The 55951-nt window shown below is 70.0% G+C and carries 53 protein-coding genes and 1 pseudogene (2 of these 54 running past the window's edge); 28 read left to right on the plus strand and 26 right to left on the minus strand.

Translation table 11 applies throughout. The features are described from left to right. Positions 1-831 carry the 3' portion of a LacI family DNA-binding transcriptional regulator gene (locus KHC27_RS03400; protein WP_213335043.1) on the plus strand. Its footprint begins 159 nt before the window's first position, so the window shows 831 of its 990 coding nt (coding positions 160-990); its start codon lies beyond the left edge, outside the window; its stop codon occupies positions 829-831. A 33-nt stretch (positions 832-864) separates the two neighbouring features. On the opposite strand, the gene KHC27_RS03405 is transcribed toward KHC27_RS03400, so the two are convergent. After that, positions 865-1500 (minus strand): NrsF family protein, encoded by a 636-nt coding sequence (locus KHC27_RS03405; RefSeq protein ID WP_213335045.1) that lies wholly within the window; start codon positions 1498-1500, stop codon positions 865-867. Positions 1501-1525: 25 nt separating this feature from the next. Then, positions 1526-2074, minus strand: coding sequence for a sigma-70 family RNA polymerase sigma factor (locus KHC27_RS03410; RefSeq protein ID WP_213335225.1), 549 nt, complete (start codon positions 2072-2074; stop codon positions 1526-1528). 336 nt (positions 2075-2410) lie between these two features. On the opposite strand from KHC27_RS03410, the gene KHC27_RS03415 reads away from it, so the two are divergent. Next, positions 2411-3637 carry an efflux RND transporter periplasmic adaptor subunit gene (locus KHC27_RS03415; RefSeq protein ID WP_213335227.1) on the plus strand — a complete coding sequence of 409 codons (1227 nt, stop codon included), beginning with the start codon at positions 2411-2413 and terminating at the stop codon, positions 3635-3637. A gap of 3 nt (positions 3638-3640) precedes the next feature. After that, a complete protein-coding gene (locus tag KHC27_RS03420; RefSeq protein ID WP_213335047.1) occupies positions 3641-5683 on the plus strand; it encodes a MacB family efflux pump subunit in 2043 nt (680 codons plus the stop codon). Positions 5684-5688: 5 nt separating this feature from the next. Here the strand turns inward: KHC27_RS03420 and KHC27_RS03425 are convergent, their stop codons facing one another. From KHC27_RS03425 to KHC27_RS03490, 14 genes are all read right to left on the minus strand, one after another. After that, entirely contained in the window at positions 5689-7410 is a 1722-nt protein-coding gene (locus KHC27_RS03425; RefSeq protein WP_213335050.1) for a nitrilase-related carbon-nitrogen hydrolase, read from the minus strand. Positions 7411-7530: 120 nt separating this feature from the next. After that, complete coding sequence (locus KHC27_RS03430; RefSeq protein WP_213335052.1) at positions 7531-8523, minus strand: acetamidase/formamidase family protein; 993 nt, start codon at positions 8521-8523, stop codon at positions 7531-7533. A 25-nt stretch (positions 8524-8548) separates the two neighbouring features. Further along, positions 8549-9262, minus strand: coding sequence for an ABC transporter ATP-binding protein (locus KHC27_RS03435; protein ID WP_213335054.1), 714 nt, complete (start codon positions 9260-9262; stop codon positions 8549-8551). Continuing rightward, the gene (locus KHC27_RS03440) at positions 9255-9998 is read right to left on the minus strand and encodes an ABC transporter ATP-binding protein (protein ID WP_213335056.1); all 744 of its coding nucleotides are present in this window, start codon (positions 9996-9998) and stop codon (positions 9255-9257) included. Before KHC27_RS03440 ends, KHC27_RS03435 begins: the two co-directional genes overlap by 8 nt. Continuing rightward, a complete protein-coding gene (locus tag KHC27_RS03445; RefSeq protein ID WP_213335058.1) occupies positions 9998-11074 on the minus strand; it encodes a branched-chain amino acid ABC transporter permease in 1077 nt (358 codons plus the stop codon). Before KHC27_RS03445 ends, KHC27_RS03440 begins: the two co-directional genes overlap by 1 nt. 17 nt (positions 11075-11091) lie before the next feature. Further along, positions 11092-11964 (minus strand): ABC transporter permease subunit, encoded by an 873-nt coding sequence (locus KHC27_RS03450; RefSeq protein ID WP_213335060.1) that lies wholly within the window; start codon positions 11962-11964, stop codon positions 11092-11094. Between the two features lie 145 nt (positions 11965-12109). Continuing rightward, positions 12110-13348, minus strand: coding sequence for an urea ABC transporter substrate-binding protein (locus tag KHC27_RS03455; RefSeq protein ID WP_213335062.1), 1239 nt, complete (start codon positions 13346-13348; stop codon positions 12110-12112). Positions 13349-13370: 22 nt separating this feature from the next. Then, positions 13371-14030 (minus strand): ANTAR domain-containing response regulator, encoded by a 660-nt coding sequence (locus KHC27_RS03460; RefSeq protein WP_213335064.1) that lies wholly within the window; start codon positions 14028-14030, stop codon positions 13371-13373. Next, positions 14027-15178 carry a transporter substrate-binding domain-containing protein gene (locus KHC27_RS03465; protein ID WP_213335066.1) on the minus strand — a complete coding sequence of 384 codons (1152 nt, stop codon included), beginning with the start codon at positions 15176-15178 and terminating at the stop codon, positions 14027-14029. The genes KHC27_RS03460 and KHC27_RS03465 overlap by 4 nt, the downstream gene beginning before the upstream one ends. 254 nt (positions 15179-15432) lie before the next feature. Continuing rightward, on the minus strand, positions 15433-15747 hold the full coding sequence (locus tag KHC27_RS03470) for an NIPSNAP family protein (protein ID WP_213335068.1): 315 nt from the start codon (positions 15745-15747) through the stop codon (positions 15433-15435). Between the two features lie 13 nt (positions 15748-15760). Beyond that, entirely contained in the window at positions 15761-17239 is a 1479-nt protein-coding gene (locus KHC27_RS03475) for an aldehyde dehydrogenase (protein WP_213335070.1), read from the minus strand. Between the two features lie 11 nt (positions 17240-17250). Further along, the gene (locus KHC27_RS03480; protein WP_213335072.1) at positions 17251-18288 is read right to left on the minus strand and encodes an LLM class flavin-dependent oxidoreductase; all 1038 of its coding nucleotides are present in this window, start codon (positions 18286-18288) and stop codon (positions 17251-17253) included. 52 nt (positions 18289-18340) lie between these two features. Next, a complete protein-coding gene (locus tag KHC27_RS03485; protein WP_213335075.1) occupies positions 18341-19189 on the minus strand; it encodes an alpha/beta fold hydrolase in 849 nt (282 codons plus the stop codon). Continuing rightward, on the minus strand, positions 19182-19769 hold the full coding sequence (locus KHC27_RS03490) for an amino acid synthesis family protein (RefSeq protein ID WP_213335078.1): 588 nt from the start codon (positions 19767-19769) through the stop codon (positions 19182-19184). Before KHC27_RS03490 ends, KHC27_RS03485 begins: the two co-directional genes overlap by 8 nt. 117 nt (positions 19770-19886) lie before the next feature. Here KHC27_RS03490 and KHC27_RS03495 point away from each other — a divergent pair, with 117 nt between their 5' ends. Next, the gene (locus tag KHC27_RS03495; RefSeq protein WP_213335081.1) at positions 19887-20591 is read left to right on the plus strand and encodes a GntR family transcriptional regulator; all 705 of its coding nucleotides are present in this window, start codon (positions 19887-19889) and stop codon (positions 20589-20591) included. Between the two features lie 82 nt (positions 20592-20673). Here KHC27_RS03495 and KHC27_RS03500 read toward each other — a convergent pair whose 3' ends face one another. The 4 genes from KHC27_RS03500 to KHC27_RS03515 are packed head-to-tail and all read right to left on the minus strand — an operon-like array spanning position 20674 to position 25715. Next, the gene (locus KHC27_RS03500) at positions 20674-21942 is read right to left on the minus strand and encodes a serine hydroxymethyltransferase (protein ID WP_213335084.1); all 1269 of its coding nucleotides are present in this window, start codon (positions 21940-21942) and stop codon (positions 20674-20676) included. A 38-nt stretch (positions 21943-21980) separates the two neighbouring features. Further along, complete coding sequence (locus KHC27_RS03505; protein WP_213335086.1) at positions 21981-23456, minus strand: aldehyde dehydrogenase family protein; 1476 nt, start codon at positions 23454-23456, stop codon at positions 21981-21983. Positions 23457-23472: 16 nt separating this feature from the next. Further along, positions 23473-24786, minus strand: coding sequence for a glycosyltransferase (locus KHC27_RS03510; RefSeq protein ID WP_213335088.1), 1314 nt, complete (start codon positions 24784-24786; stop codon positions 23473-23475). Next, positions 24783-25715 (minus strand): GntR family transcriptional regulator, encoded by a 933-nt coding sequence (locus KHC27_RS03515; protein WP_343210822.1) that lies wholly within the window; start codon positions 25713-25715, stop codon positions 24783-24785. Before KHC27_RS03515 ends, KHC27_RS03510 begins: the two co-directional genes overlap by 4 nt. Before the next feature lie 190 nt (positions 25716-25905). On the opposite strand from KHC27_RS03515, the gene KHC27_RS03520 reads away from it, so the two are divergent. The 11 genes from KHC27_RS03520 to KHC27_RS03570 all read left to right on the plus strand — a co-directional run bounded on the left by KHC27_RS03520 (position 25906) and on the right by KHC27_RS03570 (position 36220). Further along, the gene (locus tag KHC27_RS03520; protein ID WP_213335092.1) at positions 25906-26964 is read left to right on the plus strand and encodes a polyamine ABC transporter substrate-binding protein; all 1059 of its coding nucleotides are present in this window, start codon (positions 25906-25908) and stop codon (positions 26962-26964) included. A 57-nt stretch (positions 26965-27021) separates the two neighbouring features. Further along, positions 27022-27882 carry an ABC transporter permease gene (locus tag KHC27_RS03525; protein WP_213335094.1) on the plus strand — a complete coding sequence of 287 codons (861 nt, stop codon included), beginning with the start codon at positions 27022-27024 and terminating at the stop codon, positions 27880-27882. Next, positions 27879-28667 (plus strand): ABC transporter permease, encoded by a 789-nt coding sequence (locus KHC27_RS03530; protein ID WP_213335096.1) that lies wholly within the window; start codon positions 27879-27881, stop codon positions 28665-28667. Before KHC27_RS03525 ends, KHC27_RS03530 begins: the two co-directional genes overlap by 4 nt. After that, entirely contained in the window at positions 28664-29749 is a 1086-nt protein-coding gene (locus KHC27_RS03535) for an ABC transporter ATP-binding protein (RefSeq protein ID WP_213335098.1), read from the plus strand. The genes KHC27_RS03530 and KHC27_RS03535 overlap by 4 nt, the downstream gene beginning before the upstream one ends. Positions 29750-29793: 44 nt before the next feature. Further along, positions 29794-31080 (plus strand): nucleotide disphospho-sugar-binding domain-containing protein, encoded by a 1287-nt coding sequence (locus KHC27_RS03540; protein ID WP_213335100.1) that lies wholly within the window; start codon positions 29794-29796, stop codon positions 31078-31080. Beyond that, complete coding sequence (locus tag KHC27_RS03545; protein ID WP_425514855.1) at positions 31077-31439, plus strand: cupin domain-containing protein; 363 nt, start codon at positions 31077-31079, stop codon at positions 31437-31439. Before KHC27_RS03540 ends, KHC27_RS03545 begins: the two co-directional genes overlap by 4 nt. Before the next feature lie 48 nt (positions 31440-31487). Then, a complete protein-coding gene (locus KHC27_RS03550; protein WP_213335103.1) occupies positions 31488-31835 on the plus strand; it encodes a cupin domain-containing protein in 348 nt (115 codons plus the stop codon). A gap of 57 nt (positions 31836-31892) precedes the next feature. Next, a complete protein-coding gene (locus tag KHC27_RS03555) occupies positions 31893-33404 on the plus strand; it encodes an aldehyde dehydrogenase family protein (RefSeq protein WP_213335106.1) in 1512 nt (503 codons plus the stop codon). Positions 33405-33472: 68 nt separating this feature from the next. Continuing rightward, positions 33473-34669 (plus strand): saccharopine dehydrogenase family protein, encoded by a 1197-nt coding sequence (locus KHC27_RS03560; protein ID WP_213335109.1) that lies wholly within the window; start codon positions 33473-33475, stop codon positions 34667-34669. Positions 34670-34778: 109 nt separating this feature from the next. Further along, positions 34779-35801: an NAD(P)/FAD-dependent oxidoreductase gene (locus KHC27_RS03565; protein WP_213335112.1), complete on the plus strand. Its 1023-nt coding sequence runs from the start codon at positions 34779-34781 to the stop codon at positions 35799-35801. Beyond that, positions 35798-36220: a thiol-disulfide oxidoreductase DCC family protein gene (locus KHC27_RS03570; protein ID WP_213335115.1), complete on the plus strand. Its 423-nt coding sequence runs from the start codon at positions 35798-35800 to the stop codon at positions 36218-36220. Before KHC27_RS03565 ends, KHC27_RS03570 begins: the two co-directional genes overlap by 4 nt. 34 nt (positions 36221-36254) lie before the next feature. On the opposite strand, the gene KHC27_RS03575 is transcribed toward KHC27_RS03570, so the two are convergent. Further along, on the minus strand, positions 36255-37274 hold the full coding sequence (locus KHC27_RS03575) for an aldo/keto reductase (RefSeq protein ID WP_213335118.1): 1020 nt from the start codon (positions 37272-37274) through the stop codon (positions 36255-36257). A 259-nt stretch (positions 37275-37533) separates the two neighbouring features. On the opposite strand from KHC27_RS03575, the gene KHC27_RS03580 reads away from it, so the two are divergent. From KHC27_RS03580 to KHC27_RS03595, 4 genes are all read left to right on the plus strand, one after another. Beyond that, positions 37534-38355 carry a shikimate 5-dehydrogenase gene (locus KHC27_RS03580; protein WP_213335121.1) on the plus strand — a complete coding sequence of 274 codons (822 nt, stop codon included), beginning with the start codon at positions 37534-37536 and terminating at the stop codon, positions 38353-38355. Between the two features lie 9 nt (positions 38356-38364). Beyond that, the gene (locus tag KHC27_RS03585) at positions 38365-39294 is read left to right on the plus strand and encodes an AraC family transcriptional regulator (protein WP_213335124.1); all 930 of its coding nucleotides are present in this window, start codon (positions 38365-38367) and stop codon (positions 39292-39294) included. A gap of 132 nt (positions 39295-39426) precedes the next feature. Next, the gene (locus KHC27_RS03590; protein ID WP_213335127.1) at positions 39427-39954 is read left to right on the plus strand and encodes a peptide deformylase; all 528 of its coding nucleotides are present in this window, start codon (positions 39427-39429) and stop codon (positions 39952-39954) included. 84 nt (positions 39955-40038) lie between these two features. Then, positions 40039-42996 carry a S8 family serine peptidase gene (locus KHC27_RS03595; protein ID WP_213335129.1) on the plus strand — a complete coding sequence of 986 codons (2958 nt, stop codon included), beginning with the start codon at positions 40039-40041 and terminating at the stop codon, positions 42994-42996. Between the two features lie 226 nt (positions 42997-43222). Here the strand turns inward: KHC27_RS03595 and KHC27_RS03600 are convergent, their stop codons facing one another. Further along, entirely contained in the window at positions 43223-43555 is a 333-nt protein-coding gene (locus tag KHC27_RS03600; protein WP_213335131.1) for a hypothetical protein, read from the minus strand. A 29-nt stretch (positions 43556-43584) separates the two neighbouring features. Here KHC27_RS03600 and KHC27_RS21985 point away from each other — a divergent pair. From KHC27_RS21985 to KHC27_RS03640, 9 genes and pseudogenes are all read left to right on the plus strand, one after another. Then, positions 43585-43788, plus strand: a pseudogene (locus tag KHC27_RS21985) (hypothetical protein); the annotation flags it as partial. Positions 43789-43911: 123 nt separating this feature from the next. Next, positions 43912-44643 (plus strand): hypothetical protein, encoded by a 732-nt coding sequence (locus KHC27_RS03605; RefSeq protein WP_213335133.1) that lies wholly within the window; start codon positions 43912-43914, stop codon positions 44641-44643. Further along, positions 44541-45854 (plus strand): LLM class flavin-dependent oxidoreductase, encoded by a 1314-nt coding sequence (locus KHC27_RS03610; protein ID WP_213335135.1) that lies wholly within the window; start codon positions 44541-44543, stop codon positions 45852-45854. The genes KHC27_RS03605 and KHC27_RS03610 overlap by 103 nt, the downstream gene beginning before the upstream one ends. A 216-nt stretch (positions 45855-46070) precedes the next feature. Beyond that, positions 46071-46949, plus strand: a complete 879-nt coding sequence (locus tag KHC27_RS03615; RefSeq protein ID WP_213335137.1) for an ABC transporter permease — start codon at positions 46071-46073, stop codon at positions 46947-46949. Beyond that, positions 46946-47761, plus strand: coding sequence for an ABC transporter permease (locus KHC27_RS03620; protein ID WP_213335139.1), 816 nt, complete (start codon positions 46946-46948; stop codon positions 47759-47761). The genes KHC27_RS03615 and KHC27_RS03620 overlap by 4 nt, the downstream gene beginning before the upstream one ends. Before the next feature lie 45 nt (positions 47762-47806). Further along, positions 47807-48877, plus strand: coding sequence for an ABC transporter substrate-binding protein (locus KHC27_RS03625; RefSeq protein ID WP_213335141.1), 1071 nt, complete (start codon positions 47807-47809; stop codon positions 48875-48877). A gap of 67 nt (positions 48878-48944) precedes the next feature. Next, positions 48945-49559, plus strand: a complete 615-nt coding sequence (locus KHC27_RS03630) for a cupin domain-containing protein (protein WP_246518800.1) — start codon at positions 48945-48947, stop codon at positions 49557-49559. After that, the gene (locus tag KHC27_RS03635) at positions 49549-50640 is read left to right on the plus strand and encodes an ABC transporter ATP-binding protein (RefSeq protein WP_213335143.1); all 1092 of its coding nucleotides are present in this window, start codon (positions 49549-49551) and stop codon (positions 50638-50640) included. Before KHC27_RS03630 ends, KHC27_RS03635 begins: the two co-directional genes overlap by 11 nt. A 35-nt stretch (positions 50641-50675) precedes the next feature. Beyond that, positions 50676-52100 (plus strand): aldehyde dehydrogenase family protein, encoded by a 1425-nt coding sequence (locus KHC27_RS03640; protein WP_213335146.1) that lies wholly within the window; start codon positions 50676-50678, stop codon positions 52098-52100. Positions 52101-52149: 49 nt separating this feature from the next. Here KHC27_RS03640 and KHC27_RS03645 read toward each other — a convergent pair whose 3' ends face one another. From KHC27_RS03645 to KHC27_RS03660, 4 genes are all read right to left on the minus strand, one after another. Continuing rightward, positions 52150-53295, minus strand: a complete 1146-nt coding sequence (locus KHC27_RS03645) for a glycosyltransferase (protein ID WP_213335149.1) — start codon at positions 53293-53295, stop codon at positions 52150-52152. A gap of 37 nt (positions 53296-53332) precedes the next feature. Continuing rightward, positions 53333-54511, minus strand: a complete 1179-nt coding sequence (locus KHC27_RS21835; RefSeq protein ID WP_213335152.1) for a glycosyltransferase — start codon at positions 54509-54511, stop codon at positions 53333-53335. Positions 54512-54989: 478 nt separating this feature from the next. After that, positions 54990-55499: a DoxX family protein gene (locus tag KHC27_RS03655; RefSeq protein ID WP_213335154.1), complete on the minus strand. Its 510-nt coding sequence runs from the start codon at positions 55497-55499 to the stop codon at positions 54990-54992. Further along, a protein-coding gene (locus KHC27_RS03660) for an HvfC/BufC N-terminal domain-containing protein (protein ID WP_213335157.1) crosses the window boundary here: on the minus strand, positions 55496-55951 show its 3' portion. The gene runs 357 nt beyond the window's last position; only the last 456 of its 813 coding nucleotides appear in the window; its start codon lies beyond the right edge, outside the window — the gene reads right to left on this strand; its stop codon occupies positions 55496-55498. Before KHC27_RS03660 ends, KHC27_RS03655 begins: the two co-directional genes overlap by 4 nt.

Raw genomic sequence — 55951 nt, forward strand, 5'->3', positions numbered from 1 at the left:
CTGCGCTCCCAGCATACCTTGACCGTCGGGCTCATCGTCGCCGACATCCGCAACCCGTTCTTCACCGCGGTGAGCCGCGCGGTGGAAGATGCCGCCTATCAGGCCGGCATGCGCGTCATCCTCTGCAACACCGACGAGGACCCCGCGCGCGAGGCGCTCTATGTGCGGCTCATGCAGGAAGAGCGCGTCACCGGCCTCATCTTCGCCCCGACCCGCGCCACCATCGGCCAGCTCCGCGCCGCACCGTTCGATTTCCCGGTGGTCCTGATCGACCGCGCCGGGCCCGATGGCCAGTTCGACACCGTGGTGCTGGACAACCGCGCCGCCAGCGCCGCCCTCGTCGAGCATCTTGCGGTACAGGGCTATCGCCGCATCGGCGGCCTGTTCGGCGGCACCAGCACCACCGGCCTCGAGCGCGAGGCCGGCTTCTCCGCGGCGATGGCGGCCCACGGGCTCGCGGGGGAAAGCCGCTTCGTGGCCCCGAACGCCGCCGCCGCCGAAGCCGAGGCGATGGCCTGGCTCGCGAGCCCGGCACGGCCCGAGGCGCTCGTGCTCTCCAACGGCCTTCTGCTGACCGGCGCGGTGAAGGCGGCGCGGGCGCATGGCCTGCGGATTCCCGAGGACATCGGCCTCGCCGGCTTCGACAACGAAACCTGGACCGGGCTGGTGCAGCCCGGCCTCACCGTCATCGAGCAGCCGGTGGAGACGATCGGGCGGGAGGCCATGGCGCTGCTGTTCCAGCGCCTCAAGACGCCGCAGGCGCCGACCCGGAAGGTGGTTCTGTCCGGCACCTGCCTGGTGCGCGGCTCGACTGCCGCCCGCGCCGGCTGAATCCGCCCGACCGGCGTCAGGCGAGCGGCCCGCTCACCACGCCAGCACCCGGCGCCCCAGCACCGCACCCAGCCCCGTCACGATCAGCGTCGCACCGCTGTACCAGGTCAGGACGAACAACGGCGAATCGTCGGGGCAGTGGAGGGCGTAGAGGCTGGCCCCGAAGCCTGCCGCCATCAGACCGGCCACGGCACCCGCGCGCGCCGGGTTCGCCGGGGCGCCCTGGCGCAGCGCCAGCAGCGCCGCCACCAGCAGGGGCGCGGCCAGCAGGGGAATGAAGGTGAGACAGGCCCGCGGGTTGCGCCCGACCAGCGCCGTCATCCACCCCGAAGCCGGCGTCACCAGCATCTCGCCCGCCACCCCCGCCGCCAGCAGCACGGGCGGCACCAGCATGAGCGCGACCGCCGGGCGCGGATCGGCACCCGGGCGGCACAGCCGGAGCGCCAGCACGCAGGCGGCGGCGCCGAGCGCGAAACTGACGCCGATCTTCAGCAGCACACGCGGCTCCGCGAGCATCCGCGACAGCTCCGGCCGCAGATGAAGCGCGCCGGCGAAGAGCAGCACCGAGACGAGCAGTCCAGCCGGCAGCAGCAGCGCCAGCAGGGTTTCCGGCGCGCGCCCGGCCCGCTCGTCGCGGGCAAGGCCGCGTATGAGTTCGTCCGTCTTCACCGCTCGAGGCTCCTCATTTCCGTCCTCAGGTCTCGGAGCGCAGCCGCGCCGACAGGGTGGCGAACGCCCGGTGCAGCGTCACCCGCACGGCGCCCGGCGTCATCCCCATGCGCGCGGCGGTGTCGCCGATCGAGTTGCCGTCCACCGCGATCGCCGACAGCACGGCGCGCTGCTTCTCCGGCAGCCGCGAGAGGTGGCGCTCGACCTCGGCGGCGTCGGTGCCGGGGCGTTCCGGCTCCGCCGGGATGAGCTCGGCGAAGTCCTCGATCGGCACATGCACCCGGCGTCCCCGCTGGCGGAGATGATCCACCAGCTTGTTGCGGGCGACGGTCCACAGCCACGGCGCCAGCGGGCTGTCGGGCCGCCAGGTGTGGCGCTTGAGATGGACCGCCAGCAGGGTCTCCTGCACGATGTCCTCCGTCTCTGCAGTCGCCGCGCCATAGCCGGCGAGCCGGCGCCGGACCACCGCCCGCAGCGCCGGCGCGATTTCGCGGAGCAGCCCCTCATAGGCGGCGCTGTCGCCGGCCAGGCCGGCCCGCATCCATTCTGACCAACGCCGCTCGCGGTCGTCCATCGGCACGTTCCCGCACTCCCTACGTTCCCGGACCGGCGGACGTTACAGCGGTGACGTCACTTCTTCGTCCGCCGCGCAACCGCAGCGGCGGAGGCAATGCTGGTACCGCAGCGCCGGCCGGGAGAGAAGGGGGAACGTTTCGGGTCGGACGGGAGCGCCTGGGCAAGGTCGTCGCGGCCATGCCGGGAGAGGCGGAACAGGCCGCGGAAACCTTCGGCAATGCTCGGAGCAACGGCTGAAACGTGGCTGGCGTAAAGAGGCGGCTCTTCCAACCGCTCGGGGCCGGCGCCCACGACGGACGTGCTGATACCGGACATCACCTTGACGCGACCTTCGATCCGCCTCGCCCGCCGATGGCTTGCCGCTCTTCTCCTCCTTGCTCTCGTCGGCGGCGGCTGGCTCGCGCAGGCCCGCCTCGCGGCCCCCGCCGCGCCCGGTTTCATCACCGCCGAGGTTCGGCGCGGGGATATCGAGCAGACCGTGCTCGCCACCGGAACCCTGAAGCCCTCCAAGCTGGTGGCCGTGGGTGCGCAGGTCTCCGGCCGCATCACCTCCGTGCCGGTCGTGCTGGGCCAGAAGGTGGCGAAGGGCGCCCTGCTGGCCGAAATCGACTCGGTGACGCAGGAAAACGAGCTGCGCACCGCCCGGGCCGGCCTCGCCAATGTCCGCGCCCAGCTTGCGGAAAAGCAGGCCACCCTTACGCTGAAACAGGCCACTCTGGACCGCAGCGAGCGGATGCTGGCCAAGGACGCTGTCTCCAGGGCCGATTATGACACCGCGGTCGCCGATGTCGCGGTGACCAAGGCCCAGATCGCGGCGCTGGAAGCACAGATCGACGAGGCGCAGGTCTCGGTCGCCACCGCGCAGGCCAATCTCGGCTACACCCGCATCACCGCCCCGATCGACGGCACCGTCCTCGCGATCGTCAGCCAGGAGGGCCAGACGGTGAACGCGGCGCAGAGCGCGCCGACGATCGTCATCCTCGGCCGGCTCGACGTGATGACCATCCGCGCGGAGATTTCCGAGGCGGACATCGTTCAGGTGCAGCCCGGGCAGGCGCTGTATTTCACCATTCTCGGCGAGCCGGCGCGGCGCTACGATGCCACGTTGGGCTTCATCGAGCCGGCACCGGAATCGGTGCGCAGCGACTCCAGCTTCAGCTCGTCGACCACCTCCTCCAGCTCCAGTTCGTCGAGTTCCAGCACCTCGTCGGAAGCGGTCTACTACAACGGGATCTTCGACGTGCCGAACCCCGATGGGCGGCTGCGCACCTACATGACCGCGGAGGTGCACATCGTGCTCGGCGCGGCGCGGGGGGTGCTCACCGTTCCCTCCTCGGCGGTCGACACCGCCGCCGACGGCCGCCATACCGTCCGCGTTCTCGGAACCGACGGCAAGGCCAGCGTGAGGACGGTCGTGATCGGCCTCGATGACAAGGCGATGGCGGAGGTGCGTGACGGGCTGGCCGAGGGCGAACGTGTGGTGATCGGCGAGGCGAGCACCACCACGGCTCCGGCCATGGGCGGGCCCGGCGGCCCGCCGCCCGGTCCGATGGGGTTCTGAGCGATGGCCGAGCCACTGCTCAACCTGCGCGCCGTGCGGCGCGACTACCCCTCGGGCGAGGGCACGCTTGCCGTGCTCAAGGGGATCGACCTCGCCATCGAGGCGGGCGAGATGGTCGCCATCGTCGGCCCTTCCGGGTCCGGCAAGTCGACCCTGATGAACCTGCTCGGCGGCCTCGACCGCCCCACCTCCGGCAGCTACCGGATCGCCGGGCGCGAGGTCGGCACGCTGGAGCCGGACGAGCTGGCCGCGCTGCGACGCGAACATTTCGGCTTCATTTTCCAGCGCTATCACCTGCTCGGGGAGCTTTCCGCTCTCGGGAATGTGGAAATCCCCGCGATCTACGCCGGTCGCGCCCCGGAGGAGCGCCGCCGCCGCGCCGCCGGCCTGCTCGCCCGGCTCGGCATGGCGGAGCGCACCGGGCATCGGCCGGGTCAGCTTTCCGGCGGCCAGCAGCAGCGCGTCTCGATCGCGCGGGCGCTGATGAACGATGCCGCGGTGATCCTCGCGGACGAGCCGACCGGGGCGCTCGACCGCCACAGCGGCGAGGAGGTGCTGCGCATCCTCGACGAGCTGCATGCCGAGGGCCGCACCGTCGTCATCGTCACCCACGACATGACCGTCGCCAACCGCGCCGGGCGCATCATCGAGATCAGCGATGGCGCCATCGTCGCGGACCACCGGGTGGAGCGTCCCGCGGCCGGCACCGGCGCCATGGCGGCGAAGCGCGACGGCTTTGGTCCCACCTTGCCGACGGCGCCCGAGGCCGGCCTGCCGCCGCCGGACCGGGAGGAGCCCGCACCACCCGAGCCCGGGGGGCGCGGGGTCGGGCGGGTGAGAGCCTTTGCCGGGCGGCTGGGGGAAGCCTTGCGGATGGCGCTGCTGTCGATGATGGCCCACCGGCTGCGCAGCTTCCTGACGATGCTCGGCATCATCATCGGCATCGCATCCGTCGTGTGCGTCGTGGCGCTGGGCGAGGGATCGCGCCAGCGTGTGCTCTCCAACATCTCCAGCCTTGGCACCAACACGCTGGAGATCTTTGCCGGCCGTGACTTCGGCGACGTCCGCTCCGCCAAGATCACGACGCTGGTGGTCGCCGACGCCGAGGCGCTGGCCCGGCAGGCCTATGTCGCCGCCGTTACGCCCACCGTCTCCAGCTCCAGCACCGCGCGGTTCGCCGGAAAGGAGGCCAGCGCCCAGGTGAACGGGGTGAGCGAGCAGTATTTCCTCGCCAAGGGCACCAAGCTCGCCCAGGGCCGCTTCTTTGATGCCGACGCCACCCGCACCCGCGCGCAGGAGGTCGTCATTGACGAAAATACCCGCAAGGCGCTGTTCGGCGGCTTCGCCGGCAGCCCGGTGGGCCAGGTGATCTTCGTCGGCGACGTGCCGGCGCGGGTGGTGGGCGTCACCCAGCCCCAGCAAGGCGGATTCGGCTCGAGCCAGAACCTCTCGTTGTACCTGCCCTACACCACGGTGCAGACCCGCGTGCTCGGCTCCACCTCGCTGCGCAGCATCACCGTGCGCGTAAGCGACACCGTGGCCACCGACCTTGCCGAGCAGGCGGTGACGCAGTTCCTCGCCCGCCGCCACGGCGCCAAGGACTTCTTCATCCTCAACACCGACGACATCCGCCAGACGATCACCGCCACCACCCGCACCATGACAGTGCTGATCGCGGTGATCGCGGTCATCTCGCTGGTGGTCGGCGGCATCGGGGTCATGAACATCATGCTCGTCTCGGTGTCCGAACGCGTCGGCGAGATCGGCGTGCGGATGGCGGTCGGGGCCCGGCAGGCCGATATTCTCCAGCAGTTCCTGATCGAGGCCATGCTGGTCTGCCTGCTGGGCGGGGTGCTCGGCATCGCGCTGGCGCTCGGCTTCGGGGTGGCGTTCAGCCGCCTCACCACCAGTTTCAGCCTCGTCTACTCCAGCACCGCCATCCTTGCGGCGGTGCTGTGCTCGACGGCGATCGGCCTGCTGTTCGGCTATCTCCCGGCGCGCCGCGCCTCCCGGCTCGACCCGGTGGCGGCGCTGGCGCGGGGGTGAGCCGTTCAGCCCTGCGGCGCGACCAGCGGCTGGTAGTGGTGGGGCTGGCGCATCACCATCAAGTCCTTGCGGCGCACGACATTCGTGGGGTAGCGGCTGTCGAGGTTGGTGGTGTCGACCTCCGCCGCCACGACCCCCTCGCCCTCGGCGAGGATCGCCTCGCGGCGGGGGAACTCGAAGGTGTCCGGCCCGAACACCCCGCTCTTGCCGCGATAGCCGGCCGCCTCGTCCAGCACATTGGCAAAGGCGAGGAAGCAGTTGTTCTCGCCGGCCCGCGCCCGCATCAGGTGCCAGTGATGGGGGTCGGCGCCGGTGGGGATCGGGTAGTTCTGCGCGACCGCGGTGCCGGCATGGCCGAAGCTCAGCGCCCCGCGCAAGGCCGCCGGGCAGGCGATGAGATCGCACCCCCGCAGCGCCAGCACGCGGCCGGCCTCGGGGAAGGCCGCGTCGTGACCGATGAGGAGACCGATGCGTCCGATCCGGGTATCGAACACACCCCACTGCGCGCCAGGCGTCGCCCAATTAGGGTCGGTGGCGTCGAGATGCAGCTTGCGGTAGCAGCCGACCAGCCCCTCCGGCCCGGCGAGCGCCGCGCTGTTGTACAGCGTGCCGCCCTCCTCCTCGGCGAAGCCGGCGGCGATATAGAGACCATGGCGGGCGGCCAGCGCGATGAGGCCGGCCACCGCGGCGCCGTCCCGCGGCACCGGGTTCGGCGCGTCGAGCCCGGTGAGGGCGCGCTCCGGCAGCACCACCATCTCCGCGCCGTCGGCCCGCGCCGCGGCCACCAGCTCGCCGATCCGGGCGAGATTGGCCTCGATGCCGCCGCCGGGCGCGAACTGCGCCACCGCCACCCGCGAACGACGGCCCGGCGGCAGCGGACGGTGACCGTAGAGGCCGAAGAAGTCGAGCGGGTTCCAGCTATAGGTGCTGGTCGGCAGCTCCATGTAGAGCTCGGGCCGGCGCTGGGCGAAGGCGGGCTCGCCGAGCACGCGGCGGGCGCGGGCCTTCTCGAGGTCGACCTGCGCATAGGCGATGCCGTCGCCGGCATCAACCACCGCCTCGATCGCGCCGTCCGGGCCGATCACGCAGCTTCCGCCGGAGAACTGCACCGTGCGCTCCAGCCCCCAGCGGTTCGCCTCGATGACATAGGTGCTGTTCTCGAAGGCGCGGGTGATCCAGTAGGGCGCCGGGGTGCGCTCGGCCAGCCAGTTCGAGATGTGGCAGATGATGTCCGCCCCCTGCAGCGCCACCAGACGCGCGGTCTCGACGAAATGGATGTCCATGCAGATCAGCATGGCGATGCGCCCGACCGGTGTCTCGAAAACCCGGTGGCCGAGGTCGCCCGGCGCCGACCATTTCGGCTCGGAGATATAGGGGTGGGTCTTGCGGTGGGTGCCGACCACGCCGGCCGGGCCGATCAGCACCGCCGAATTGAAGTAGAGCCCGGTTTCGGCATCGACCTCGGGCAGGCCGATGACGATGTGGCAGTCCTGCGCCTTCGCCAGCGCGGCGAAGCGCGCCGTCGTCGGTCCCGGCACCGGTTCGACCTGCGGCGCCACCTCCGCCCGGTCGAACCAGCAATAGCCGGTGGTGCCCATTTCCGGCGTCACGATGAGCTTCGCCCCGGCGGCGGCGGCCTCGCCGCAGAGTTCCAGAAGGCGCGAGACGTTGCGCTCCTTCTCGCCGAGGGTGGGCTCGAACTGGACGGTGGCGACCTTGTGCGGCATGGGCGAAGCTCCGGGCATGCGGGGGCGATCGGCGCCCGGGCGCGCGCCGCGGGTGCCGCTGGAAGGTGATGGGCCGGCTTCGCGGGGAGGAAGGCCACGCTCCCTCCCCGCGCGGCGGCGTCAGGGCACGAGGTAGGACTTCAGGATCGAGGCGCCGAGCGTGTATTTCGGGTCGACCATGTTGCCGACCCGCACGCGCCCGCACTGGGTGAGCAGCATGTAGGCCTCGATCTCGTCGAAGCCGTAATCCGACGCCATCCAGCGGATGAGGTCGCGATAGGCCATGCGGGCGGCATCCTCCATCGGCCGGGTCGAGCCGATCGACATGATGAAATCTTCGGTCTCGAGCCGCGGGGTGGAGAGCGTCCAGCCCTTGATGAGGTCGATCTGGATGGTGGTGACGGTGGGGTGCTCCAGCGCCACGCCGCACAGCTCGCCATCGCCCTGGGTGGCGTGGCAGTCGCCGAGATAGACGAGGCCGCCCCTGGTGTTCACCGGGAGGTAGATGACCGCGCCGACGCCGACGTCGGGCAGGTCCATGTTGCCGCCGTAATAGTCCGGCTGCAGCGAGGTGATGGCCTCGATCTCCGGGGAGGTGCCGATGGTGCCGATGAAGGGCGCGTAAGGCAGGGTGAGCCGGTCGCTCCACTTGGTGCCTGTCTGGGCGTCGACATGCAGCTTCTTGACCTTGATCGGCAACGGCGCGTTCAGCATCGCCGTGTCCTTGGTCGGCACCAGCCCGCCGAAATCCGGCATGATCAGCGTCGTGCCCACCGGCTGCTCGCCGCGCGGCACGATGCTCTTGATGTAGACCGCGATGGTGTCGCCCTTCTCCGCGCCATTGACGAAGATCGGGCCGTTCTGCGGGTTGAGATAGGGGAAGTTGAGGATCTCGAGCGGGTTGTCAGTCTCGTGCTTGATCTTGCCCTCGAAGGCGTCGTGGGTCTCGGCGGAGACGACCGCGCCGGGATCGACGGTGAGGACCGGCTCGACATAGGGCCCGTACACATAGTGGTACGTGCCCTGCGAGGCCTCGGTGATGGCGTGGGTTTCGCCCGCGCGGCCCTTGGCGAGGCCCTTGCGTGCCATGATGGAAGTCTCGAGCCAGGACATGTTCGTCTCCTTGTGGTGGCGTCGATCAGACGGCGAGGTGGCGGCGCATGGCCTCGCCGTCGGCGAGAGCCGCGCGGTCGAGCTGGGCGACGATGCGGCCCTTGTCGAGCACGTAGCAACGCTGCGCCATGGCACGGATCATGTCGATATTCTGCTCGACCAGCACGATGGTGGTGCCGGTGGCGCGGTTGAGGTCGACCATGATGCGGGCGATGTCCTGCACGATGTTGGGCTGGATGCCCTCGGACGGCTCGTCGAGCAGGATCAGCGAGGGGTTGGCCACCAGCACGCGGCCGATGGCGAGCTGCTGCTGCTGGCCGCCCGACATGGTGCCGGCGCGCTGGTTCCAGCGCTCCCGCAGGATCGGGAAATAGCCGAGCACCCGCTCGCGATCGGCGACCGAGACGCCGCCGGCGCGCATGCCGCCCACCGCGATGTTCTCCCCCACGGTGAGCCGGGGAAACACATCGCGGCCCTGGGGCACATAGCCGACCCCGAGCCGGGCGCGGCGGTGCGCGGCAAGCCGCTCGACCGCGGCCCCCTTGTAGACGATCGAGCCCTCGGTGGCCGGGATGAGGCCGATCAGGCTCTTCATCAGGGTCGACTTGCCGACCCCGTTGCGGCCGATAACGGCGACGATCTCGCCCTCGCGCACCTCCAGATCGAGGCCCTGCAGCACGGGCTTGCCGCCATACCCCGCGCGCAGGCCGAGGGTGGCGAGCATCACTTCCTTACGCATGGGCGCCCTCCGGCTTTGCGTGGTCGGGGGCCTTGCCGAGATAGATGTCCGCCACCCGCTCGTCGGCCACGATGGCGTCGATCGAGCCCTGCGCGAACACCTGCCCCAGATGCAGGACCGTGACCTTGTGGGCGACCTGACGGACGAAGGCCATGTCGTGTTCCACCGCGAGCACGGTCATGCCCTCGGCGTTCAGCCGCTTCACCATCTCGCCGGTGGCGTGGGTCTCCTCCGGCGACATGCCGGCGGTGGGCTCGTCCAGCAGCAGCAGGCGCGGCTTGAGGCTGATCGCCATGCCGATCTCCAGCCACTGCTTCTGGCCGTGGCTGAGATTGCCGGCGAGCCGCCCCGCCTCCGGCGCGAGGTTGAGGAAATCGAGCAGGCGCCCGATCTCCGCCGCCAGGCCGGCCGGTTCGTAATGGTGCTGCATCGCGATTTCGAGGTTCTGCCGCACGCTCAGCGCCTTGAAGATGCCAGGCACCTGGAACTTCACGCTCATGCCGCGGCGGATGCGCTGGAACGGCTTGAAGGCGGTGATGTCCTCCCCCGCGAACAGGATGCTGCCGGAGCTGGGGGCATGCTCGCCGAGGATGAGCCGGAACAGGGTCGACTTGCCCGCCCCGTTCGGCCCGATCAGGCAGTGCACCTCGCCTGCCTCCAGCGCGAGATCGACATTGTTGGTGACGTGCAGCCCGCCGAACCGCTTGTTGAGGGCGCGGGTTTCAAGGATCGGCATCAGGCATCTCCCGCAGGCGAGGCGGCGCGGCGGCCACGGAACAGGCGGGCGATGAGACCGGCGGCGGCGAAGGCGAGCCCGTTGGGCGCGATCAGCACGGTGAGCACCAGCAGGACGCCCATCACCACCAGCGCGTACTGGCTGCCGTGGATGGTCAACGCCTGGAACACCGAGAGCACCACCACCGTGCCGACCAGCGTGGTGGTGAGGTCGGAGCGACCGCCCACCGCGACCCAGACGATCGGCAGCGCCGCGGCCGTCATCCCCATGCTGGAGGGGGTGATGTACTGGCCCCAGCTGGTGTAGAGCACGCCCGACAGCCCCGCCAGCGCCGCCCCGATGACGAAGGCGCCGAGCTGGTATTTGCGGATGTCGTAGCCGAGCATCTCCGCCCGCTCCGGATTCTCGCGGATGGCGACCAGCACATTGCCGAAGGGCGAGTTCACGAGGATGCGCAGGCCGAGATAGACCACCACCAGCAGCCCCAGCACGACGTAATAGAGCTGCACGTCGGGGAACAGCACGATATCGCCGCCGGGCCAGGGCACGGTGAGCGGGGGCATGTTGCTCATGCCGTTGAAGCCGTTGAGCCGGGCGGCGCCGATCTTCCATTCCGGCCCGGCGGTCTGCGCCATGAAGCGCTCCAGCACCAGCGTCACCGACAGGGTGACGATGCCGAGGAACACGCCGGAGATGCGGCCGAAATACAGGAAGTAGCCCAGCAGCACCGCGAACAGCGCCGCCACCGCCATGGCCAGCACCACCGCCACCAGCGTGAAGCCGTAGGCGGCGCCGAAATTGATGGTGAGGATGCCGTAGCTGTAGCCGGCGATGCCGAAGAAGGCGGTCTGGCCGAAGCTCAGCGCGCCGCCATAGCCCCAGATGAGGCTGAGACCCAGCGCCATGAAGATCCAGGTGAAGAAGTACACGGTGTTGCCTACGGTGTAGCCGTCGCTGAAGACGGGATAGGCGCAGGCGCCCGCCAGCACGACCAAGAAGCCGATCCAGAAGCCCGGCCCGCGGCCCAGCGTCTGCGGGCCTTCGAGGCGGCGGAAGAAGCGGAGAAGAGCGTTCATGGCTGTTGTTCCCCGGCTCAGGCGCGTTCGCGCAGCAGGAAGCCGGAAATGCCCCTGGGCAGGACCCGGATGACGATGATGACGGCGAGCAGCAGGCCGATCTGGCCGAAGAGCTGGCCGTAGAGCGAGGTCATGGTCGCCTTGACCACCGCCAGCACCGCCGCCGCCGGCGCGGTGCCGAGGAAGACGTCGGCGCCCCCGACCACCACGGTGACGAAGGCCTCCATGATGAAGGTGGTGCCCATGGTCGGCACCAGCGTCATGGTCGGGGCGTAGAGCCCGCCGGCCAGTCCGGCAAGGCCGGCGCCCAGCGCGAAGGTCAGGCTGTAGACCAGCCGGGTGTCGACGCCGAGCGCCGCCGCCATGTGCGGCACCTGGATGGTGGCCCGCGCCATGACCCCGAAGCGGGTCGCGTTGAACAGCACGTAGAGCCCGACCAGCACCGCCACCGCCGCGCCGAACAGCACGAGCCGGTACACCGAATAGGAATAGCCGCCGACCTGGAAGCTGCCGAAGGGTGTGCCGACGCCGGCCAGTGTCGAACCCAGCAGGATCAGCGTGCCCTGCGTCGCGATGAGGCTCAGGCCCCAGGTGGCGACGATGGTGTCGAGCGGGCGGGTGTAGAGATGGCGGATCACCACCCGCTCCACCAGCACCCCCACCAGCCCCGAGACCAGCGCGCCGAGCGCGATGGACAGCGGCAGCGGCAGCCCGGCATGGGTGGCGGAGACCGTGACATAGGCGCCGCACATGATGAACTCGCCATGGGCGAGGTTGATGACGCCCATCATGCCGAAGATGACGGCGAGCCCGCAGGCGGACAGGACCAGGAAGGCGAAGGCGTCGCCGAACTGGTAGAGCGCGGAGAAGGCGAGGGTTCCGACATCCATCGGCAGGGGCCTTGCGGTTCGGGAGGAAGGGATGCCCCGGCCCTTGAGGGGGTCTCGGGCCGGGGCAGGCCGGGAGAGCCGCGCAGGCGCGGGCTTCCGGGCATTGGCGGGCGCGCCGAGAGGACACGCCCCTCGGCCACGCCGATCAGGGCTTCGGCGGCGGGTTGGACGGGGTGTACTGCGCGCTCGGGTCGTTCTTGGTGAGGTCGCAGCCGGCCTCGCCGAGCCAGTACGGCTTGATGTCCTGCCAGACCTTCGGGAAGTCGATGGAATGGTCGGCGTTCACATGCGCGAGGTAGATGGTGTGCGACATGTGCTGGCTCTTGGGGTCGAGGCAGACCTTGCCCTCCGGCGCGTCCATGCAGACATCGCCCTTGGCGATCTCCTTGCGCAGGTCCTCGCGCTTGGTGGACTTCGCCCGCTCCACCATCTGCTTGTAGAGGTAGACCGCGAGGTAGGAGTTCTCGGCCTCCTGGTTCACATAGGGCTCGCTCGGGAACTTCGCCTTGAACTTCTCGAAGAACGCCTTGGAGGCCGGGGTGTCGATTTCCTCGATGTAGTTGGTGGTGACGTACATGTCCTTGAGCGATGGCGGCTTGAAGCGCTTGTGCTCGTAGCCCTGCCCGACATTGACCGAGGAGGCCATCGGCAGGTTGACGTTGGCGGAGGCGGCCTGCTCGTAATAGGAGGCCTGCGCGGTGCCGACCAGCAGCGTCACCACGAAATCGGGCTTGGCCTTCTGGATGTTCTGGATGTTCTGCGAGAACTGCGACACGCCGAGCGGGATGAAGTCCTCGCCGACCATCTCGCCGCCGTTCTCCTTCACGATCTTGCGGACCCATTCGGCCGAGATCTGGCCGAAATTGTAGTCGGCGGCCAGCGTGTAGACCTTCTTGCCGTACTTCTCCATCATCCACGGGATGAGGGTGGAGAACTGCTGCTCCGGTACCGCGCCGGTGACGATCATGTTGGCGTCGCAGACGCCGCCTTCATACTGGTTGTTGTAGAAGGCCAGCCCGTCGAACTGGTTCACGATCGGGCGGTAGGCCTCGCGCGAGGCGGACGAGAAGCCGGCGAACACCACGTCGACCTTGTCGCGCTGGAGCACGCGGCGCATGAACTCCTGGTAGCGGGTGTTGTCGGACTGGGTGTCGTAGATCACCAGCTCCAGCGGGCGCCCGTCGATGCCGCCGGCCTTGTTGATCTCCTCCGCCGCGAGCTGGATGGCGTGGACCTTGCCAATGGTCGCCGCCGCGAAGTCGCCGGACTGGTCCTCCAGCACGCCGAGCTTGATGGGATCGGCGGCGAAGGCCTGGCCGATGCTGAGCAAAAGCGTCCCCGCGAGGGCTGCGGCACGCAGCCCCCGGATGGTCTTGCCGGTCATGTGTCGTCTCCTGGTGGAAGGTTTATTGTCCTTCGGCGCGCAGCCCCGCGCCGCATTCGCGCGCCCCCTGGTCGAGGGCGGGCGCCCGCCTCGTCAGATAGGCCTCGCAATAGTCCTCGAGGCTCTGCCGCGATCGCATGCTCTCGCGACGGAGCCAGTCATAGGCCGCGTCATCATCGAGCCCGGCCTCGTTCATCCGGGCGATGATGGCTTTGACCACGGCGCGGCGCCCGCGCCGGCGGCGATCCATGTCGTCGAGGCGGGCCCGCAGCTCGCCGCGCAACAGGAACTGGTTGATGCCGAGGAAGAGGGCGGTATAGACCGCCGCCCCCTGCACCGGCTTGCGCAGGAACGCCGTCGCCCCGAGATTGATCAGGTGCTTCAGCCGGCTCGGCGCCTCGACGCCCACCAGCCCGATGACCGGCACCGGCGGCTGGCGCGAGGCGGCGTCGATCTCCAGTGCCACGGCGGCGTCGAGATCGCCGTCGATGAACAGGATGTCGCGCTCGGCCTGGAGGCCGGCGAGGTCGATGTCCGCGCGCCCGTCGACAAGGGGCGGCAGCACCGCGCTCACCCCCAGCTTGCCGAGCGTGTTCTGCAGCGCCTCCACCGCCGCGCCGTGGGAGGTGACGATCCAGGCCCGGCCACCATTGAAGTTCTGGAGCAATCGAGGAGCCGTCATTTCACCACTCGCAGGGATGGGGTGCGGGATGCGATCGCGTAGCGCGGCGAAGACTGGACGAGATAGGGGTCCGGCCGCACCGGGCCGGGCGCCTCCACCAGAATGTCGAAGCGGGCTTCGGCATTGGAGCGGCCGATGCGTGGCGTGAGGAAGGCGTGCAGCGTCTGCGGGTCGATGCAGACATCGCCCTGCGGCGCCGCGAGGCGCTGGCGGGTGACGGCGGCCTTCACCGCGTGGAGATCGTCGGTACCGGCTTCGGCGAGCGCGCCGATCAGCAGCTTCATCGCGATATAGGAGGCCTCGGCGTCCGCCGAGGTTGAGGGGCCGGCCGGGAAGGCCTGCCGATAGGCCCGGGTGAAGGCCGCATTGGCGGGGTTGTCGAGCGAGGAGAAATAGACGCTCGAGGAGAGATGGCCGTCCACCGCCTCCGGCCCGATCTCTTCCAGCTCCGGCTCGGAAAGCGTGCAGCTCGCGACCGGGAAGGTGCGGGCCTGGTCGATGCCCCGCGCCGTGCAGGCGGCGCGGAACGCGCGGAAGAAGGCGTAGGCGCTGGTGCCGATGAGGTTGTTGAAGACGAAGGCCGGGCGCGCCTCGAGGATGGCCTCGACCATCTGCTCGACCTCGGTGTCGCCCACCGCGACATAGCGCTCCGCCAGCACCTCGCCGCCCCGTGCGGTCATCGCCTCGCGAAAGATGCGGGTGTTCTCCCACGCCCAGATGTAGTTGGAGCCGACGCAGAAGGCGCGGCGCCCGACATGGGCCAGCATATGCTCCACCAGGGGCAGCACGTGCTGGTTGGGCGAGGCGCCGGTGTAGATGACATTGCTCGCGCTCTCGAAGCCCTCATAGTGCGAGGGATACCACAGCAGCGCGTCGTGCTTCTCGAAACAGGGGATCACCTCCTTGCGGGAAGAGGAGGTGTAGCAGCCCACGACATGGCGGATGCCCGAGGCGATCAGTTCCTGGCTCAGCGCGGCGTAGCGCGCGAGGTCGCCGCCGGGATTGACGACCACCGGCTCCACCGAGGCGCCCGCCGCCGCGTTCTCCGCCACCGCCAGCAGCGCGCCGTTCAGCATGGAGCGCGCCACCACGCTGTAGGGGCCCGTGGTGGAGAACATCACGCCGACGCGGTAGGACTTCGCGGCCATTCGCCTGATCCAAAATAAAAAACGCCCGCCAGCCGCTAGGGCTGTGGGCGTCGTTGCCACCAACCTGCAACGCGGCGGAGCCACGTCGTCGTTGGAACTGTTCACCAGATTGACGCGATAATGGGCAGCCTTGCCCCGCGCTTCAAATTTAGGCTCGCTTGCACGCGCCTTTTTGTCAAGCGGTTTTCGCCCTTCATGCCCAGCCCGCTGCACGCGTCGGCGGACGGGCGCGGCCGCCGGAGGGCGGCGACCGTTCAGGCCAGCGGGGAAAACGCCGTCGGCAGCAGGATCTTGTTCTCCATCACCTCGATCAGCGCCTGGATCTTCGGCAGGAAGGCCTGCCACGCCGGATCGGCGGCGAGGGCGGCGCGGCGGGCGGCGCGGTCGTCAAGGCTGGCATAGGCCCAGATGTGGACGATCTCGTTCAGCGGCCCGATGTCGCTGGAGAAATAGCCGACCAGCGTGCCGAGATGGCCGCGCTGGATGGCGATGCCTTCCTCGCCGACCAGCTTCACATAAGCCGGCACGGCGCCGGTCTTCAGCCGGTAGGTGCGCATCTCATAGATCATGGCGGGGCCTCTCTCAGCGCATCACGAAGGGGTCGGCAATCGGCTCATCCGAGGTGCGGATCCAGACCGACTTGGTGCGGGTATAGTCGCGGATCGACTCCGCCCCGCCCTCGCGGCCGAGCCCGGACTGGCCGTAGCCGCCGAACGGCACGATGGGGGAAACCGCGCGGTAGGTGTTCACCCACACGATGCCGGCGCGCAGCCGGCGGATCAGCCGGTGGGTGCGGGTAAGGTCCCGGGTGAAGATGCCCGAGGCGAGACCGAACGGGCTGTCATTGGCCAGTGCGACCGCCTCCTCCTCGCCGTCGAAGGCGATGACGCTCAGCACCGGCCCGAACAGCTCTTCGGCGGCACAGGGAACTTCGTTGCCGGCGCAGGACAGGATGGTCGGCTGGAAATAGATGCCCTCATCAAGTCCCTCCGGCCGCCCGCCGCCGGTGACGAGGCGAGCGCCGGCGGCAAGGCTGGCGGCGATCGTCGCCTCGATGTGGCTGCGCTGGCGGGCGGTGGCGAGCGGCCCCATCTCGGTGGCGGGGTCCTGCGGATCGCCGATGCGGATGCGCCGGGCCTTCTCGACCAGCAGCGCCAGCAGCCGGTCGTGCACCGCCCGTTCGACGAAGAGGCGCGAGCCGGCGACGCAGCTCTGCCCGCTGGCGGCAAAGATGCCGGCGACGATGGCGTTGGCGGCGCTTTCGAGGTCTGCATCGGCGAACACCATCACCGGCGACTTTCCACCAAGCTCCAGCGTGGTGTAGGCGAGATTTTCCGCGGTGTTGCGCACGACATGGCGGGCGGTCGCCGGCCCGCCGGTGAAGGCGACGCGCGCCACCAGCGGATGCGCGGTGAGGGTGCGCCCGCACTCCTCGCCGAAGCCGGTGAGGATGTTGACCACACCGGGGGGAAAGCCCGCCTCGTGCACCAGCCGGGCGAAGGCCAGCAGCGGCGCCGGCCCCTCCTCCGAGGCCTTCAGCACCACGGTGCAGCCCGCCGCCAGCGCCGGGCCGAGCTTCACCGCGGACAGGAAGAGCTGCGAATTCCACGGCACCACGGCGGCCACCACGCCGATCGGCTCGCGGCGCAGCCACGCCTCCATGTCGGGCTTGTCGACCGGCAGGTGGGCGCCTTCCACCTTGTCCGCCAGACCGGCGAAATAGCGATAATACTCCGCAACATAGCCTATCTGCGCGCGGGTTTCGCGGATGATCTTGCCGGTGTCGCGGGTTTCCAGTTCGGCGAGGTGGGCGGCGTTCGCCGCCACCAGATCGGCGAGGCGCAGCAGCAGCCGGCCGCGCTGACTGGCGGTGAGGCCGGCCCAGGCGGGCTCGCCGAAGGCGCGGTGCGCCGCCTTCACCGCGCGGTCGACATCGGCCGCGGTGGCGGCGGGCATGCTGGCCCAGGGCCGGCCGGTGGAGGGATCGAGGCTCTCGAAGCGGCTGCCGCCCTCGACGAACGCTCCGTCGATATAGAGCCTGAAGTCGTCTGCGCCGCTCATCCCCGCCTCCCTCACGCGAAAGCCGGCATCACGTCGCGGATGAACAGCTCCAGCGACTTGCGCTTGCGTTCATGGCTGATGCCGCTGTCGATCCAGATCGAGAACTCGTCATAGCCCATCGCCTCATAGCCTTTCAGCCGCGCGATCACCTCGTCTGCCTGGCCGATGACGAGGTTCCGGCGCACCACCTCCGGCGCATATTGCGGCATGCCGGCGCGTTCCTCAGCGGTCAGGGGGTCCATGATCGCCTGGCGGATCGGCCGCTTGTTGGCGAACCACGCGCCGAACAGGCCGTAGAACCGGGAGAGGTCGTCCGCCAGCGCCTCCGCCTCCGCCTCGCTGTCGGCGACGAAGGCGTGCTGCAGCAGCATGATCTTGGGGCGCGGCACCTCGGGATGGTTCGCCACCGCGGTGTCGAAGCGCTCCTTCAGGATGGCAACCTCGCCGTCCCCCGAGGCGAGCGGCGTCACCTGCACGTGGCAGCCCTGCGCCACCGCGAAATCGTGGCTGCTGGGGTCGCGCGCCGCGACCCAGATCGGCACCCCGCCCGGCTGCACCGGCTTCGGGCTGGCGGTGGAGGTGGGAAACGACCAGAACTGGCCGTCATGGGCATAGTCGCCTTCCCACAGCCTCTTCAGCGCCGGGATGATCTCGCGCATGCGCAGTCCCGCGCCCATGGCGTCGAGGCCGGGCAGCATCCGCTCATATTCGAACACGTAGGCGCCGCGGGCGATGCCGAGCTCCAGCCGGCCATTGGTGGCGACGTCGGTCATCGCCGCCTCGCCGGCGAGCCGCAGCGGGTGCCAGAACGGCGCCACGACATTGCCGGTGCCGAGCCGGATGCGCGAGGTGCGGGCACCGAGATGGGCGAGCTGGATGAAGGGGTTCGGCGCGATGGTGAACTCCATCGCGTGGTGCTCGCCGATCCACACCGTCTCGAAGCCGGCCTCCTCGACCAGCAGCGCCAGCTCCTCCAGCTCCTCGAAGAGCCGCCGGTGCGGAATGGCGGGGTCGGCGCGTTCCATATGGACGAAGAGGGAGAATTTCATCGGCGTCCGGTTCCGGGAGTGGAGGCGGCGGGTTGGCGCAGGCGTGGTCGGGTCAGGCCCGGGCAGCGCGGGCGGCGGGAGCCGCCGGCAGCCCGTCGAGGAAGCGCAGCAGGGCGGCGTTCACCGCCGTGGGCGCGGTCAGGTTCATCATGTGGCGTTCGCCGGCCAGCACCTCGCACCGGCCGAGCGGCACGGCTGCGGCCATCGCCTGCGACATGGCCGGCGTCGAGTTCGGATCGCCATCCGCGGTCATGAACAGCGCCGGCACCGCGAGGCTCGGGAGATTGGCGCGGTGGGCCTCGTCGGAGGTGGCGAACAGCCGGTAGGTGCGGGCATAGCCGACGGGATCGCAGGCCTCCAGCAGGCGCAGCACGGTGGCGGCATGGTCCGCCAGCGCCGGGGGCACCGGCGTGCCGAACCAGCGGTCGACCGCGGCGGCATGGGAAGCGCCGGCCCCCTGCTCGGCCAGCGCGGCCGCGCGGGCCTCCACCGCCGCACGCTGCTCCGGGCTACGGCAATACACGGCGTTCAGCGCCACCACCCCGCACACCCGGCCGGGATGCGCCAGCGCCACGTCGAGCGCGACCAGTGCACCCATGGAATGGCCGATGACGACCGCCTGAGACAGGCCGAGCGCGTCCATCAGCCCGACCACCTGCGCGCTATAGTCCGAGAGGCGGGCATCGGCGGGCGGCAGGCTGGAGCCGCCATGGCCCGGCATGTCGAGCGCGATCACCTCATGGTTCGCGGCGAGGACGGCCACCTGCGGCTCCCACGCCTCCAGCGCCATGCCGACGCCGTGGACGAGGATGACGGGCAGGCCCCTCCCCTGCCGGAGGTAGCGGACGCGCAGGCGCGCGCCGTCCCGGCCCGGAACCCAGGCAATGGCGGGCTCAGACATCGGTGCCGCCCAGATCCTTCAGGTCCTGGTAGCGGTCGCCGATGCGGTGATGCGGCCGCCCGCCGATCGAGGCGCCGAGCGCGACCACGATCTCGTCCGGCGCCGGGGCGTCGAGAATGGAGAACTGGATGGTGAGGTAATGCGAGCGCCGCCCCTCATCCAGCTTGTCCATCAGCGGGATGACGACCGGGGTGTTGGGACCGCCCCGGGTATTGGTGAAGGCGAGGTAGCTCTTCGCCCCCACCGCCTTGCGGTAGTGATTGCCGAAGCGCAGCGTGTGGATGAGGGCGGAGGCGTGCTCGATCTCGCCGGAGGTGCCGACGATGGCCGCCTTGCCATAGCCCTCCACCGCCTCGCCGGAGCCGGCCAGCCGGAGGATTTCCGCGGTGAGCGTGGCGCCGAGCTCCGGCGCGATGGCGTGAATCTCGGGCTTCAGGTCCTCAACGAAACCCTGCCCCGCCCAGGGGTTCTTCAGCACCGCCGCCGCCGCGAAAAGCTGGAGCGGCCGGGGCGCCGCGCGCCCGCCCTCGATCAGCGTGGTTTCGACGTAGGTGACGATCTTTCTCAGCGCGAGCGGCATGAACGGTTCCGGGAGGATCGAGGAGCTTCTTATGATAAGATGGTATACCATAAGATTGTCGCGTCAATTGCCTTGGGGCGGATTGCGGGCGACAACGAACGGACAACGGGAATCACGATGGTCGCGATGGCGCAGGGCACCCCGGACACAGCGGAGATGCGGGTCGACCGCAGCGTCACCACGCTGCGCGGGCTGACGCTGGAAAAGATGCGGGATGCCATTCTCGACTTCCGCTTCCGCCCCGGCGAGCGGCTGGTGGAGCGTACCCTGTGCGAGCGCCTCGGGGTGAGTCGCAGTGTGGTGCGCGAGGTGCTCCGCCATCTGGAAGCCGAAGGGCTGGTGGAGACCATTCCCCATCAGGGCCCCGCCGTGGCGCGGCCGGACCCGGCGCAGGCGGCGCAGATCTATGAGATACGCGGCCTGCTGGAGAGCGAGGCGGCGCGCGCCTGCGCGCTGCAGGCCAGCGATGCCGCGATCGACGAACTCGCCGCCGCCATCGACCAGATCGACGCCGCGTTCCAGACCGGCAGCCCCCGCGCCGTGCTGAAGGCGACGACGGACTTCTACGAAATCCTGTTCCGGGCCGCCGGCAAGCCCGTGGCGTGGGAGGTCGTGCGCTCGCTCAACGCCCGGATCAACCATCTGCGCGGCATGACCGTCGTGACCCCGGAACGCCACGCCCATGCCATCGCCGAGATGCGCGCGCTGCACGCAGCGATCCGCCGCCGCGATGGCGAGGCGGCGTGGCGCGCCAGCGCCGACCACGTCGCCATGGTGGCACGCCTCGCCGCCGAACGCCTTGCAAGCCTGCCGCCGGGCTGAAACCAGACGCGCCCGCCAGCGGCGCCGTCAGCGGCGGGATCGGCGCGGCGAGGCCTTGGCGGCCCGCCGGCGCGGGATGCCCTCACCTCTCGGGATAGATCGGGAAGGCGCGGCACAGCGCCACGACCTCATCCTTGACCTCGGCGAGGGTCGCCGCGTCCTGCGGCGCCTGCATCACCCGCTCGATCCAGCCGGCGATGGTGGCGAACTCGGCCGTGCCGAAGCCGCGCGTGGTGCCGGCATTGCTGGAGAGCCGCAGCCCCGAAGGCGCTTCCGGCGGGCGGGGATCGAACGGAATCTGGTTCTTGTTCACGGCAAGGCCGGCATGCTCCAGCGCCTTGGCGACGATCTCACCGGTGAGGCCGCGCGGGGTGAGGTCCACCAGCATCAACCCCATGTCGGTGCCGCCGGAGACGATCCGCACATTCTGGGCGCCCAGCGCCTGCGCCAGCGCGCGGGCATTGGCGAGCACGGCCTCGTTATAGGCGCGAAATTCCGGCCGCAGCGCCTCGCCAAGGCAGGCCGCCTTGCCGGCGACGGCGTGCAGCATCACCGACCCCTGCACCCCGGGAAAGATGCCGTAATTGATGCGGTCGCTCAGCGCCGGGTCGTTCCACAGCACCAGCCCGCCGCGGGCACCGCGCAACGACTTGTAGGTGGTGGTGGTGACGACATGGGCGTGCGGCACCGGATCGGGGTAGAGGCCGGTCGCCACCAGCCCGGCGAAATGGGCCATGTCGACCATGAGATAGGCGCCCACCTCGTCGGCGATGGCCCGGAGCGCGGCGAAGTCCATCGCCCGGAAATAGGCCGAGCCGCCGGCGACGATCATTCGCGGCGCGTGCTCCCGCGCGAGGTCGCGGATCTCGTCGAGGTCGAGCCGCTCGGTCTCCCGGTTCACGCCGTAGCGGATAATGGAATAGTCGCGTCCGGTGAGGGTGGCGGGGTGGCCATGGCTGATGTGACCGCCGGCGGCCACGTTCATCGACAGCACGGTGTCGCCCAGCTTCAGCAGGCCGAGGAACACGCCGGCATTGGCGTTCGAGCCGGAATGGGGCTGCACATTGGCGAAGCGGGCGCCGAACAGGCGCCGCGCCCGCTCGATGGCCAGCGCCTCGATGGCGTCGGCGAATTCCGCACCACCGTAATAGCGGGCATAGGCAGGGCCTTCGACCGTCTTGTTGGTCAGCACCGAGCCCTGCGCCTCCAGCACGAGGCGGGAGACGATGTTCTCGGACGCGATGAGCTCGATCCCGTCGGCCTGCCGGCTCTCCTCGCCGCGGATGGCGGCGGCGAGTTCGGGGTCGGCGTCGAGGCCGGCGGTGAAGTAGCCGTGATGAAGTGTCGACATCGGGCCTCACGAGGTGGCGGACAGGGCGAAGTGTCACCTCACCGGATATACCACCCCCAGGGGTCGTCCGACTCGTAGCGTGTGATCTGCTTCACCTCGAGATAGTTCGACAGCCCCCAGCGGCCGAGCTCCCGGCCGATGCCGGACTGCTTGTAGCCGCCCCACGGCGCCTCGGTGAAGGTGGGCTGCGAGCAGTTGATCCACACGATGCCGGCCCGGAGCGCGCGGGCGACGCGCTCGCAGCGGACGAGGTCCTTCGACATCACCGCGCCGGCCAGCCCGAAGCGGCTGTCATTGGCCATGCGGACGGCGTCCGCCTCGTCGGTGAAGGGCTTCACGCACACCACGGGGCCGAAGATTTCTTCGCGCCAGACCTCGCTGGTCTCGTCCATGTCGGCGAGAACGGTCGGCTGGAGGAAATAGCCGACATTCCGGTCGGCCGGCCGGCCACCGCCGGTCACGATCCGTGCGCCCTGCTCGACGCCGCGGGCGATGGCGGCGAGAATCTTGTCGTACTGGCCCCTGGAGACGATGGGGCCGAGCAGCGTTCCCTCCTCAAGCCCGCTGCCGATGCGGATGCGCGCGGCTTCGGCAGCGAGGCGCTCCAGCACCGCATCATAGGCCGAAGCCTCGATCAGCACCCGGGAGGTGGCGGAACAGACCTGGCCCTGGTTCCAGAAGATGCCGAACATGATCCATTCCACAGCCTTCTCGATATCGCTGTCGGCGAAGACGATGAAGGGCGACTTGCCGCCGAGTTCCAGGCTCACCTTCTTGATGTCGGCGGCGGCGGCGGCCATCACCTTGCGGCCGGTCGGCACCGAGCCGGTGAAGGCGAGCTTGTCGACCGCGGGATGGCTGGTCAGCGGCGCGCCCGCCTCCGGGCCGAGGCCGGTGACGATGTTGAGCACGCCCGGCGGCAACCCGACCTCCTCGGCGATGGCGCCGAGTTCCAGCGCGGTGAGCGGCGTCAGTTCGGACGGCTTCAGCACAAGGGTGCAGCCCGCCGCCAGCGCCGGCGCTACCTTCCACGTCGCCATCAGCAGCGGGTAGTTCCACGGCACGATGGCGCCGACCACCCCCATCGGCTCCAGCACCACGCTGGAGGAGAAGCGCGCATCGGCCAGCGCCACCACCTCGTCGGGGTCGGTGTCGAGCTTTTCGGCGAGGCCGGCATAGAAGCCGAAGCAGCCGGCGACATCGTCGATGTCCCACAGCGCCTCCGGCAGCGGCTTGCCATTGTCCAGCACCTCCAGCCGCGCCAGTTCCTCCCGGCGCGCGGTGACGGCGGCGGCGATCGCGCGGAGATAGCCGGCACGCTCGGTCCCGCTCAGCCGCGGCCACGGCCCCTCGTCGAAGGCGCGACGGGCGGCCGCGACGGCGCGGTCGATGTCGGCGGCGGTGCCGGCGGGTGCCTGATGGATCACCCGCTCGGTGGCGGGATCGACCACGGGAAAGGTGCCGCCGGCGGCGGGGGCGGTCCAGTGTCCGTCGATGAAGAGCTGGGTCTGCATGGGAGGCCTCGCGGAATCAGGCGGTTCGTTCGGGCTTCGGGCGGCGCGTCGCGGCGCGGGGAACGACGAGCTTCAGTATCTCCGCCGCGGCACGGGCGGCCCCGCCGGCGGCCTGCATGATGGCGGCGTTCGCGCTCAGCCGGGCGCGCATGGCGCGGTCGCCGAGCAGCCCGCCAATGGCGTCGGCGAGTTCCTCCTCGCGCCAGCGGTAGCGGTCGAGCCGCCGGCCGACGCCGGCCTCCTGCGCGCGGGTCGCGTTGTCGTGGCCGTCCCAGCAATAGGGCATCACCAGCGAGGGCACGCCGAAATAAAGCGCTTCGCAGAAGCTGTTATTGCCGCCGTGGTGGATGAAGAGATCGGCCTGCGCCACCACGGAAGGCTGGGGAAACCAGCTGTCAACCAGCACATTGTCGGGAACCTGGCTGTACTCCTCGCGCCAGTGCCCGGCATTCACCAGGAAGCGTGCGGGAATGCCGGCGAAGACGCCGATCATCCGCCGGATCATGCCGACATCCATGGCGCCGAGCGAGCCGAAGCTGGTGAGCGCCAGCGGGGCGTCGTTGTGGCTGGCGAAGCGCGGCACGGTGTAGGGCGCCTCGCGCCGCACGCAGCCCTCGAGAAAGACGAAGCGCCGGGGGTCGAGCTTCCTCGCCCGCTCGTGGCGGATGATCGTCGGCGCCAGCAGAAGGTTGAGATGGGGCGAGGGCTCCAGGAAGCCGGGCCCCGGGCGCAGCCCGCAATCGGCCAGAAAGGCCGAGAGGCGCCGGTGGGCCGGCGCCACCGCCCGGTCGTAACGCGCGGCGAACGCCTCCCACGCCGCCGGATCGCCCGAGGGCGCGCCGGAGAGGTAAGGCGGGATGCGCGGGTCCGGAACCTCCGTCTCGGCGCAGGAGACCACCCGCACCCACGGCACGCCCGCCGTGGCGACGGCGGGGAACATGACGACGTTGTCCAGCACGATGACATCCGGCTTCAGCCGGGCGATGAGCTGGCGCAGCGGCTCCTCCGCGCGGATGGCGGTGTCGACGATCGCCTCCCAGGTGGGCGCGACGTAGGAGTCGATCTGGTCGAGCGCGGACTGGGCGAAGGCGTCCTTGTGGCGCTCGATGAAGTCGTTCCAGTCGGTCGCGGCCTCGGGCCGACCGTCGGCGAGCTGGTATTCGGTGAAGCCATATTCCGCGAAGATGCCGCCGAAGCCGGGATGGCAGATGAACACCGGCTCCGCTCCGGCGCGTCGCAGCTCCTGGGCGATGCCGACGCAGTTCAGCGCGGCGCCGTAGCTGGCCTCGGGGAACAGCGCGACGAGGGGGGAGCGGGCGCCGCCGGTCACGAAACCGCCCGGAACAGGCTCGGCACGCCCCGGCCGGCAAGGCGCGGACGCTGCGCGCTCGACAGCCGCAGATGCACCGACATGAGATCGGCGGCCAGCTCCATCTGCCCGCGCTCGATATGCTCGAGGATCTGGAGATGCTCCTGGTTCGACTGCATCAGCCGGAACGTGCCGACATGGGAGCTGCCCGCCACCTTGCGACGGCGGCGGTGATGGCCGGCCAGCGCCTCGGCGATGAAGGGGTTGCCGCAGCCGCGGGCGACCAGCAGGTGGAAGTCGAGATCGATGCGGTCGAAAAGACCGCGGTCGAAGCCGGCCTCGGGCATCGCCCGCAGCAGCAGCATGGACTGCCGCAGCGCCGCCATGGCGGTGAAATCCCTGCGGAAATCCGGCAGGGAAAGCGCCAGCGGCTCCATCGCCAGCCGGAACTCATAGCTGCGGGCGGTGGCGTCGGGCCCGACGGCGAACTGCTTCAGCAGCCATTGCTGACCCGGGGCGCGCTCCGCCAGATTTTCCTCTGCCAGCTCTAAAAGGACATTTTGTACCGTCTGCCGGGGCACATCATAACGGCGCTGCAGCGAGGCGACGGTCTGGGTCTCGGCGATGCGGCCGGCGGCGAGGTCGCGCAGCACGGCGTCGTGAATCTCGCTCTCGCGGTCGGTGGCGATGCCGGCGTCGAGCCGCCCGCCCGCCACCGGATCGGTCGCCAGCACATAGCCGCCCTCGGAATCGGGGGTGGCCAGCCCCTGCTCGGCAAGTATCTGCAAAGCCTTGCGAACCGGGGTGCGGGAGACGTTGCACAACGACGCCAGCGCCTGTTCGGCGAGCCGCTCCCCCGGCGACATGCCGCGCTCGGCCGCGACGTCCAGTATCCGTCGCGCCAATGAGACATGGCGATGATTGAGCCGCCTGGGTTCCGTGCCGGTCACGATGCGCGTCCTCTCGGGGATGTCATTGTGCATTTGCGCGGTGTTCCTGCAAGCGCGAATGCCCCGCCCTGCACAATCGGCGCGCATGTCGACGAAAGAGGCTTGACGTTTTTTTTCCTCAAATAATACTCCCACCATCGCCGGGCCATGAAGCCGGCTCCGCTCCAGCACAGCAGCCAAGGAGTCTCCCGTGAATGCGCATGTAGGGAAGGCGGTCTCCCGCGGGGCCGCAGCGTTGTTCGGCCTCGTTCTCGGGATCGGCACCGCCTCCGCCGCCGATCTCGTGATCTCGAACTGGGACGGCTACATGCCCAAGGACATCGCCGAGAAATTCAAGGCGGCGACGGGGCTGGAGATCGAGGTGGTGAACCACGCCACCAACGAGGAGATCATGGGCAAGCTCATGGCCAGCGGCGGCAAGGGCTATGACGTCGTCTTCGTGTCCTCGCCCTTCGCCGAGGTGCTGAACAACCAGAAGCTGCTCGCCCCGCTCGACAAGGCCGCGATCCCGAACCTCGCCAACCTCTACCCCCAGGCGGCGGCGCTGGCCTATGACCCCGGCAACAGCTTCTCCGTGCCCTACAGCTGGGGCACGACCGGCCTGTGCTACCGCTCCGACCTCATCTCGCCCGCGCCGACGAGCTGGTGGGACCTGCTGAAGCCTTCCGACGCGGTGAAGGGCAAGACCACCATGCTCGCGACCGACCGCTGGCTGATGGCCGCCGGCCTGCTCGCCAACGGCTATTCGGTGAACGCCACCGACCCCGCCCAGATCAAGACGGCGACCGACACCCTCATCGCCGCCAAGAAGACCCTGCTCGCCTATGACGACACCACCTTCTATTCGAAGCTGGTCTCCGGCGAGGCGGTGCTGGTGCACGCCTGGGACGGCTGGTGCAACTACGGCATCACCGAGAATGCCGCGATCAAGTTCGTGGTGCCCAAGGAAGGGTCCGACGTCTTCGTCGACACCATCGTCGTGCTCAAGAGCTCCGAGCACAAGGACGCGGCGATGAAGTTCCTGAACTACATCCTCGACGCCAAGAACCACGCCTGGGTGGCGGAGAACATCCTCTACAAGGTGCCGAACAAGCCGGCGATGGAAAGCCTCGACAAGGCGCTGTTCGAAAAATACCCGAACCTGGCGATGACCCCGGACGAACTGCTGAAGAACGAGCTGCTGCGGGACCTCGGCCCGGCGCAGAAGCTGTATTCGCGCGCCGTCAGCGAGATCAAGGCCGCCAACTGAGCCGATGCCGCCGCGCCCGGCGCGGCGACGCCCCTGCCGACCCACGGAGCCGCCGCGATGTCGCCGCCGGACATGAAATCGGGCCTGCTGGTCACGCCGGCGGTGGCGTGGCTGGTGATCTTCATGCTGGCCCCCTGCCTGCTGGTGCTGAGCTATGCCTTTCTGGAGCGCGGCACCTGGGGCGGCGTGGAATACACGCTGACGCTGGAAAACATCGCCCGCGCCTTCGATCCGCTCTACGCCCGGGTGTTCCTCACCTCGGCCCGCATCGCGGCGCTGGCGACGCTGTTCGCGGTGCTGCTGGCCTATCCCGCCGCCTATGCCATCGCCCGCGCGCCGAGGCGGTGGCAGCCGGTGCTGCTGTTCTTCGCGGTGCTGCCGTTCTGGAGCAACTACCTCATCCGCACCTATGCCTGGATCGTGCTGCTGAACCGCGAGGGGCTGGTCAACAACCTGCTGAAGGCGCTCGGCTATCGCGGCGAGCCGCTCTCGATGCTCTATTCCGAGCCGGCGGTGATCCTCGGCCTCGTCTACAACTACCTGCCCTTCGTCATCCTCGCGATCTATTCCGCGCTTTCGCGCCTCAACCCCGAGCTGATCGAGGCCTCGCACGACCTCGGCGGCGGCGCCCTGCGCACCTTCTGGCGGGTGACGCTGCCGCTGAGCCTGCCGGGAGTCGCCGCGGGCGGGGTGTTCGTGTTCGTGCTCTCCATCGGCAATTTCGTCACCCCCGCCCTGCTCGGTGGCGGGCGCTTCCAGATGATCGGCAACCTCGTCTACGACCAGTTCCTCGCCGCCAACGACTGGCCGTTCGGCGCCGCGCTCGGCATGGTGCTCATCGCCATCATGACCGCGTTGCTGCTGGTGCAGGCACGGCTCGCCGCCCGCGCCGGGGGCGACACGGCGAGGCCGGCATGAGCAGCGTGCGCGCGCCTTCCCGCCTCGGTGGCCTCGTGCTGGCGGCGATCTTCGCCTTCCTGTACGTGCCCATCGCCGTGCTCGTGCTGCTCTCCTTCAACGCCAGCGGCCTGCCGACCGCCTGGACCGGCTTCTCGCTGAAATGGTACGGCGCGCTGGCCGGCAACGCGAACATCCTGCACGCGGCCTGGAACACGCTCGTCGTCGGGCTGGCGGCCACCGCGATCTCAACCGTGCTCGGCACGCTGCTGGCCATCGGGCTGGAAACCCGGCGGCGCAAGGGCACCGCCATCGAGGCGCTGGCCTTCGCGCCCATGGTAATTCCCGACATCGTGCTGGCGGTGGCGCTGCTCACCTTCTTCTCCAGCCTCGACATCACGCTCGGCCTGCCCACCATCGTCGTCAGCCACGTGATCTTCGACCTCGCCTTCGTCAATGCGGTGGTGCGGGCGCGGCTGAAGCATTTCGATTTCTCGATCGTGGAAGCCTCCCGCGATCTCGGCGCCGGCTACGTCACCACCTTCCGCCGCATCCTGCTGCCGGCGCTGGCTCCCGCCATCATCGCCGGGGCGCTGCTGGCCTTCACCCTGTCGATCGACGAGTTCATCATCGCCTTCTTCACCGCCGGGGCGGGACGCTCCTCCATCACCCTGCCCATGCAGATCTATTCGATGATCCGGTTCGGCATCACGCCGGAGGTGAACGCCCTCGCCACCCTCGTCATGGGCCTGAGCGCGACAGTGCTGATGATCTCGCAATGGCTCAACAAGGAGCAGGCGCCATGAATGCGCGTGAACGCGCGGCCGCGGCCGCTCCGCCAACCCACCCGGCGGTGCTGCGCATCGAGACGGTGTCGAAGGCGTTCGGCGCGGTCACGGCGGTGGATCGCGTCTCGCTCGACATCAGGCCGAACGAGTTCTTCGCGCTGCTCGGCCCATCCGGCTGCGGCAAGACCACCCTGCTGCGGATGCTGGCCGGCTTCGAGACGCCGACCGGCGGGCGCATCCTGCTCGACGGGCAGGACATCTCGCCGCTGCCGCCGGAAAGGCGACCGCTTAACCTCATGTTCCAGTCCTACGCCCTGTTCCCGCACATGAGCGTGCGGGCGAACCTCGCCTATGGGCTGGAGATGGAACGCCGCCCCCGCGCCGAGATCACGCGGCGGGTCGACGAGCTGCTCGCCACCACCGGCCTCTCCGCGCTGGCCGACCGCCGGCCGGACCAGCTCTCCGGCGGCCAGAAGCAGCGCGTCGCGCTGGCCCGCGCGCTCATCAAGCGGCCCAAGGTTCTGCTGCTCGACGAGCCGCTCGGCGCGCTCGACAAGAAGCTGCGCGAGCAGATGCAGCTGGAGCTGAAGAGGCTGCAGCACGAGGTGGGCATCACCTTCGTCATGGTCACCCACGACCAGGAGGAAGCGCTTGTCATGGCCGACCGCATGGCGATCCTGCGCGACGGACGGCTTCTGCAGTGCGGCACGCCGCAAGAGGTCTACGAGACCCCGGTGGACCGCTTCGTCGCCGACTTCATCGGGGTGATGAACTTCATCGAGGGCGCGGTGGACCCTGGCGGCGTGTTCCGCGCCCCGGGCCTCGACGTGCCCCTCGCCCGCCCCGCCGGCACGGGCGCCCTCGCGGTGCGGCCGGAGGCGGTGGAGGTGCTGGCCGGCCCGGCAGCGGGTATGCCGGGCACGGTGCTGGACGTCGCCTATCACGGCCTCGACCGGGTGCTGCATGTCCGCACCGAGGCCGCCCCGCTGCTGCGGGTGCGGGTCGCCGCCCGGCACGCGGCGGAGTGGCGTGCCGGCGATGCGGTCTCGCTGCGGATCGAGCCCGCGCATTGCCTGTTCTTTCCCGACCCCGCCCCGTGAACCCACGGACAACCGAACCGACCGAGCCGGAGGAAGCCCCGACCATGACGCAGAAGACCATCGCCTTCTTCCCGGAAGCGGCCTATGGGCCCGCGCTCAACTCCGTCGGCATCGCGCAGGCGGTGGAGGCGCTCGGCCACAAGGCCGTCTTCCTGTCCGATCCCGGCTTCGTCGGCGTCTATGAGGGCTACGGCTTCGAGGCCCACCCGGTGAACCTCTCCGCCCCGATGCCGCCGGAGCAGATGGCGAAGTTCTGGGAGGACTTCATCAACGGCCACATCCCCAACTTCCGCAAGGCGCCGATCGACCAGATCGACAACTATGTGAAGGACTGCTGGACCGCCATCGTCGACAGCGCGAAATGGGCGCAGAAGGACCTGCCCGACGTGCTTGCCCGGGTGAAGCCGGACCTCATCTGCGTCGACAACGTCATCCTGTTCCCGGCCATCAAGCAGCATGGCGTGCCCTGGGTGCGCATCATCTCCTGCTCGGAGAACGAGATCGAGGACGAGGCGATTCCGCCCCACCTGTCCGGCTGCCGGCAGGACGACACCGCCGGCCACGCCGCCTTCCGCGACCGCTTCAACGCCGCGATCCAGCCGATCCACGACGACTACAACGCCTTCCTGGCCGAGAACGGGCTGGAGCCCTACCCCCTCGGCCAGTTCTTCGAGGCCTCGCCCTTCATGAACCTGCTGCTCTACCCCGAGCCGGTGAAGTTCGACCGCGCCCACCCGCTCGACCCCGCGCGGTTCCAGTATCTGGAAGGCTGCGTGCGCCGCGAGAAGCCCTATGAGGTTCCCGCCTTCGCCGCGAACGCCGACAAGCCGCTGCTCTACGTCTCCTTCGGCAGCCTCGGCGCCGGCGACACCGAGCTGCTGAAGCGGCTCATCGCCACCATCGGCACCCTGCCCTACCGGGCGCTGGTGAATGTCGGCGACTACAAGGACCAGTACGCCGACGTGCCGCCGAACGTGGTGATCGACAGCTGGTTCCCGCAGCCCTCGGTCATCCCGCAGGTGGACGCGGTGATCCACCACGGCGGCAACAACTCCTTCACGGAATGCCTGTTCTTCGGCAAGCCGGCGATCATCATGCCCTATGTCTGGGATGGCCACGACAACGCCACCCGGGTGGAGGAGACCGGCCACGGCTTCAGGATGCCGCGCTACGACTGGACCGATGCCGATCTCGCCGCCCGGCTGGAGGCCTGCATCACCGATCCCGCGATGAAGGCGAAGCTCGCCGCGACCAGCGCCCACATGCAGGCGCGCAACGGGCAGAAGAAGGCCGCCGGCATCCTCGACGGGCTGCTGGAGGCGCGGGCGTGAGCGCGCATCTGGCCTCCTCCGCGCCACACATCCACGGCGCCACCGCCTATAACGACCTCGTCGACTGGGGCGAGCAGCCCGACTGCGCGGAGGGGCCCTCCCGCTCCTCCGGCCGCCTGCTGTTCAAGGGCCCCGGCAACCAGCCTGAGACCGGCATCTGGGTGTGCACGCCCGGTCGCTGGCGGCTTGCCATCCCCCGCGACGAGTTCTGCCACTTCGTCGCCGGCCGGGCGGTCTATCGCTCGGACACCGGCGAGACCATCGAGGTCGGACCCGGCACGGCGGTGATGTTCCCCGCCGGCTGGACCGGCGAATGCACCGTGATCGAGACGATGCGCAACATCTACATGCTGGCGTGAGCGGCGTTCCGCCCGCGTCACCTCCTCCCCCGTCCTGAAGGCACCGCCATGACCGCCACCCCGCTCATCCGCAACCCGCTCGCCCTCACCGATCTCGTCGACTGGGGCGCGATCCCCACCATGATCGAGGGCGAGAGCCGCACCTCCGGCGTGCTCATCCACAAGGGGCCGGACGGCCAGTCCGAATGCGGCCTGTGGGTCTGCACCCCCGGCAAATGGGAGTGCCACGTCACCCGCGACGAGTTCTGCCACTTCCTGGAGGGCCGCAGCACCTATGTGCACGAGAGCGGCGAGGTGATCGAGATCGTGCCTGACACCGCCGCCTTCTTCCCGAAGGACTGGAAGGGTGTCTGCACCGTCCATGAGACGGTGAAGAAGGTCTACATGATCCGCTGAGTCGCGGCGCGTCTTCCCGCCGGCGCGCCGGCGGGCTCTCCAGCACAGGTGCCCTCCATGATCCGCTTCGACCCCGCCCGGCCGGTGTTCTTCGCCCGCGGACGCTATCTCCCCGCGGCGGGCGGGACCTCCCCGGTGATCGATCCCGCCACCCTCGCCATAGTCGGCACCATCGCGGCGACGCGGCCGGACGAGATGGAATGGGTGCTGGAGGCGGCGCGGCAGGCCCAGCGCGGCTGGGGCCGGCTCGACGCCAGAAGCCGGGCCGCGGCGCTGCACAAGATCGCGGCGCGGATCGAGCAGGCCGACATGCGCCCGCTCGCCGAGCTGATGACGCGGGAGATGGGCAAGCCCTACCCGGAATCCATCGGCGAGGTGGCCAACTGCGCGCCGGTCTTCCGCTATTTCGCCGAGATGGCCCGCGACGAGGCCGGCAAGGTGGCCGGCACCACCCAGGCCGGCTCGTTCCAGTATGCCCGCTATGAGCCGCTGGGCCTGAGCGTGCACATCATGCCCTTCAACTTCCCCATCCTGCTGATGTGCTGGACGGTGGCGGCGTCGCTGGCGGCGGGCAATGGCTGCATCCTGAAACCGGCCCCGGCGACGACGCTCACCACCCTCGCCTTCATGGAGATGTTCGCCGACCTGCCGGAAGGGCTGGTCGCGTGCCTGCCGGGCGGGGCGGAACTGGCACAGGCGCTGATCGAATCGCCGCTCACCCACGCGGTCGCCTTCACCGGCTCCACCGCCGCCGCCAGCGCGGTGGCGGCAGCGGCCGGTGCCCGCATGAAGCCGGCGGTGATCGAGGGCGGCGGCAGCGACCCGCTGATCGTCACCGCCCATGCCCCGCTCGACGTCGCGGCGGCCGGCGCGGTGACCGCCGCCTTCCACATGTCGGGGCAGGTCTGCACCTCGGCGGAACGGCTCTTCGTGGTGGACGCGGTGCACGACGCCTTCGTGGAGCGCTTCGCCGCGCAGACCGCGCGGCTGCGGATCGGAAACGGCCTTGGCCGCCACGAGATCGGCCCGCTGGTCAGCGAGGCGGCGCGCGCCAAGGTCATCCGCCTCGTGGAGGACGCGACGGCGAAGGGCGCCCGGATCGTCGCCGGCGGCCGCATCCCGCCCGACCAGCCGGTCGGCTGGTTCTATGAGCCGACCATCCTCACCGGTTGCACCCCGGACATGGCCATCCTGCAGGAGGAATGCTTCGGCCCGGTCGCCGCCCTCACCCGCGTCGCCGATTTCGACGAGGCGGTCGCCCGCGCCAATGACAGCGCCTTCGGCCTCGGCGCCTCGGTCTTCACCACCTCGCTCGAAGAGGCGATGGAGGCGGCGGAGCGGCTCGAAGCCGGCATGGTGTGGGTGAACAACCCGCTGATCGACAACGACGCCCTGCCCTTCGGCGGCTGGAAGCGCTCCGGCATGGGGCGCGAACTCTCCCGCCTCGGCCTCGACACCTTCCGCCGCGCCAAGATGGTGGTCATCGACCACAAGCCGGCGGTGCAGGGCTGGTGGTACCCATACCCCGACGACTGGTTCCATGACGCCGGCGGGCGCAAGCACGTCTAGGCCCGCGCGGGCCCGCCACGCCTGAACCGAAGACCCGCCCCTTCCCGGCGCGACTGACAGGACATCCCATGATCATCACCCTTCTCGGCGGCGCCGGCCTCATGGGCGCGGGCATCGCGCGCGACCTGCTCTCCGACCGCGCCATCGTCGATTTCGCGACGCTGCGCATCTGCGACGCGGTGCGCCCGCGCATGGAGGCACTGGCCGCCGAGCTCGCCGATCCCCGCGTCGCGCTGGTGGACCTCGACGCCGCCGACCCCGGCGCCCTGGCCGCGGCGCTGGAGGGCGCGGACATCTGCATCAACTGCGTGCCGACCCTGCTCGGCCACCAGATGGCGATCTTCGAGGCGGCGCTGGCGGCACGGGTGCCCTATCTCGATCTCGGCGGGCTTGGGGTCTACACCGTGAAGCAGAAGGCCGAGCACGCCCGCTTCCGCGACGCCGGGGTCACCGCGGTGATCGGCGCCGGCGCCGATCCCGGCATGTCGAACGTCATCTGCCGCGCCGTGGCGGACGAGCTGGACGAGATCGACGCCATCAATCTCTACTGGGCCGCGGAACTGGTCGGCGACGAGAATCCGGTGCTGATGCCGCCCTACAGCATCTCCACCGTGCTGGCCGAATACGCCCACCCCAGCACCCAGTTCTACGACGGGCGCCATGTCGAATGCCCGCCCATGAGCGGCGTCGAGGTGCTGGAGCTGCCGGAGCCGTGGGGGCGCTGCGAGTTCATGCACTCGCCCCATTCCGAGCAGCTCACCGTGCCGCTGGCCGCCGGCATCGCCGACAAGGGCATCCGCGAATTCACCTGGAAGCTGCACCTGCCCCACCGCGAGCACGAGGCCTGGGTCGGGCTGGTGAAGGCCGGCTTCGGCGCCTATGACGACCCGGTGGAGATCGGCGGGGTGAAGGTGAAGCCGCTCGACGTGCTCAGCAAGGTCATCGAGCGCAACATCGCCCGCAACGCCGAGCGTATGCCGGCGCAGGACAGCCACGAGATCCACTTCGCCATCGGCCGCGGCCGGCGGGGCGGGGTCGAGCATGTGGTGCGGATCGAGGTGGTGGTGACGCCGGACCCGCTCTATCAGGGCTATACCGACGCCTGCACCTCGATGAACGGCGCCATTGCCGCCCAGCTCATCCTGAAGACGCCGCGCCGCCCGGGCGTGTGGGCGCCGGAAGAGTATTTCGACATACCGAGCTACTTCGCCGAGCTGGAGAAGCGCCATTTCCGCATCTCGAAGACGGTGACCCCCGCCGCCTGATCGCAGGGCCGGCGGCTTGCCCGGCGCGGAGCCGGCGCGCCGTTCCGCATTATCCACCCGTCCGAACGCCGCGGCGCTGCGTAGAAGGGCGGGGGCATGGGAGGCGGTGATGGAACGGGCGGCAGCGGCGCACATCGCCATCGTCGGCGCCGGCATGGCGGGCCTCGCGGCGGCGCGGCGGCTGCAGGCCGCCGGCTTCGCCGTCACGCTGGTCGACAAGGGCCGCGACGTCGGCGGGCGCATGGCCACCCGCCGTGCCACCGGCTTCGCGTTCGATCACGGCGCGCAGTTCTTCACCGCCCGCAGCGAGAGCTTCCGCGCCGTGGTGGCGCAGTGGCGCGCGGCCGGGCAGGCCGACATCTGGGACGCCTCCACCGGCGGCGCGGGCGCCCTGGCGGAGGGGGCGGCCGAGCCGATGCTGGTCGGCACCCCCGGCATGACCGCGCCGTGCCGGGCGATGGCGGCGGGTCTGCCGGTGGCTCTGGCCTGCACCGTGACCGGCCTCCACCGGGACGGCGTGGGCTACACGCTGTCCACCGCGACCGGTCCGGTCGATACGCCGGGCAATGGCCGGTTTGACGCCGTGCTGCTTGCCGTGCCCGCACCGCAGGCGGCGGCGCTGGTCGCACCGCTGCGGCCCGGCTGGGCCGGGCGGCTGGCAAGCATCCGCTACGCGCCGTGCTGGGCACTGATGGCCGGCTTCGAGGGACGGCGGGCGCTGCCCCCCAGCCGGCGGCCCATGGATGACATGCTGCGGTGGATCGCCCACGACTCCGGCAAGCCGGGACGGGCGGAAGACGGCACGGCCGTCGTCGCCCATGCCATGCCGGACTGGTCGCGGGCAAATCTCGAACGACCGGCGGAGGAGATCGCCCCGCTCATGCTGGCTCGGCTGCGGGAGGTGAGCGGGATCACCGCCTCGCCGGTCCATCTCGCCGCCCATCGCTGGCGCTATGCGCTGGTCGAGCAGCCGCTGGGAGAGGCCTGCCTGTGGGACCCCGCAACCCGTCTCGGCCTGTGCGGCGACGGCTGCCTCGCCCCGCGGGTGGAGGCCGCCTTCGCCAGCGGTGAGGCGCTGGCCGCCCGGCTGATCGCCGATCTCACGCCAACGCCATCGGGGAAGGCGCCATGACGGAGGTCGCCGCGCCGGAACACCCCACCGCCGAAGAGGAACCCGATCTGACGGTCTATTACGACGGCGGCTGCCCGTTGTGCCGCGCCGAGATTGCCCATTACCGCCGTCAGGAAGGCGCGCACCGCGTCGCCTTCACCGATGTGTCCGACACCGGCTGCCAGCCCGGGCCGGACCTCGACCGCGCCACGGCGCTGGCACGCTTCCATGTGCGGGACCGCGAGGGACGGCTCGTCTCCGGCGCCGCCGCCTTCGTGCGGGTGTGGGCGACGCTGCCGCGCTGGCGCTGGGCCGCCCGGCTGGCGCGCCTGCCGGGCGCGACCGCGCTACTGGAGGCGGGCTACCGCGCCTTCCTGCCGCTGCGGCCGCGCCTCGCCCGGCTGGTGCGCCGGTTCGGCGGTGGAAGCGGGCCGCGCTGAACGGCCCGCTCCCCGCGCCCGCCGCCGGAGCCCCTCAGGCGCGATAGGCGCCCTGCCGCTGCAGCATCCAGCCGGGATACTCCGCCGGCAGCTTCGACACCGCATCCAGCGCGGCGAGATCGGCGGCGTCGAGCTGCACCGCCGTCGCGGCGATATTGTCGGCGAGCTGGTCGACCCGCTTGGCGCCGACGATGACGCTGGTCACCGCCTTCTGGTGCAGCAGCCACGCCAGCGCGATCTGCGCGACGCTGACGCCCTTCGCCTCGGCGATCGGCCGCATCGCCGCGATCACCGCCGCGCCGCGCGGCAGGTCGACCGGCGGGAAGTCGAAGGTGGCGCGGCGCCCGTCGGCGGCGGCGCCGGTGCCGTCATACTTGCCGGAGAGATAGCCGCCGGCCAGCGGGCTCCACACCATCAGACCGACGCCCTCGGAGGCCAGCATCGGCACCACCTCGCGCTCGAGGTCGCGGCCGACGAGGGTGTAATAGGCCTGCAGCGAGATGAGGGGAGCGAGGCGGCGGGCCTCGGCGATGCCAACCGCCTTCGCCACCTGCCAGGCCGCCCAGTTCGACAGCCCGAGGTAGCGGACATGGCCATGGCGGACGAGGGTGTCGAGCGCCTCCAGCGTTTCGACGATGGGCGTCGCCGGGTCGAAGCCGTGGATCTGGTAGAGATCGATATGGTCGAGGCCGAGCCGGGTCAGGCTGGCCTTGCACTGGGCGAGGATGTGGCCGCGCGAGGCGCCCCGCGCGTTCGGCCCGGCGCCCATCGGCCCCAGCACCTTGGTCGCGATCACCACCTCGTCGCGCGGCACGGCGAGGCTGCGCAGCGCCTGCCCGAGCAGGGTTTCGCTGCGGCCCTCCGCATAGACATTGGCGGTGTCGATGAAGTTGATGCCGGCGTCGAGCGCGGTCTTCACCAGCGCTTCCGCCTCGCGGCTGTCGAGCCGGCCGATCTGGCCCCACATGGTGGCCTCGCCACCCCCGAAGGTCATGGTGCCGAGGCACAGTTCCGAGACGAAAAGCCCGCTCTGTCCGAGTTGCCTGTAGCGCATGGAAGGTCTCCTTCTGCCCCGATGGGTCGAAAGGGAGATAGCGCGCCGAACGCGCACGGCGCGCCGCCGATCCTCTCAACCTCGTGCACGATCCTATCAGTCTCGCCCCGACGGTCGGGCGGCACCCTTGGGCGGCACGGGGCGCGCGCGGGTCCATTCCGTCGACATTGAGGGCCGCCGGCGCGTGCTTTAGCCTGTCGCGGCAGCGGGCCGGCGGGACGACGCGCCGTCCACCCGGAAGCCGCAGAGGAGCCTGCCCATGACCCGTCCGCCGATCGGCCCCGCCACCCGGCTCTGCATGTCGCTGGCCGCGCGTCCCGGCCGGTTCGGCTCGCGCTTCCACAACGCGCTCTACGAGGCGCTGGGGCTGGACTATGTCTACAAGGCCTTCACAACGACCGATCTTCCCGCCGCGATCGGTGGCATAAGGGCGCTCGGCATCCGCGGCTGCGCCATTTCCATGCCGTTCAAGGAAGCGGTGATCCCGCTGCTCGACGGGCTGGAGGGCTCGGCGGCGGCGATCGACAGCGTGAACACCATCGTCAACGATGCCGGCCGCCTCACCGGCTTCAATACCGACTACACCGCCATCGCCACCCTGCTCGACGAGGCGGGCATCGCCCCTTCGACGCCGTTCCTGCTGCGCGGCTCCGGCGGCATGGCCAAGGCGGTGGCGGCGGCGCTGCGCGACCGCGGCCACCGCGCCGGCACGCTGATCGCCCGCAACGCGGCGGCGGGGCGCCCGCTCGCGGCGCTCTACGGTTTCGACTGGGCGGCGGAAGCGACCGGGCGAAGCGCCCCGCTCATCATCAACGCCACGCCGCTCGGCATGGCCGGCGCGGATCCGACGGCGCTGGCCTTCGACGACGCGACCATCGCCGCGGCCGACATCGTGTTCGACGTGGTCGCCATCCCCATCGACACCCCGCTGATGCAGGCCGCCGCGCGCGCCGGCAAGCGGCGCATCTCGGGCGCGGATGTCGCGGTGCTGCAGGCGGTCGAGCAGTTCGTGCTCTACACCGGCATCCGGCCCAGTGCGGAGCTGATCGAGGCGGCGGCCGCCGCCGCCCGCGCGGCCTGAGGCGGGACCATGCTCGACCTCGTTTCACCACCCATACCCGCCGCGACCGCCGGGGGGCTCGCCAGCCTCGCCGGGCGGCTCACACGTGGCTTCGCCCGCTTCGGCCGGGAAACCCCGGTGCCCGGCCTCATGGTGACGCGCGCCGACGCGCCGAGCGGTCTGATCCATGCGGTCTACGAACCCTCCTTCTGCCTCGTGGTCCAGGGCCGGAAGGCCAGCATGCTGGGCGAGTCCGTCCTCACCTATGCCGCCGGCCAGTGCCTGCTGGCGATGGTCGACGTTCCGGTGAGCGTGCGCATCACCGAGGCAAGCGCCGAGCGGCCCTATCTCGCCCTCAGCCTCTCCATCGATCCCGCCATGGTCGCCGAATTGCTGGTCGAGCAGGGCGAAAGGCTCGACAGCGGGGCCGGCTTCGCCGCGCTGAGGGTCGCGGAGCTCGACCCCCGGCTGTGCGACCCGCTCGCCCGCCTGCTCGACCTGCTGGAGGCGCCGGAGGACCTGCCGGTGCTCGGCCCGCTCATCCGGCGCGAGATCGTGTGGCGGCTGCTCGGCGGCCCGCTGGGCGGCACCCTGCGACAGATCGGGCTGCGCGATACCCATGCCGCGCGGATCGGCCGGGCCGCCGCCTGGATCCGCGCGCATTACGCCGCGCCGCTGCGCGTGGCCGATCTCGCCGCGCTGGCGCATATGAGCCCGGCCTCGTTCCACCGCCACTTCAAGGCGGTGACGACCCTGAGCCCGGTGCAGTTCCAGAAGCAGGTGCGGCTGCAGGAGGCCCGGCGCCGGCTGATGGCGCATGAAGAGGTGGCGAGCGTAGGCTATGCCATCGGCTATGAGAGCCCCTCGCAGTTCAGCCGGGACTATCGGCGGCTGTTCGGCACCCCGCCGGGACGCGACGGCGCGGCAATGCGCGCCAGCCTTGCCGCCGGGGCGGCCTGACCGCACCGGCGGAACCGGCCGCCATGCCTCGCCGCGGGTGTCCCGCGTCCGCGTCGGCGGCTTGCGGCGGCAGGCCGGGAGGGCCTAGTTTCCGCTCCCCATTCTCCACGAGGCCGCCAGCCCGGAGCCGCCATGGCGACGCGACCGATCCTCCGGTTTCCCGACCCGCGCCTCCGCCAGCCGGCCGCGGCGGTGACGGCGTTCGACGCCGGCCTGCGCGCGCTGGCCGAGGACCTGCGCGATACGATGCGCGCGGCGCCCGGCATCGGCATCACCGCGCCCCATATCGGCGTGATGCTGCGCATGGTGGTGCTGGAACTGACGCCCGGCGCCGTGCGCTTCTACGCCAATCCCCGCCTCGTCGAGGTTTCGGCCGAGCGCCTGCGCCACACCGAAGGCAGCGTCTCCATGCCCGGCGTCACCGAGGAGGTCGAACGCCACGCCCGGGTGCGGGTCGCCTATCACGACCTCGACGGCGCCGCGCGCGAGGAGGAGGCCGAGGGGCTGCTCGCGGTCTGCCACCAGCATGAGATCGACCAGCTCGACGGCATCTTCTGGATCGACCGGCTCTCGCGGCTGAAGCGCGAGCGCCTGCTCAAACGGCATGACCGTCAGCGGAAAAGCTCCGCATCCCTTATGGACAAGAGCGGGCGCCTGTAGTCTCGTGCCCAGGCATGTCTGCAAAGATCCGGCAGGCGCCCGCACTGCGCTCCCAGCCGGACAGATGGACAGGTGGGGGACGACATGGCCAAGGAAATCGCAAATTCGACCTTCCTTCAGGCGACCAGCTACGGCCTTGTGCCCGATAGCGAGCTGACGACCAGCACGCTGGCGCAAATCAAATCCGCCTACGGCGCCAGCTCCGCCCTGAACGCCGCTGACTGGGCCAGCACCTATGGCAGCGACCTCAAGGTCAAGGTGGCCCTGGTGCTCGATCGGGCGGAAGACGCCTCCACCCTTCTCGACGGCGACTGGGCCGAGCGGCAGAACGCCCTGCCCGATTCCGCCGACACCAAGGCGTTCGAGGACTTCTGGAACCAGTACGGCGCCAAGGATTCCGACTACGCCGCAGTGACCCATGCGCTGAAAAACATGGACGGCGTGAAGCTCCTGAAGGATTCGGACGGCTATGTGACCAGCGCGGAGTCCCGCACCGTCTGGGTCGAGCTCACCGCGGAAGGCTTTCACAACCTGTTCGGCAAGGAGCTCTACGGCATAGTCGGCGACAACTATGCCCCGGCGGTGTGGGAGGGCAACGTCTCGCTGCCGGACGAGATCGCGAACGTCGTCGGCGGGTTCTGGGTGGACCAGGTCGCGGCGGCCGATGGCCAGAACATGGGCGCGGAGGGCGTCACCCTTTCACAGGGCGCGCAGGGAACGGCCAATTACAGCTACGGCGACGCCAAGGGTGGCGTCACCGGTACTCCCACCGCACTCGCGGATTACTACAACTTCCCCCTCAACGCCCAGAACCTGCTGGACGAGATCGACACGCCGACCGTCGGTCTCGTAGAGCCACGGCTCGATCAGGCAAGCTATGATCTGCTGCTTCAAGGGCTTAACGACTACCGCACCAAGGTGCTGGGCATCGCGCCGCTCAGCAAGGACGAACTGCTGCGGACCCAGCCGGACCCGTCGAGCGGCACCAAGCCCGACCACCTGAAGACGGAGCTGACACTCGACGTCTCCATCGTCTCCGGCGCCGCGCCGTCCAGCGACATGGTGTTCTATTCGAAGCTGGCGGGGGATTCGACGACCTTCGCGGCAACACAGCAGGCGATCTGGGACCTCACGAACAACCCGGCGGTGCTCACCTCCTCCTATTCCGACACCAATCGCTATGCCGCCGACACCCCGTTCGCCTGGGCTTATGACCAGCTCATGGAGGACGGCGTGCTGCGCAACGTCACGCTGCTGATGTCGGCCGGCGACGGAGGGTCCAGCCAAGAATACGCCAACGGCGTCACCACGGTCCACCAGACCCACGCCAATCAGTGGGCGCTGGTGGTGAGCGGAACCTCGCTGTCCGCGGTCAACACCGCCGAGCAGGACACGACCGTCACCACCCTGGTGGACAAGGCCCTCGCGCTCGATCTGGACACGGTGTTCGACCTCACCGCTTCCGGGCTGAAGGTGCTGCCGACCGACCTGCCCGACCTCGCCACCGACCAGCCGCTCTCTGACGTCGCCGCACTGCTGGAAGCGGTCTGGAACCAGTATTACATCAAGGACACCAGACTCAGTCCCGGCTACGCCGACAACTTCTCCGGCGCCGGCGGCGTGGATGACGTCCAGCCGATTCCGCAATATCAGCTCGATTTCGGGCTGGTTCCCAGCGATGCCTTTTCCGGGGCGACGGGGCGGGGCGTGCCGGACGTCGCGGCGCTCGCCGGCGGCAGCATGTTCTACTACGTGCTGACCACCATGCGGGAGGGCTCGGACTCCTCGAAGAACAGCTTCACCTACGGCCCCAATGGCGGCACCAGCGCGGCAACCCCGATGTGGGCTTCGCTGACCGCGCAGATCGATGCCGTCTTCGAGGACGCCGGGCTCCCGCATCTCGGCTATTACAATGACCTGCTGTACCAGTCCGCCGCCGTCACCCCCGGCGCCTTCAACGACGTCTCGCTCGGCAACAATGTCTCGACCTACTACGTGGTGGACAAGGACACCGCCGGGGCCGTCTACGACGAGGGGCTGGGCAGCTGGATCATGCCGACCGGGCTCGGCTATGCCGCGGAGGACGGCTACGATCTGGCCTCCGGGCTCGGCACGCCGAACGGCCTGCTGCTCGCCCGCACGCTGATGACCCTCGCCGAGACGCAGCTTCATGGCGAGGCGCCGGAGACCCTGAGCGGCGTGGGGAGCTTCACCGGCAGCTCGACCGTGGACCAGACCTTCCTGGTCCAGTCCACCCTCGGCGGCGGCGGCGCCGTGGAGATCGCCGGCGAGGCGTTCGATTTCGGCACCGCGGGCTCCACCGCCTGGACCGCCCGCCTCGCGCAGCAGGCGCTGCAGTCCGACTTCTCGTCCGATCTCACCCGCTTCCTCGACGGCGCCAGCCAGTCCACCGCGGCAACCCTGCAGGCCAGCGCCGGGCAGGTTCTCGGCGTCAGCGTCGACAGCGCGCAGGCCTCGCTCTACCAGTCCGACCTCACCAACGACTATGGCTTCGTCACCTGGGGCACGGCGAATGGCGGCGTCACCCTGGCGCGGCCGGTGGCGATCGCGACCACGCCCGACGGCGCGAACGATGTCGATGCCGTGGTGCGCCTGCGCCAGAACGGCGTCTATGACAGCTCGCTGATGGTGTACAAGGTCGACGACCTCGACGGCCGCATCGGCGACCTGCAACCCGGCGATGCCGGCTATGCCGACGCCGCGGCGGCGCGCGCCTACCTCACCACCGATGGCAGCCACAGCATCGACGGCCCCGGCTACGGCGCCTACACGCAGGCGGAGATCGCCGGCGTGGACAATGGCGACATCGTCGCCATGGCGCTCACCACCGCCGGCGAGACCTATTGGGGCTTTGCCGAAGCCAACGAACTGAGCGGTGACCAGTACGTCACCCATCTGTGGAGCTACGGCCTCAACACCTGGGGCTTCGAGGACACACGCGGCGGCGGCGACCGCGACTATAACGACCTCATCGTCGGGCTCGATTTCACCAGCCCCGCCGGCCGCGGCCTACTGGTGTAACGCCCCGCCCCTCCTCTCCCCGGCGGGTGCCCGCGATGAAGCTTTCCACCCTCATGGCGCCGCAGCGCCGGGTGTTTGCCGGCGTGTTCGTGCTGAGCGCCGCCATCGACATCCTGTTTCTCACCGGCTCGCTCTTCATGCCGGGGGTCTATGACCGCGTCATACCCAGCAAGAGCCTGCCGACCCTCGTGGGGCTGTGCGCCATCGTGGCGGCGCTCCAGCTGTTTCAGGCGCTGTTCGACACGCGGCGCGGCCGCTGGAGGCCGGGCTGGAGCGCCGGGTGTTCGAGGGGGTCGGCGCGCTGGCGCCGCGCGGCGGCCGTGGCGCCGACGCCCGGCAGACGGGAAGCACGCCCGGCGACGGCCTGCAGCCGCCGCGCGACCTGCAGACCGTCCGCGGCTTCCTTGCCGGGGCCGGTCCGCTCGCCGTGTTCGACCTGCCATGGATGCCGTTCTACGTCGCGATCTGCTGGGCCTTCCATCCTCTCATCGGCGTGGCGGTGCTGGTGGGCACCCTCGTTCTCGCCGGGCTGGCCGAAGGGCTCGGCCGGCACCGGCACGGCAGGCCTCGCAGGCGCTCGCGGCCCGGATGGCGCTGGCCGCAGCCGCCCGCCGCAACGCGAGGTGGTGCGGGCGCTCGGCATGGGCGGGCATCTGGGGGCGCGGTTCGAGACGCCCGGCCGCCACGATCGCGCCGAGCGGATCGGGAAAATCCTCGCTGCTGCGCCTTCTGGTCGGGGTCTGGCCCGCGGCACGCGGCGATGTCCGGCTGGACGGCGCCGCGCTTGGCCCGTGGGACGGGGAGGCACCCGGACGCCATCTCGGCCATGGCCCCCAGGATGTGGAACGGTTCGCCGGCGGCGCCACGGCGATCGCCTTTCCCGCGGAGCTGACGGCGCGCGCCGCCGACCCCGGGGTGGCCCGCGTCATCGCCGGGGAAACCCGCCTGTTCGAGCTGCGCGCCGCCACCCGCGCCGGCGAGAAGGCCCGGCTCGACGAGCGTATCGCCCAGCTACGGCAGGAGAGCGAGGGCCTCGGCAACCAGATCGAGGCCAAGGGCGAGGAACTCGACCTGATCGCGGCCGAGCTGGTGGGCCTGCGCAAGCTCTACCGCCAGAACCTCGTCGCGCTCCAGCGCGTCATGGCGCTGGAGCGCGAGCAGGCCCGGCTGAAGGGCGAGCGCGGCCAGCTCATCGCCGCCACCGCACAGGCACGCGGCCGGATCAGCGAGACCGGGCTGCAGATCCTGCAGATCGGGCAGGACCTGCGCAGCGACGTCGCCAAGGACATCCGCGAGAGCCTTCCGCGAGCATTGATGCGCCGGCATGGGCAGGGGCGACAGGAAGGCGGCGGCGGCGCCTGCGGCCGCGGCATCTGCCGCGCGATTGCGCCGGGCGGTTCCGATCCTCGGGACGGCCGCGGCGGAGAGGGCGTTGCCCAGTTTTTCACATTGCCTCGAATAGGGCGGGACTCTAGCGTTCCGAAACGACGGCGGCGGTCGCCCGGACAGGCCGTGGCACCGGCCGCGACAACCGGAGACGCGACGTGCCGCGACAGATGCATTTCATCGGCTTCTGCATCGCCGGGCCGAACTGGCACCACAATGGGAGCTGGCGGCACGACGAAAGCGACGCGCTCGACGCGCTGAACCCCGCCCGCTACGAGAACATCGCCCGCATTCTGGAGAGCGGGAAATTCGACGGGCTGTTCTTCGTCGACGTGCTGACGCTGTATGACAGCTTCGGGCAGAACTTCCGCGCCAATATCCGCCAGCCCGGACAGATGTTCATGCTGGAGCCGGTGCAGCTTCTCGCCGCCATGGCGCGGGTGACGACCCATCTCGGGCTCGCCGCCACCATGTCGACCGCCTTCTACCATCCCTTCCACATCGCGCGGACCTTCGCCACGCTGGACCACATCAGCGGCGGGCGGGCGGCGTGGAACATCGTGACCTCGGCCAATGACCGCGAGGCGCAGAATTTCGGCCTCGACCGGCTGATGGAGCGCGGCCTGCGCTACGACCACGCCGAGGAGGTGCTGGAAGCCTGCCACGCGCTCTGGAACAGCTGGGACGAGGACGCCCTGATCCTCGACCGCGAAAACGCGATCTATGCCGATCCCGACAAGGTGCACTATGTCGACTTCGAAGGGCGCTGGGTGAAGACCCGCGGCCCGCTGCAGACCCCGCGCTCGCCACAGGGCAGCCCGGTGCTGATGCAGGCCGGCTCGTCGGAGCGGGGGCGCGAGTTTGCCGCGCGCTGGGGCGAGGTGCTGTTCACCCTGCAGCACGACAAGGCGGACATGCAGGCCTTCCATGCCGACATCAAGGCGCGGATGCAGAAATATGGCCGCCCGCCCGAGCACTGCGCGGTGCTGCCGGCCATCGACATCGTCGTCGGCGAGACCGAATCCATCGCCCGGGAAAAGGCGGAGTATCTCAACTCGCTGGTCAGCCCGGAACTCGGCGTGGCGGAAATCGCCAACCACACCGGCGTCGACCTCTCGGGCTACCCGCTGGACGAGCCGCTGAAGGACATGGAGATCACCCAGGGCTCGCGCGGGGTGTTCGACGTCATCCTGCGCGGCAGCCAGAGCAAGAACCTCACCCTGCGCGATGCCGGCCGGCACTACGCCATCAGCGAATTGACGCCGCAGCTCGTCGGCACGCCGCAGACGATCGCCGACCGCATGCAGGACCTGTTCGAATCCGAGGCCTGCGACGGCTTCGTCATCGTGCCCTCGCTCACCCCCAGCGGCTATGTGCAGTTCGTGAAATCGGTGGTGCCGGAGCTTCAGCGCCGCGGCCTCTACCGCACGGACTACACCGGCCGCACCTTCCGGGAGAACCTGCGGAGCTGAAGGGGCAGATTGGTTTTCGTGAAAATCGTTCCTATATTTTCACGATCAACCACCCGATCCGCCCCAGCCGCAGCTTTGCGATGCACCCTGGAGCGGCTCTGCCGCGCCGCAGCACGTGCGTCGCGGCGGAGCGGGATGGCGTTTGCCTCGGACTCGACCTTGACACTTTCATCAAAATGAAAAATTCTCTCCTCGTTTCACGAGACGGGGACGGGCATGGCCGAGACCGGCACCACCGCGCAGAACGGACGGGCGGACGGCGTGTTCCGCGCCGCGCTGGCGCTGCCGGGCACCGCCGTCACGCTGGGGCTGATCCTGTTCGCCCTCGGCCTGCTCGCCCTGCTGGCGTTCCGCGTCAATGACGGCTCGCTGTTCGGCGCCGGCCTCACCCTCGGCAATTTCCGCACCCTCGCCGCCGAGCCGCTCTATGGCCTCGTCATCCTGCGCTCGCTGGTCATCGCCGGGCTGGTGACGCTGGCCACCGTCGTCACCGCCTTTCCCGTCGCCTATTATCTCTCCTTCCACGCCCGCGCCCGGGGACTGATCCTGTTCCTGGTGACGCTGCCGTTCTGGACCAGCTATCTCCTGCGCGTCTTCGCCTGGAAGATCGTGCTGGCCTATAATGGCGTGCTGAATTCCGGGCTGATGGCGCTCGGCGTCTGGAGCGAACCCTCCACCGCGCTGCTCAACACCCCCGCGGCAGTGGTGCTGACGCTGGCCCACGCCTATGCCCCCTTCGCGATCCTGCCGATCCTGGTGGCGCTCGACGCCATTCCCCGCTCGCTGGTCGAGGCGGCGGCGGATCTGGGCGCCGGGCCCCTCACCATCTTCCGGCGCATCATCCTGCCCAACGCCATGCCCGGCGTGCTGGCCGGGGCGGTGGTGGTGTTCGTGCCGACGGTCGGCGACTACGTCACCCCCGCGCTGGTCGGCGGGCCTGCCAGCACCATGATCGGCAGCCTCATCCAGGCCCAGTTCGGCAAGGCGCAGGACTGGCCCTTCGGCGCCGCGCTGGCGGTGGTGGTGATGCTGGTGATCCTCGCCGTCATCCTGCTGGTCCGGCTGGCCGACCGCCGCTTCGGGAGCCGCACATGAGCGCCGCCGCGACCCCGGGGACCGGATCGGGCCGGCGCTGGCTCGGCCTCTACGTGCTGGCCTATCTGGTCTTCCTCTATCTGCCGGTGGCGCTGATCCCGCTGTTCTCCTTCAACGATTCGATCCAGGCGGCTTTCCCGCTGCAGGGCTTCACGCTCGGCTGGTACCGCGGCCTCGCCGGCAATGCGGCGCTGCGCGCGGCGCTCGGCACCAGCCTGATGATCGGGCTCTCCGCCGCCTTCCTCGCCACGCTCTGCGGCCTCACCATCGCCTATGCCGAGCTGTCGGTCGGCTCCCGCCTCGCCCGGCTGGTCGCCGTGCTGGCGCGGATGCCGATCCTCATTCCCGGCGTGGTGGTCGGCATCGCGCTGCTGGTGGTGGTGAACCTGATCGGGCTCGGCCCCTCGCGGCTGGCCATCGTGCTCGGCCATGTGCTGGTGGCGCTGCCGACGACGGTGATCGTCATCCGCGGCAGCCTCCGGGCGGTGCCGCGCAGCCTGCCGGAGGCGGCGCGCGACCTCGGCGCCTCGGAAGCGGCGGTGTTCGCCCGCATCATGCTGCCGCTGGCGCTGCCGGCGGCCGCCTCGGCCTTCATGCTCGCCTTCCTCACCAGCTTCGACGAGTTCATCGTCGCCTTCTTCCTGGCGGGCACCGACCCGACGCTGCCGCTCTACATCTGGAGCCAGCTCCGCTTCCCCAAATCCCTGCCCACGGTCATGGCGCTCGGCACGGCGATCCTCGCCGCTTCCGTCCTCATCGCCGCGACGGCGGAGATCCTGCGGCGCCGCGGCCTGCGGCGCCTGCCGTCCTGACAATCCCAGAAGAACGCCCACAGCGTCGACCAGAGGAGAATCCCCATGCTGCCGAACACGTCCCGAAGGGTCCTCGCCCGGATCCTGGCCGCTGCGCTCGCCTGCACGACGGCTCTGCCGCCGCTGGCGGCGCACGCCGCCGACAAGCTGACCTACTTCACCTGGTCCGGCTATGAACTCCCGGAGTTCAGCACCGCCTTCAACGAGGCCCATCCCGACGGGGTCGAGACCTCCACCTTCGGCGACGATGACGACGCCTTCACCAAGGTGAAGGCCGGCTTCCGCCCCGACCTCGCCCATCCCTGCTACGACAAGGTCGCGCGCTGGGCCAAGGAAGGGCTGATCGAGCCGATCGACACCGCCCGGATCAAGAACTGGGACAAGATCTTCCCGGTGTTCCGCAACCTGCCGGACCTGCAGGCCGGGCCGGGCAAGGTGTGGATGGTGCCGTGGGACTGGGGCAACACCTCCATTCTCTACCGCACCGACCTGGTGAAGGACCCCGCCCCGAGCTGGAACCTGCTGTGGGACAAGGCCTATGCCGGCCGCATGGCGACGATCGACGCGGTGCACGACACCCCGGTCGTCGCCGCCCTGCTGGTGGGGGTGAACCCCTTCGACATGTCGCCCGCCGACATGGACAAAGTCGCCGCCAAGCTGCGCGAGCAGCGCCCGCTGCTCTCCAGCTACACCACCGACATGACCTCGGTGGAGCAGGCCCTCGCCAGCGGCCAGCTCGTGGCGGCGATGACCTGGAACGCCTCGGCGGTGGCGCTGAAGAAGCAGAACGTGCCGGTGGACTTCATGAAGCCCAAGGAAGGCATGCTCACCTGGGCCTGCGGCTTCGTGATGCTGAAGGACACGCCCCACGCCGATCTCGCCTATGACTTCATCAACAGCCGGCTGGAAGCCTCCTCCGGCAAGAAGCTGATCGAGGATTACGGCTACGGCGCCTCCACCACCTCGGCCTTCGCCGCGGTGCCCAAGGAGACGCTGGAAAGCCTGCAGCTTCCGGCCGATCCCGAGGTCACGCTGAAGAGCACGGTGTTCACCGGGCCTATGAAGCAGGCCGACGATCTGGCCAAGATGTTCGAGAAGGTGAAGGCTGGCGGCTGATCCCCGCCTCCCTCCCCGGCGCCGTCGCACGGCGCCGGGGCTCGAACCCGCCGACAGGGACCCGTGAATGAGCGACGCTGTGGATGTGACCGACAAGACCGGACGGGACGCCGACGAGGCCGACATCCGGGTGGGGCGGCGTGTGCGCGCGCTGCGCATCGCCCGCAATCTCTCGCTGGCCGACCTCGCGGCGAAGGCCGGCATCTCCATCGGCGCCCTCAGCCAGATCGAGCGGGGCATGACCTCGCTGCGGGTCCGGGTCATCTGGCCGCTGGCCGCCGCGCTCGACGTCGAGCCTTCCGCGCTGATCGTGGCGGACGAGGCGGAGGAGAACGACCTCTACTGCGTGCGCGCCGGCAAGCGCCGTCCGCTCCCGGTGCAGTCGGAAGGCATCGCCAAGGACCTGCTGTCACCACCCGGCGCGGTGCTGACCGGCATGCTGGTGACGGTGGAACCCGGCGGCGGCACCGAAGGCTACGCCCATTCCGGCCACGAATTCGGCCTCGTGACCGAAGGCGAGATCGAACTGACGGTCGATTCCACCCGCTACCTCCTGAAGACCGGCGACAGCTTCGCCTTCAAGAGCACGCTGCTCCACGCCTTCCGCAACACCCGGGCCGAGCGCTGCAGCATCGTGTGGGTGAACACCCAGAAGGTGAAGGAGAACCGCGATGGCGAATGAAGCCCTGCTGCGGCTCGACGGGGTGAGCAAGCGCTTTGCCGGCGGCGTGCTGGGGCTGGACGACATCAGCCTCGACATCGCCGAGGGCGAGTTCCTCAGCCTGCTCGGACCTTCCGGCTGCGGCAAGACCACGACGCTGCGGGTGATCGCCGGCTTCGAGGCGCCGACCGCCGGGCGCCTCCTCATCGACGGGCGCGACATCACCACCCTCGGGCCCGCCGCCCGCCCGGTGAATACGGTCTTCCAGGACTACGCCCTGTTCCCGCACATGAACGTCGCCGAGAATGTCGGCTTCGGCCTGTCGCTGCGCCCTCTGGACGCGGCCGAACGCCGGCGGCGGGTCGCCGACGCCCTCGCCCGGGTCGGGCTGGCGGAAAAGGCGGACCAGCGGGTGCAGGCGCTCTCGGGCGGGCAGAAGCAGCGCGTGGCGCTCGCCCGCGCCATCGTCTGCCAGCCGCGCCTGCTGCTGCTGGACGAGCCGCTCTCCGCGCTCGACGCCAATCTGCGCGAGCAGATGCAGCTCGAGCTGAAGCGGCTGCAGCGCGATCTCGGCACCACCTTCGTCATGGTGACGCACGACCAGACCGAGGCCCTGTCCATCTCCGACCGGATCGTAGTGATGAATCGCGGCCGCATCGAGCAGGCCGCCTCGCCGGCCACGCTCTATGACCGCCCGGCCACCCGCTTCGTCGCGAGCTTCATCGGCGCCATGAACCTGCTGCCGGGACGGATGGGCCCGGGAGAGGCGGCGGGCGCGACCGTGGAGGCCGGCGGCATGAGCCTGCGCGTCCCGCTCCCGGCCGCCCCGCCGGTGCCGCCCGGCGACATCCTGGTCGGCATCCGGCCCGAGGACGTCCAGCTCGGCAGCGAGGCCGGCGCCGCCGGCGCCGTTCCCGGCATTGTCGAGGGCACCTCGTTCCACGGCCGCAGCCTCCGGGTGCATCTGCGCCTCGCCGGCGGCGCCGACCTCATCGCCGACGTCTCGCGCAGCGCCCTTCCCTCCGCGGTCGTGCAGGGCGAACGTCTGTTCGTCTCGATTCGGGCCGGCGCCGCCTGCGCGCTGCTGCCCGCCGACCGCTGATTTCCGTCTTCACCGCCCCCACAGGACCTTGTGCCATGAGCCATCACCTCCAGTTCTTCATCGACGGCCAGTGGGTCGACCCGGTCGAGCCGCGCCGGCTCGCGGTGATCGATCCCTCCACCGAGGAGGCCTACACCGAGATCGCGATCGGCACGGCGGCGGATGTCGACCGGGCGGTCGCCGCGGCGAAGGCCGCCTTTCCCGCCTTCGCCGCGACCGGCAAGGCCGAGCGGCTGGCGCTGCTGAAGCGCATCCTCGAGGTCTATAACGAGCGCTTCGACGACATCGCCGACGCGGTGAGCCGCGAGATGGGCGCCCCGCTCTCCTTCGCGCTGGACAGCCAGGCCTGGGCCGGGCGCGCCCACATGGAATCGACCATCGCCGCCTTCGAGGCGTTCGAATTCGAGGAAAGCCGCGGCAGCACCCGCATCGTGCGCGAGCCGATCGGGGTGTGCGCCCTCATCACCCCCTGGAACTGGCCGCTGAACCAGATCGTCTGCAAGGTCGCCCCCGCCATCGCGGCGGGCTGCACCGTGGTGCTGAAGCCCTCCGAGATCGCGCCCATCAGCGGCATCGTCTTCGCCGAGGTGATGGAGGCCGCCGGCGTGCCGGCCGGCGTGTTCAACATGGTCAACGGCACCGGCCCGGAAGTCGGCCAGGTAATGGCCGGCCACCCGGACGTCGACATGGTCTCCTTCACCGGCTCGACCCGCGCCGGCATCATCGTGGCGAAGACCGCCGCCGACACGGTCAAGCGCGTCGCCCAAGAACTCGGCGGCAAGTCCGCCAACATCATCCTGCCGGATGCCGATTTCGAGACCGCGGTCAGCAAGGGCGTCAGCGCCTGCTTCAGCAACACCGGGCAGTCCTGCGACGCGCCCACCCGCATGCTGGTGCCGGCGGACCGCCACGACGAGGCCCTCGCCATCGCCCGCGCCACCGCCGAGACCGTGAAGGTGGGCGACCCCCGCGCCGCCGACACCGATCTCGGCCCGGTGGTGAGCGAGCTGCAGTTCGGCAAGATCCAGCGCCTGATCGAGGCCGGCATCGCCGAGGGCGCGACGCTCGTCACCGGCGGCCCCGGCCGGCCGGAGGGGCTGAACCGCGGCTATTACGTCCGCCCCACCGTGTTCGGCCATGTGACGCCGGACATGACGATCGCCCGCGAGGAGATCTTCGGCCCGGTGCTGTCGATCCTGTCCTATGCCGACGAGGACGACGCGGTCGCCATCGCCAACGACACCGTCTATGGCCTCGCCGCCTATGTCCAGTCGGCCGACCTCGACCACGCCCGCAAGGTCGCGCTGCGGCTGCGGGCCGGCTCGGTCTATCTGAACTACCCCGCCTGGGACACGATGGCGCCCTTCGGCGGCTACAAGCAGTCCGGCAATGGCCGTGAATACGCCGACTGGGCCATTCACGACTTCACCGAGATCAAGGGCGTGGTCGGCTGGGGCTGAGCCGGCCGAGCCGGACGCCGGAGCCCGCGAGGGCTCCGGTGCGGCCGCCTTACGCGCTGGTGTCGACCGCCATCTGGATCGCGCGCAGCCGTGCCCATTCGCGGCTGAAGCGCTCCAGCACCGCGCTGCCGCGCTCTGCCGCGGCGGCCGACGCGGCGGCGTGCAGCGCCTCCGCCACCGGCACGCCGGGGAGGTTCGCGGCGCGTGACAGGCCCGCTGCCACCAGCCGGCTGCGCGTCTCGGGGGTGCGCACCGCTGCCAGCGCCCGGACCATTCCCGGCACATCGTCGGGATCGACGATCCCGGTGGCACCGCCGGCAACCTCCACCGTCGCCCCGCCCTTCGAACACACCACCGGGCAGCCGGCGGACATCGCCTCCGCGACCGCTATGCCGAAGCCGTCGCCGCGCGAGGGGACCACCAGCGCCTCGGCGCCGCCATAGGCGCGGGCGAGTTCCTCGTCGGTCAGAAAGGCCTGCCGCACCTCGACGCCGGCCGGCAGCCCTTCCATGGCGGCGGCCGGAAGGCCCGGCTCGCCGCCGACCCACAGCACATCCGCCGAGGCATCCCGGCTCGCCCGCAGCGCCTCGAACACCAGGCCATTGCCCGGCTGCGGCGCGCCGTCTCCCATCACCACGTAATAGGGCCTGGGCAGCCGATGGCGCCCGCGAAACGCCGCGATCTCCGCCGCCGGCCGCGGCCGGAACACGCCGGCATCGACGCCGGGATGGGCGATCGCCACCCGGTCCGCGGGAATCTCCGGATAGAACCGGCGCAGCTCCCCGGCGGTCGACCGGGAGAGGCAGAGGAACCGCCGGGCATGGGCGATCGCGATCGCCTTCTCCCGCCATTGCCGCGCGGAGAGGTCGAAGCCCAGCACCTCCGGGATCATGTCGGGAACCAGCAGCACCGAAGGGAGCGTGACCGGGGTGGTGGTGGCGGTCGAGAGGAACACCTCGGCCCCGACCTCCTGGCCGATCCGGTCGATCAGGAAGGAATCCGCTGCCGTGCTCCGGGCGGCGTAGGAGGGGAAGGCCAGCCGCTCGACGCCGGGAATGTCCGGCAGGCCGCCACGGTCCAGCACCGCGATCTCCAGCCCGTCCCGCTGGGCAAGGCGCGGCAGCAGGCGCGCCCAGAGGCGGGTGATGCCATTCTGGCCCGCCTGGAACAGCATGCCGTCGACCAGCAGCTTCATCACATCCTCCCGCCGCGCCCCCGGCGCCCCTCCGGTGTCAGAACCGGTCCTTGATCGCCCGCAGCGCACCCTGCACCTGCGCGAACCGGCTCGCGTCGGAGGCGGGGTAGCGGCCGCCGATGGCCGCGGCAAAATCCTCGTCCGACATGGTCAGGAACGGCGAGATCAGCCGGCGGGCGTACTGCCGCCGCACCCGCCGCCACTCCTGCACCCCCCGCGTCTCCGGCGCGGTCGAGAGGCCTTCGGGGTTCTGGAAATAGACCACGTGAGCCTCGTTGATCTTGAAGAACGCCTTGCCCGCCGCGGCGCAGCGCAGCCAGAATTCGTAATCGCCGGCCGAACGGTAGGTGATGTCGAACAGGCCGAGCTCCGGGTGCAGCGCAGCCCGCCACATCGGCGCGTTGTGGGGGGCGTTGAAGTACAGCAGGTTGTTCGGTGTCACGATGGGCAGGTCGCTCCTGAAGCCGAAGGCGGCGACCGTGTCGAAGTCCAGTTCGCCGTCGAAGCTGTAATAGACGTCCTGATAGACGATGTCGGCGAAGCCGTGGGCGTCGAGCGCCGCCGCCTGCAGCTCGAACGAGTCGCGGCGGCGCAGGTCGTCGAGATTGGTGTTCGTGAGATAGGCACCGCGGGCAAGGCGGACACCCTCGTTCCAGGCGTCGTAAATGCCGATCCGGTAGTTCATCCGCCGATAGACGATATTGGGATAGACGGCCTGATAGCGGCGGATGAGCTCCTCCTCGCCCTCGGGCGAGTTGGCGTCGATGATGATCAGCTCCGCCTGGTCGAAGATCGTCTGCGAAACCATGTTCTCGAGGAAGGTCTCGAGATAGCGGCGGCCCCGATAAAGGCTGGCGATGGCGGAGACCCGGTAGACGCCGGTATGGCGGAAGCGGCGTTCCTCCAGCGGCACCGGCGGCGTCTTCGGCGGCCGTGGCGGCAGCTCGGCGGCCCGCGCCTCCCAGACCGCGCGTGTCAGGATTCGCGAGGTGCCGGGCAGGCGCACGAGATCGGGGTCGTGCGGGGTATCGTCGGGGGACCGCGCCCGGGTCACATAATCGATGACCAGCTGACGGATGAGCTGGTCACGGCGACCACGATCGCCCCTGAGACGACCGGCATAGGCTTCCAGCTCGGCCGGCTCGGTGGCGGCGTTCTGAAACAGCACCTCGGCGAGCAGGACCACGAACTCGCCATCGGGGAGCGCGTCGAGCACGTCACCCGAAACGTTGCGGGGCGGACGGGACGGGCCGGCGGAGACGCGTCGGGACGCCGCAGAAGCGGCTTTCGTTGCGCCGGGCGTCTCGGACGGGGACCAGAGAAGCTTTCGGCCCATGCGCGCGACGCGCTGGGGCGAAACCCGGCGGCGCAGCACAAGCAGGTAGAATAGTCTGCAGAGCAGCAGAAAGGCCTTGTACCGGGAGGGACGGCGCGCAGGAAGGGGCGGCAGACCTTCCGTCGCACCCCAGAACCCCTCCCCCTCCATTATGCCTATCCCCGGATAGTCCAGCTTCCCCCGCTCTATCTTTTCACTCTGGACCTGTCGAGGCACCGGCCGCCTGTCGCATGGGTCTTTACCCGCTAATGCTTCGGACCGGCGAAAATTTGCAAGATAATACCTTCCCTTAGGGCGCGGCGCGGCGAGCCGAACGGCAGGCGCCGCGCCGGTCGGAAATCCGGCGGGCGGCACACCGTCAGGGCGCGCTGCCCGGCACGGCGCGGCGAGGGGCGAGGCGCCACGCGAGAAGGTGATCCAGCGCGATACGGCCGGGGCCATAGGTGAGGATGGCCAGCGCCATCGCCGCCCAGGGCAGGTGAAAGTTCGCCCAGCCGTCGGGAAGGGTGAGCTGGATGACCGCCGTCATCACGAGAAGGCCAAGCGCGGCAAAACGTGTCGCCAGACCGAGGACCAGCAGGATCGGAAGAACGATCTCCCCGGAGCCGGACAGGAAGGCCATGAGGTGCGGCAGGGGATAGGCGATCTCATGCCCGAACAGATGCAGCCGGAATTCCTCCGTGAACAGATACACCGCGCTGTCGGAAAGCTGCAGCACGCCGTCCCATTTCGTCAGGCCCGAACTGAAGAATGGCACCGCCAGCGCGATGCGCAGGGCAAGCTGGGTGACGGACATCGGAAAGCGCGCGAGCACGCCCGCTGCCTCCGCCGCAGCGCCCGCCACGCGCAAAAGGGCTCCACCGCTCATGACACGCTCTCCCCGTCCGCCTCGTTCACAAGACCCGTCACCGCACCGAGCGTGAACAGACCCACCAGATGGCCGCCGGCATCGAAGCCGGCATCGGCGCCGAGAGCCGCCTCGGCCGCTTCGCCCAGCGTGCGCCGCCGCAGCAGCGCCTCGAGGAAGGCGACTCCCCCGGCCGACAGCCGGTGCATCAGCACATCCGCATCCGGCCGGACGACAACGACGTTCTCGGCCCGCCATTCCACGCCTTCACCGGAGGGATCGTCGCCCTGATGCGCCAGCCAGATCGAGAGAACGGGATAGGGCGAGGCCACCAGCCGCAGCGAGGGGTGGAGCGCCAGCCGCACCTCCGCCACCGCCTCGGCCGGAACCGTGGCGAGGATGGTGCCGGAGGCGGCCACCGCCTCCGCGGCGTGGTAGGCCTCGCCCCAGGCCCATTCCAACCGGGCGACGTC

The organism is Ancylobacter lacus, assembly GCF_018390635.1.
In the GTDB taxonomy this organism is placed as follows: domain Bacteria; phylum Pseudomonadota; class Alphaproteobacteria; order Rhizobiales; family Xanthobacteraceae; genus Ancylobacter; species Ancylobacter lacus.

What these genes read in the sequence shown, in the direction of transcription:
- KHC27_RS03410 (WP_213335225.1), bottom strand. Translation starts at nt 2,074, where the DNA reads ATGGACGACCGCGAGCGGCGTTGGTCAGAATGGATGCGGGCCGGCCTG.
- KHC27_RS03420 (WP_213335047.1), top strand. Translation starts at nt 3,641, where the DNA reads ATGGCCGAGCCACTGCTCAACCTGCGCGCCGTGCGGCGCGACTACCCC.
- KHC27_RS03425 (WP_213335050.1), bottom strand. Translation starts at nt 7,410, where the DNA reads ATGCCGCACAAGGTCGCCACCGTCCAGTTCGAGCCCACCCTCGGCGAG.
- KHC27_RS03430 (WP_213335052.1), bottom strand. Translation starts at nt 8,523, where the DNA reads ATGTCCTGGCTCGAGACTTCCATCATGGCACGCAAGGGCCTCGCCAAG.
- KHC27_RS03435 (WP_213335054.1), bottom strand. Translation starts at nt 9,262, where the DNA reads ATGCGTAAGGAAGTGATGCTCGCCACCCTCGGCCTGCGCGCGGGGTAT.
- KHC27_RS03440 (WP_213335056.1), bottom strand. Translation starts at nt 9,998, where the DNA reads ATGCCGATCCTTGAAACCCGCGCCCTCAACAAGCGGTTCGGCGGGCTG.
- KHC27_RS03445 (WP_213335058.1), bottom strand. Translation starts at nt 11,074, where the DNA reads ATGAACGCTCTTCTCCGCTTCTTCCGCCGCCTCGAAGGCCCGCAGACG.
- KHC27_RS03450 (WP_213335060.1), bottom strand. Translation starts at nt 11,964, where the DNA reads ATGGATGTCGGAACCCTCGCCTTCTCCGCGCTCTACCAGTTCGGCGAC.
- KHC27_RS03455 (WP_213335062.1), bottom strand. Translation starts at nt 13,348, where the DNA reads ATGACCGGCAAGACCATCCGGGGGCTGCGTGCCGCAGCCCTCGCGGGG.
- KHC27_RS03460 (WP_213335064.1), bottom strand. Translation starts at nt 14,030, where the DNA reads ATGACGGCTCCTCGATTGCTCCAGAACTTCAATGGTGGCCGGGCCTGG.
- KHC27_RS03465 (WP_213335066.1), bottom strand. Translation starts at nt 15,178, where the DNA reads ATGGCCGCGAAGTCCTACCGCGTCGGCGTGATGTTCTCCACCACGGGC.
- KHC27_RS03470 (WP_213335068.1), bottom strand. Translation starts at nt 15,747, where the DNA reads ATGATCTATGAGATGCGCACCTACCGGCTGAAGACCGGCGCCGTGCCG.
- KHC27_RS03475 (WP_213335070.1), bottom strand. Translation starts at nt 17,239, where the DNA reads ATGAGCGGCGCAGACGACTTCAGGCTCTATATCGACGGAGCGTTCGTC.
- KHC27_RS03480 (WP_213335072.1), bottom strand. Translation starts at nt 18,288, where the DNA reads ATGAAATTCTCCCTCTTCGTCCATATGGAACGCGCCGACCCCGCCATT.
- KHC27_RS03485 (WP_213335075.1), bottom strand. Translation starts at nt 19,189, where the DNA reads ATGTCTGAGCCCGCCATTGCCTGGGTTCCGGGCCGGGACGGCGCGCGC.
- KHC27_RS03490 (WP_213335078.1), bottom strand. Translation starts at nt 19,769, where the DNA reads ATGCCGCTCGCGCTGAGAAAGATCGTCACCTACGTCGAAACCACGCTG.
- KHC27_RS03495 (WP_213335081.1), top strand. Translation starts at nt 19,887, where the DNA reads ATGGTCGCGATGGCGCAGGGCACCCCGGACACAGCGGAGATGCGGGTC.
- KHC27_RS03500 (WP_213335084.1), bottom strand. Translation starts at nt 21,942, where the DNA reads ATGTCGACACTTCATCACGGCTACTTCACCGCCGGCCTCGACGCCGAC.
- KHC27_RS03505 (WP_213335086.1), bottom strand. Translation starts at nt 23,456, where the DNA reads ATGCAGACCCAGCTCTTCATCGACGGACACTGGACCGCCCCCGCCGCC.
- KHC27_RS03525 (WP_213335094.1), top strand. Translation starts at nt 27,022, where the DNA reads ATGTCGCCGCCGGACATGAAATCGGGCCTGCTGGTCACGCCGGCGGTG.
- KHC27_RS03530 (WP_213335096.1), top strand. Translation starts at nt 27,879, where the DNA reads ATGAGCAGCGTGCGCGCGCCTTCCCGCCTCGGTGGCCTCGTGCTGGCG.
- KHC27_RS03535 (WP_213335098.1), top strand. Translation starts at nt 28,664, where the DNA reads ATGAATGCGCGTGAACGCGCGGCCGCGGCCGCTCCGCCAACCCACCCG.
- KHC27_RS03540 (WP_213335100.1), top strand. Translation starts at nt 29,794, where the DNA reads ATGACGCAGAAGACCATCGCCTTCTTCCCGGAAGCGGCCTATGGGCCC.
- KHC27_RS03550 (WP_213335103.1), top strand. Translation starts at nt 31,488, where the DNA reads ATGACCGCCACCCCGCTCATCCGCAACCCGCTCGCCCTCACCGATCTC.
- KHC27_RS03555 (WP_213335106.1), top strand. Translation starts at nt 31,893, where the DNA reads ATGATCCGCTTCGACCCCGCCCGGCCGGTGTTCTTCGCCCGCGGACGC.
- KHC27_RS03560 (WP_213335109.1), top strand. Translation starts at nt 33,473, where the DNA reads ATGATCATCACCCTTCTCGGCGGCGCCGGCCTCATGGGCGCGGGCATC.
- KHC27_RS03565 (WP_213335112.1), top strand. Translation starts at nt 34,779, where the DNA reads ATGGAACGGGCGGCAGCGGCGCACATCGCCATCGTCGGCGCCGGCATG.
- KHC27_RS03570 (WP_213335115.1), top strand. Translation starts at nt 35,798, where the DNA reads ATGACGGAGGTCGCCGCGCCGGAACACCCCACCGCCGAAGAGGAACCC.
- KHC27_RS03575 (WP_213335118.1), bottom strand. Translation starts at nt 37,274, where the DNA reads ATGCGCTACAGGCAACTCGGACAGAGCGGGCTTTTCGTCTCGGAACTG.
- KHC27_RS03580 (WP_213335121.1), top strand. Translation starts at nt 37,534, where the DNA reads ATGACCCGTCCGCCGATCGGCCCCGCCACCCGGCTCTGCATGTCGCTG.
- KHC27_RS03585 (WP_213335124.1), top strand. Translation starts at nt 38,365, where the DNA reads ATGCTCGACCTCGTTTCACCACCCATACCCGCCGCGACCGCCGGGGGG.
- KHC27_RS03590 (WP_213335127.1), top strand. Translation starts at nt 39,427, where the DNA reads ATGGCGACGCGACCGATCCTCCGGTTTCCCGACCCGCGCCTCCGCCAG.
- KHC27_RS03595 (WP_213335129.1), top strand. Translation starts at nt 40,039, where the DNA reads ATGGCCAAGGAAATCGCAAATTCGACCTTCCTTCAGGCGACCAGCTAC.
- KHC27_RS03615 (WP_213335137.1), top strand. Translation starts at nt 46,071, where the DNA reads ATGGCCGAGACCGGCACCACCGCGCAGAACGGACGGGCGGACGGCGTG.
- KHC27_RS03620 (WP_213335139.1), top strand. Translation starts at nt 46,946, where the DNA reads ATGAGCGCCGCCGCGACCCCGGGGACCGGATCGGGCCGGCGCTGGCTC.
- KHC27_RS03625 (WP_213335141.1), top strand. Translation starts at nt 47,807, where the DNA reads ATGCTGCCGAACACGTCCCGAAGGGTCCTCGCCCGGATCCTGGCCGCT.
- KHC27_RS03630 (WP_246518800.1), top strand. Translation starts at nt 48,945, where the DNA reads ATGAGCGACGCTGTGGATGTGACCGACAAGACCGGACGGGACGCCGAC.
- KHC27_RS03635 (WP_213335143.1), top strand. Translation starts at nt 49,549, where the DNA reads ATGGCGAATGAAGCCCTGCTGCGGCTCGACGGGGTGAGCAAGCGCTTT.
- KHC27_RS03640 (WP_213335146.1), top strand. Translation starts at nt 50,676, where the DNA reads ATGAGCCATCACCTCCAGTTCTTCATCGACGGCCAGTGGGTCGACCCG.
- KHC27_RS03645 (WP_213335149.1), bottom strand. Translation starts at nt 53,295, where the DNA reads ATGAAGCTGCTGGTCGACGGCATGCTGTTCCAGGCGGGCCAGAATGGC.
- KHC27_RS03655 (WP_213335154.1), bottom strand. Translation starts at nt 55,499, where the DNA reads ATGAGCGGTGGAGCCCTTTTGCGCGTGGCGGGCGCTGCGGCGGAGGCA.